Source organism: Actinomyces ruminis (assembly GCF_002154335.2).
Lineage (GTDB): Bacteria > Actinomycetota > Actinomycetes > Actinomycetales > Actinomycetaceae > Actinomyces > Actinomyces ruminis.
This window is the reverse complement of sequence record NZ_MTPX02000035.1, coordinates 1-57,671: the sequence shown is the minus strand read 5'-3', so window position 1 is coordinate 57,671 and position 57,671 is coordinate 1. Positions and strand designations below refer to the sequence as shown.

Here is a 57,671-nt window from a genome sequence, read left to right as displayed (position 1 = left end):
GCATGCACTGGAGGACCTCGTCGTAGCTCATGTTGTCCAGGCGGACGAAGGGCGCCATGTAGGTGTCGAAGGAGGAGAAAGCCTGCGCGCCGGCCCACTCGTTCTGCAGGGTGCCCAGGAAGTTGACGATCTGGCCGACGGCGGAGGAGAAGTGCTTGGCGGGGCCGGAGGCGATCTTGCCGGGCACGCCGTTGAAGCCCTGCTGGAGCAGGTTCTTCAGCGACCAGCCGGCGCAGTAGCCGGCGAACATGTCCAGGTCGTGGATGTGGATGTCGCCGTTGCGGTGGGCGTCGCCGGCGGCCTGCGGGTAGATCTGGCTGAGCCAGTAGTTGGCGATGACCTTGCCGGAGGTGTTCAGGATCATGCCACCCAGGGAGTAGCCCTGGTTGGCGTTGGCGTTCACGCGCCAGTCGGAGCGGTCCAGGTACTCGGTGATAGTGGAGACGGCGTCCACCTGGGGGCGCGAGCCGTGGGCGACAGCAGAGTCGGCAGAGCCCCGGGCCACGAGCTCGGGGTGCGCGGCGGCCAGGTGAGCGGCGGACGGGGTCTGAGTGCTATCGGACACGACAAGGGCTCCAGTACTTCTATGGACGGACGGCTCTGAGCAGGCGGCTCAGCTCCGCTGACACCTCCGACACTACCCCGAGAATTACATTGGTGGAACACATCATGTGGGCATGTCGCCGCTTTGCAACCACAACATGTTGTGGTTGCAGTGCACGACCACCCGCTAGGGGACGAGAGTTTCTCGCTACATCTCGGGAGGCAACCCGGACCTGCCGTTGTGGTCAGCAACAGACCCAAACAGGATGTGATCCGTACCATATCGCGAGGCTCATCGATTCGTGCTTAGCACGCACCGACCACCGCAACGCCCGCACGGCCGCCTCCTCCCGCAGAGACACCAGCCGCCTCCCCGCCTACACGGCCGACGGCATAAGCTTCTCACTTGGACAGACAGATACGCCAAGAGGAGCAACGGTGCGCATCACGGGCGTGAAGCTGACACGCAAAGAGGTACTCGCGATTGACGTCGCCCACCTCTACTACGACGCGGGTCTCACACAGGCAGAGGTGGCTGAACGGGTCCACGTCTCCCGTCCGACAGTCTCGAAACTGCTCGCGTACGCTCAGCGGAAGGGATTTGTCCGCATCGAAATCTGCGATCCACGAGAACAAGACGAGGCACTGATCGAGTACTTGCGCGAACGGTTCGACCTCACTGAGATCAGACTCGTCGGGACGCTTCGCCATCTTCCCGGCAGGATGGGTTCAGAGCTCGGAGCGCAAGGCGCAGACATGCTCAGTTCGATCCTGCGCGACGGTGACACTATCGCAGTCCAAACCTCTTCGGTCTTGACGAACCTAGCCCAACACCTCGACCCAGCCCCCCGTAGATCAATCAAAGTCTGGCACATGGCAAGAACCTTGTCAGACTATCTTCGTGGTCGGGAGGACATGACCGCGCTGCACCTCATCGCCAACCAGTTGCATGCCGAGCTCACCACCCTTCCGAACCCCTTGCTTGTCGACTCCGTCCCCGAAGCGAACCGCCTACGTGCGGCAACAAAGACACGGGACAGCCTTGCCCGGCTCGCTTCCGCAAGCATCGCAGTCTTCTCAGCAGCACCGATCGACGCTATCGCATCCACGGTTAGCGAACTCGGCCTGAACCGCCGCGAAGCAGAGACCATCAAGCAGCACGCGGCCGGCGAGCTATGCGCACGCATCATCGATGCCGAAGGGCGGGTATGCGTGCCCGACCTCAATAATCGAACAATCAGCGTCACGTTGCCCGATCTCCGGCACATCGAACAAAAGATACTTATCGCTGGCGGCGAACAGAGCGCGCCCGTGGTCCGAGCTGCCCTTGTCAACCGATACGTGGACCGGCTAATCGTCGACGTCGACACCGCCCGCATGATCGCGTCCTTGGACTCTCGATGTGAGTCTGAAACGCCAAACGCTCGGTAAACTCAATCGACACTCATCATCGCCGGAACATCTGTGCCACCTGGGCACCTTCGCTCCAATTGCCGCCCGGAATCTCCAGTCAACATCGACATATCGGCAGCATCTCGCGGTAAACCCGGTGCGCAGCCCCGTCGCGGTCAGCCTTCAAATGAGCGCGCCGAAGCACGTACTCTGCCGTCCAGCGCCTCTCCATCCGAGGTCGCATAGAACAAAGGAGTTCACATGCCAACACGCGCGTCATTCATAGACCACACGCTGTTGAATCCCGCAGCACGAAAACAAGAGATCGACCGCCTGTGTTGCGAGGCCGACCAACTCGGCATGGCATCCGTGTGCGTAAACCCCGTGCATGTTCCTCAGTCCGCCTCGCGTCTCGCACGGTCGGCGACTCAGGTGTGCACGGTCATCGACTTCCCTTTCGGTGCGAGCTCAACACGCTCAAAGGCAGCGCAGACACGCATCGCAATCGAAGACGGCGCCGACGAAGTCGACATGGTCATCAATATAGGGGCAGCAAAAGACCACGACTGGAAAACCGTCGAGGCCGACATCCACGGCGTGGTGGCAGCAGCTCAGGGGCACGTAGTGAAGGCGATTCTGGAAACGAGTCTACTTGACGATCAGGAGATCCGCGCCGCATGCGAATGCGCCGAGCGAGCCGGCGCCACATATGTCAAGACGTCCACGGGCTATTTGGGGGCCGGCGCGACCGTGCATGCCGTCTCGCTCATGAAGGACGCCGTTGGCGGGCGCCTCGGAATCAAGGCATCCGGAGGAATCCGTACGCCTCAGCAAATGGATGCCATGCTCCAGGCCGGGGCGACCCGTATCGGGGCCTCCGCGGGACGGAAGCTTCTCGATCGGAGTGAGTCAGTATGAGTACGTCAGTCGTCACCCGCCCTAAGTCGGCCGGAATCATTCCGGACCCCAGCCGACAGCTCGCAGATGGCTATCTGGACCGGACTCCCCTATTCCAGTACATCCTGCTCTCAATCTGCTTCCCCATGTGGGGCGCGGCTGCCGCACTGAACGACATATTGATCACGCAGTTCAAGTCCGTATTCACGCTTTCAGACTTCGCCTCGGCATTCGTTCAGTCTGCATTCTACGGGGGTTACTTCGTCCTTGCGATCCCAGCCTCGCGGGTAATCAGGCGCTGGAGTTACAAGACTGGCATCCTGACCGGCCTTACGTTCTACATCGTCGGATGCACCATGTTCTTCCCGGCATCGAGGGTTGCGACATACACGGTGTTCCTTGCCGCATTGTTCGCAATCGCGGTCGGGTTGTCCTTCCTAGAGACGTCATGTAACACATACTCATCGATGGTAGGACCCAAGCGACTGGCGACCCTCCGCCTGAACATATCGCAAACGTTCTACCCGCTCGGCTCAATCGCCGGCATATTGCTCGGAAAGTACCTTATCTTCACCGAGGGCGACTCCCTGGACAAGCAGTTGAACGGGCTTCCCGCGGAGCAACAACAACAGCTGGCCGAACAAATGCTCCTGCGAACCCTTCAGCCGTACCGCTTCCTGATCGTGGTGCTACTTGCCCTGCTGTTGGTGATAGCCCTGACGCAGATGCCCTCATGTAAACCGCAACAGGTTTCCGACGCAGGCGTCGACCGTGACCGCGCGACGGTGTTCCAGACGTTGTCCTACCTCGCCCATAACCGGCGGTTCCGCCATGGCATCGTCACACAGTTCCTGTACGTCGGAATGCAAACGGCGGTTTGGTCATTCACGATCCGGCTGGCGCTGACACTCGACGACTCGCTGAACGAACGCACCGCCTCGAACTACATGGTGTGGGCGTACGCGGCGTTCTTCATCGGTAAGTTCACGGCGAACCTGTTAATGACGAGGTTCAACGAGGATCTCGTGCTGGTCGGATACGCCGTCGTCGGCGTACTGACGCTCATCTACGTGATCACTGTCCCGAACCTAACTGCGGTTTATGCCGCAATACTCGTTTCTGGCCTGTTCGGCCCATGCTGGGCGACTATCTATGCGCGGACTCTGGACTCGATTGAAGACAAGAGACACACCGAGACCGGCGGTGCGATCATCGTAATGTCCATCATCGGCGGGGCGGTCGTCCCAGCAGTCCAAGGCCTCATTTCTGACTTGACTGGCTCCATGCAGCTGTCGTTCATAGTCAACATCGCGTGCTTCAGTGCGGTGCTGTTGTACTTCGCAGCGGCGTATCGCCGCACCTCCGGACACCATTCTTCCACAAAGGTCTCAAACAAGGCGGTCTGATAATGCTCACGATTCCTCTATACCAATCCATTTTCAACACCGAATCCACCCCCGTGCTACGAGACGGCACCTTCACCGTAACCGCTAGCCGTTATCCCAGCGGTATCTCCTCGCTCACCATTGCCAATGCGCGCGGACACGTCGAGATCTTGCCCTTCATGGGGCAGATCATCTGGGACGCAGTGTTTGACGGACAAAGCCTCCGCATGACGAATATGTTCACCCAGCCGGTTCCCGCCAGAGAGATTTCCGCAACGTACGGATGCTTCGCCTTCCACTCAGGTCTCCTGGCCGCGGGCTGTCCATCGCCGGAGGACGATCACCCACTCCACGGGGAGTTCGCCTGTGCACCGATGCAGGAAGCATGGCTTGAGTACGACAGTGATCGCATTCGAGCCGTCTCACGCTACGAATACGTTATGGGATTCGGCCACCATTATGTGGCCCAACCGTATGTCGAGATGCGGCCGGGGTCGTCTTTGTTCAACATTGGTCTAGACGTCACCAATCGCTCTGCATACGCCGATATGCCGCTGCAGTACATGTGCCACATGAACTATGCGTTCGTACCCGGCGGGCGCATGCAGCAGAGTCTTCCCGATGGCGCTTTCCAACTGCGTCGAACAATTCCGGCGCACGTACATCCGACCCCGGAATGGACCGAGCTGAACAAGGCCATCATCGCTGGCAGCATTGATGCTGATTCACTCGATGGCGCCGAGTCGTTCGACCCGGAGATCGTCTACTTCGCCGATGATCTGCCACAGTACGGGAATCAGCTCGAGTTCACCCTTCAGTCCCCCGATGGCAGAACCTTCTTGACCAGGTTCGCTTCCGCGCAGTTCCCGGTCGCTACGCGTTGGATTCTTCATAACGCCGACCAGAAGGTCGCCGCCTTCGTCCTCCCCGGAACCTCGCGGCCAGAGGCAGAATCGCAGCGAGAAGGCAGGTACTCTTATCCACTTGAAAGCGGGCGAGTCTCGCCACTTCGTCGTCACTACTGGTGTCAAGGAGAACTAACTCATGATTACTGACTCGGAATTACATCAAAGCGACTCAAGCCCAGAAATTGCAGTCGTCGGTTCGAACATGGTCGACCTAATCTCCTACATTCGACGCATGCCGAAGGAGGGGGAGACACTGGAGGCGCCCGACTTCTCGATGGGGTGCGGCGGAAAGGGTGCCAACCAGGCGGTAGCCGCTTCACGCCTGGGGTCTAGAGTCTTGATGCTGACACGGGTTGGAAATGACATCTTCGCGGATAACACGATCTCCAACTTCGCAAACAACGGCATTGACACAACGTACGTGCTCCGAACTGCCGCGACGAGCGGCGTAGCGCCCATCTTCGTTGACGAGCAATCTCGTAACTCGATCCTCATCATCAAGGGAGCTAACGCCTTACTCAGCCCCGAGGATCTGAAGGCGGCTGAGCCCGACATCGCTAAATGCAAGCTCATCGTTCTTCAACTCGAGATTCCGCTCGACACGGTGTATGCGGCCATAGCAATGGGAACACATCTCGGTATTCCCGTGTTACTTAACCCGGCTCCCGCCCAGCCCGACCTCGTTCTGGACAAGATTAAGGGCTGCAAGTTCCTCGTCCCCAACGAATCCGAACTGTCTCTTTTGACAGGCATGCCAGTGGACTCTTTGGAGGATATCCGTCGAGCTGCTTCGGTGCTGTTAAGGGTGGGCGTCCAGCACGTGATCGTCACGTTGGGTTCCCGAGGAGCTCTTTGGCTCAACGCGCAGGGCGAAGAGCTGCTGCCTGCGGCGCAGGTCACACCGCTGGACACGACTGGTGCCGGTGACGCGTTCATTGGCTGCTTCAGCCACTTCCTTGTCCAGACCGGAGACATCCGCCGGGCCCTTATTCAGGCCAATGCCTACGCGGGTGATTCGGTGACGAGAAGGGGAACTCAAACCTCCTACGCAACGGCCGACGAGTTCGCGCGGATTCAGCCGGAACTGAAAGAGGACTGACCGGGTTCGTGCGTTATCCCCGGGGGCTCGAGTGCCTCCTCAGCGTTCGCCCGCGAGCCTCCGGGGTTGTCGCCGCATTGTCACCGATGCGGTGCTGCTGCTCGGTTAGGCCGTCGGCCGCGTGTCCCACGTGATAATGCGAGTACCGTAGGCGGGAACCTTCACGGTGTCACCCTCGCTGATCTCCTGTGAAGAGTCGGACCTGCCCACGCAGTCGGGCGAGCAGACGTGCAGGGAGGTCCCACAGACCTCGGAGGGCGCGTGGACGCGGACAGGTGCCTCGACGGTGCTCGCCCCATGATTGGTCACGACCAGCATTCCCCCTCCGGCACCGACGAGCAGTCCCCTGGTCAACTCGCCGTCATCCACGTCCACCGGCAGACGCTGCCCCGACAGTTCGCGGACGAAACGGTACAGGCGCCAGAGGCGATCGTCGTCGTGGGCGTCCGGGGTCGCCGCGGCCATGAGCTCGATCGGGTACGCGCCGACTACCACGGCACCGGCCCCCAGGGTGAAGAGCGTCAGCGCCGGTGCGCCGCTCGCAGTCCGCGCGAGGACCTCGGCTCCCTCGAGAACGAGTTCTACACCTCGCCTGTGCAGGTCGGCGCCGCCCCCGGGAAGCGCCAGCTCGTCGCCGACCGCGAAGCCGCCGAAGGGCCGGACGACGACGAGCCGCAGATCCTCATCGACCGGGGCCCGGTCCTTGACGCGCACACCGGCGAAGCGGTGTAGCTCGGGGATCGCACTCTCCGCCGAGAGTGACAGGTAGAGCACTCCCCCGCCGGTCACGTAGTTGGTCGCTCCCTGCCAGAAGGAGGTGCGCACGTGCAGCAGTGAATTCGTCGTCGACGTGAGCGGTGCGGGCACCAGGGTCACGGGCGTCGTCGGCCAGGCGTCGTCGAGGGTCTCCCGGGGGAACTGGACGGGCATCCCCGCGCGTTCGGAGTAGACAAAAGCGTTGAGGAGGCCTCGGATAAGGGGCTTGACGTCGCGGGTGGAGTCCCAGGACTGTTCGGACGGGACGTAGGGGCCTGCCGGCGCATCGTCCAGGCCGTAGTTCTCACGCGCATAGGGGTGGGCGTATTCGCGAGGCACTGGTATTGAGGCGAGGGCGTAGGGCCCGTGCGAGGCAAGGTGTTCGAGGTCCATGTTCGCTAAGCAGGTGCGTAGGTCCGACAGGGATGTCAGTCGCGGGCGCGGGGCGTTGTCGGCATCGACGAGACCGAACTGGGTCTCGTGAGGCATCCGCACGTATGGCGCCCGCCGATAGGCGCCGGCCTCGGCATCGATCCAGCACCAGGCGTAGAAACCGATGGCACCCGCGCCGAAGCCCGACCAGCACGAAAGGTGGTCGTAGTGCGCGATGACTTCGGGCGAGTGTTGAGTCGACGATGCGCCGAATTCGTGGATCATCACGGACTTGCCGGCGCCACGCGCCAACGCGGTCTCGAAGGCGGCCGCATGGGTCATGCGACGCGATTGCAGCCGATCGGCGTAGAGCTCCGGCGAGTAGATCGGGTAGGGGTGAACGCAGCAGAAGTCCAGTTCCTCGGCTACGACGTCACAGCGGAAGGGTCCGCCGTCGACCTCCTGGGAGGCGGTTCCCACCGTGATCAGGTGCTCCGGATCGTTCATGCGTAGGGCCTCGACTAGGCGATGGGTCCACCTACGCGCGTCCTCGTCCGAGGTGGAGTCCTCATGGATCCAGAAGGGCGGTTCATCGGTCAGATCCCAGGCGATGAGTTCGCGACGACCCGACCAGCGCTCGGCGAGTCGGGCGGCATGCCCGCACTGCACGTCCAGCAGGTGCGGATCCGAATGCGGGTTTATGCCACTCGCCCAGGGCAGATCCCAGTACGCGTCACCGACCTCGCCGCCGACGAAGAGCGTCGGGTGCAGCGTCAGTCCGTAAGCAGCCGCCGCATCGAAGATGTGGTCGAGGGTCTTCAGATGCTCCTCGTCCAGCACGCCCTCGTGCGGTTCGACGGCGGCCCAGATCAGGTCGATCCGGACAGAGTCGAGACCGTGAGCCGCGATATCGCGAAACGCCCGGTGGAACTCGTCCGCTCCTGTGCGCCACGGCCAGTCCGGTCCGGAGCGCGGCACGTAGTGGACGCCGACCGGCACGACGGCCCGGCCCTGGTCGTACATGAAGTGCGGTCCCATGCGGAAGCGCCCCGAGGCGCGCTTCGGCGGGTTCTGAGGGTTCTGCGGGTTCTGAGGATTCCGGGGATTCACTCGCATGTTGTCACCTTCGCTCCGACGCTGAACGCTCCGGGGGTCTCGCTCCGGCGGGATGCCTCCGCCCACGCCGCCAGTAGCAGTGGCAGGGCGATGAGCCCCGCATCAATGAGCGGCTCGCTGCCGGGCAGGACATAGTCGATGGGCAGGTCATCGGTACGGCAGGCATCGATGCCGATCGTCATGACCGCCGCGCCCCTGCTCAGCAGGTCGGTGCGGAGCCGGGCGTCGAGAGCGGCCACCGAGGGCTCGACGCATATGAGCGCCACGGCGAGGCCGGGGGCGGCCAGTTCGAGCGGACCGTGGCGGAACTCGGCCGCGTCCATCGATTGGGCGGGGACGTGCGCCGATTCTTTGAGGACCAGGGCGTTGAGCTCGGCCGCGGTCACCCCCACGCCCCGACCGACGACGAACAGCGACTGCGCCTTTTCGATCCAGTCGGCCAGGCGTCCACCCACGCCCTCGGCGTCGCCGATCCAGGCGGCGAGGGCGTTCGCGGCGACGTCGGCCCGATGACCCGCCCGCGCGAGGACCGTCTCGACCTCGTCATCACAGGCGAGGAGCTCGGCGAGAACCTGCATGACGAGCATTGTCGCGACATAGGTCTTCGACGAGGGCCCGACTTCGACGCCGGCTCCCAGTGTGATTGCGAAGTCGGCGGCGTCGGCGAGCGGACTGTCTGCCATGTTCGTGACGACGACGACGGGAATCGCCCTGTCCTTGGTCAGTGCGTTCATGAGCTTGACCGCTTCCACGCTGTGCCCGGACTGGCTGACGATGATCACTCCGTGCTGGTCGGTGAGCGAAGCCAGCCGGAAGTGGAGGAGTTCGGCGGTGTTGATGACGGTGCTCTCGCGCCCGGATCGTCCGAGCACGGATGCCAGGCCCGTGACCGCGTCCGCGGAGGAGCCCATGCCCGTAAGGATCAGGCGACGTCCCGCAAGCCGGTGTCTGACCTCGTGGAGGGCGCGCCTCTGCTCGCGCAGTCTTCCGGCCGTCCTGCGCAGGACATCGCCGCTCTCGCAGATCTCGGTGAGGAAGATATCGCGCTCATGGTGCTCGGTGGAGTCATATATCGGGGACATTCTCATTCCTTGATCGGTTATTCCTTGGTCGAGCCGGCCGTCAGGCCATCGATGAACTTGCGTTGCGCGAGGAGGAAGACGATGACCATCGGTACGGCGCTGACGACCGCGCCGGCCATGGTTCCCGGCCAGTCGACGGAGTTCTTGCGGGCCAGGAGCGCCAGGCCCACGGGCAGGGTGCGGGTGGACTCCGAACTGGACACGAGCAGCGGCCACAGGAAGTCGTTCCACGTGCCCAGGAAGGTGAAGATCGTCAGGGTCGCCAGTCCCGGGGCGGCGATCGGCAGCACAATCCGGCGCAGGATCTGGAACTCGGAGGCCCCATCGAGGCGGGCCGCTTCCAGCATCGAGTCCGGGATCGACATGAAGAACTGCCGCATGAGGAAGATCCCGAACACCTGGACCACACCCGGGGCGATGATGCCCGCGAGCGTATCGACGCCGAACCATGAGAAATACCGGTGCGCCCAGACCATCATCCGATACAGGGGGATGAGGTTTACCTGCATGGGAATCATCATCGTGATCATCAGCAGCCAGAAGAGGATGTCGCGTCCGGGGAACCTCAGTTTGGCGAAGGCGTACGCCGCGCACGAGTCGAACAGGACATTGAGGGCGACTACACACGCGGTGACGATGACCGAGTTCATCGCATAGGTGCCGAAGGGTGTTTCCGTGAAGATCCGCTCATAAGCCTGCAGCGAGAAGGGCGTAGGAATGATCCCGGAGTTCGGCGAGAACACGTCCTGGGAACGCTTGAACGACGTCGACAGGGCCCACACCCACGGGGCGATCATGAGGATCGTCGCGGCGGCCAGGAGCAGGTAGGTCACCGTCGTGGAGACGGTCCGTATGCGCCGTCGGCTCGGTTGCGCGACACGGGCGTCGCTCATTTCTCACCTCTCCTCTCGATGCCCATCTGGAGTGCAGAGACGACGGCCAGGAACATCGCCAGAAGGTATGCGGCCGCGGATGCGTGTCCGAGGTCGAGTTCCTCGAAGCGCTTAACGACGAAGTAGACGACGGTCGTCGTCGCCGATACGGGGCCGCCCTGCGTCATTACGAAGACCTGGTCGAACACCTGAAAGGCACCGATGATGCCGACGACGAAGACGAAGAGCATCGTCGGGCGCAGGGAGGGGAAGGTGACCGCCCAGAAGCGCCTCCAAGGGCCTGCGCCGTCGACGGCGGCGGCCTCGTAGAGCTCGCGGGGGACAGACTGCAACGCTGCGAGGAAGACGACGGTTTCGAAGCCGAATCCCTGCCAGACGCTGGTCACCGCCACGGCGATAAGCGCGGTCTTGGTGTTGTTCAGCCAGGAGACGCCGTGCAGGCCGATGAGCTCCAACAACTGGTTGATGACCCCGTGCTCGTTGAGCAGCATCTTCCACATGGAGGCGACGACGACCAACGACATGGTCACCGGCAGGAAGAACGCCGCCCTGAACAGGGACTGCAGGACGTGCGCCCGATTAAGCAGAAGCGCGGACAGCAGTCCCAGGAGGGGCCCGGTGGTCATGGTCGCCAGGGCGAAGAGTCCGGTGTTTGCCACCGACTTCAGGAAGAGGGGGTCGGTAACTAGGTCGACATAGTTGTCGGCTCCTACGAACCGCGGCGTGGCAATGCCGTTGTACTCTGTGAAGCTCCACCACAGGGACAGGACCATCGGGACGAAGAAGAACACCGTGGTGAGGAGCATCGCCGGGGCGACGAGGAGCAGGCCTGCCTTCGCCTGGCCCGGCGCGAAGCGCGATGCGGCGGCACGCGCACCCGCGTGCCCGGCGTCCCGACGGGTTCTCCTCCCGCCGTTGATCGATGAGATCAGACTGGTGCTCATGTGCGCCGTCGCCTACTTCTGCAGCGCCTCATCGGCCGTGGCCGCGGCGTTCTCGAGTGACGTCTTCGGCGGTGTTCCTTGGACGAGGGTTGCGACGACTCCGTCGGTGATCGCCTGATCGATGTCGCTCCACCCGGCCACGTAGGGGAAGGGCTGGGCGGATTCGAGGGCCTTCTCGAAGACGGGGAAGGGAACCTGGCCGTCGAAGAAGGGATCCGCCTGTGTGAGTGCGGGCAGTTCAAGAGCTTCCAGCGTGGCAGGAGCGGCCCCCGCCTTGGTGTAGACGAGCTCCTGCTGGGCGGGTTGGAGGAGGAACTGCGCGAGTTCCCACCCGCCCTGCGGGTTCTTCGCGCCGGTGGGGATGACGAGTCCGGTTCCGCCGAGGTAGCTGCCCGGTTCCTTCGAGAAGGGGGCGTCGGCCACGGCCCATTTCCCAGACTGCTCGGGGACCCCCTCCTTGAGGATTCCCATCATGTAAGGGCCGTTGAGGAACATCCCGATGCGTTCGTCGGCGATGCCGGCGAGGCCACCCGAGTCTCCCTCATCGGGCCCCCAGTAGACAGAGCCGGCGTCCATGAGTCGGCCCATGTAGTCGAGTGCCCGGACGCCTCGGGGGACGCGAAGGCGGATTTGGTGCCATCCTCGGTCACCAGGGCGCCGCCCTCCTGGAAGAGGAACTGGCTGAACTCGAAGGTGTCGGGGCGCAGCTGGAAGGCGTACTTGTCTGCCTTCCCGTCGCCGTCGGTATCCTCGGACATCGCCTCGACGACGTCGAGGAGCTCCTCGTGGGTCGTGGGCACAGTGAGGCCCTTCTGCTCGAGGATGTCCTTGCGGTAGTAGAGGGCGTATGCGTCGAAATCATAGGGGAGGACGATCGTGCGCCCGTCGTAGTCCATGGCCTCAAGCGCGCCCTTGGAGTACTGGTCCGCAATGGGTTTTCCGTTGAGCTCACCCTGGGAGATCTCCGAGATGTCGGAGAGCACACCCTGGGCCGCGTACACGGGCGTCCACACCATGTCGATCGTCGCGAGGTCGGGCGCGGCGCCGGAGGAGACGGCGACCGCCAGCTTGTTCTGGAAGGTGTCGTAGTCGTACTCCTGATAGTCGATGGTGACGTCGGGGTGCTCCTGCTTGAACAGCTCGAGGGCGGGCTTGACCGGGGATGAGGAGCCGTAATAGTCCCAGACGACGATGGTGTCGGCATTCGCGCCATCGTTCGTCGAGCAGGCTCCGGCGAGCCCGGACAGTACGAGGGCGCCGGCCGCGAGGGCAGCGGCGGCCTTCAATGGTGGACGTGTTTTCCCTGTGTTCATTGTTCGCTCCTTTGCGAGTCGGTCTCGGATCGGGCTACAGCGATCGCGGACGTGAGACATCCAGGTGGTACCGCGCGCGGGAGCCCTTGACACGGTGCGGCAGTATTCGATGGGTTGCCCGTCCGACGAGTAGGAGGTGAGCCGCAGCAGCAGGACGGGTTGGCTGCGGTCCTGGCCGAGGAGCCGGGCCTCCCGGGCGGTGGGCAGGGCGGGCTCGATGGTCTGATGCCCGCGCACCAGTTCGACCCCGAACTTCTCGTACAGATGGGAGTAGAGCGAGGTCTTTCCGAGGTCCACCGACAGCAGCCCCGGGAAGAGATGGGCGGGGAGGAAGACGTGCTCGATGAGGAGCGGTTCGTCGTCGGCGACGCGCAGCCGCTCGATGGCGTAGACGGGCGCACCCTCGGCGATTCCGAGCCTGTCCGCGGTCGAGGCGACGGCTCGGTGATCTCTCCCCCCAGGAGCCTGGTCTCCTGGGACAGGCCCATGAGCGACATCTCGTCGGTGAACGACGTCAGCTGGTTGAGTTCCCGGTCAATTCTCCGGGCGGAGACGAAGGTGCCCTTGCCGCGGGTCCTGGTGATCGCGCCCTCGCGGACCAGTTCGTCCAGGGCGCGCCTGACGGTCACCAGGGAGCAGTCGAAGGCGCTCGCGAGTTCCTTCTCTGTCGGGAGCCGGTCCCCGGCGGAGAGGTCTCCGGATTCCAGCCGGGTGCGCAGCGCGCGGTAGACCTGGTGGTAGAGGGGCGCTGTTCCCCGTGCCAGTGGTCCGCCGATGCGGCTCCACTCCTGTGCTGCCTTCGCGTCGGGGTTTGCCTTCGTCAAAGGACGGCACCTCCTCACTGATCGAAAGATTATAATGTTATAATCAAGTATGAGCAGCACCGTCCCGCTTGTCAACGGCCAGCAGTCCACAACCATCGATCACCGAGATGTCGGGGACGTCGGCGTCCTCGACATCGGCGGCACCTGGATCCGCGGCGCGCGGATGAGCCCCGAGGGAGAGATCCTTGCGCGGGCACGGCGTGAGACACCCGGAGGGGCCGACCCCGCGTCCGTCGTCGACGCGTGCGTGGCCACCCTCAAGGAGGCGGACGCCCTGGCCAAAGACGCCCCCGTAGGCCGCATCGGCGTCAGCGTCACCGGACCGGTCGACCCACGCACCGGCACCCTGTTCACGCCGCCGAACACGGACGCGAACTTCGCCGGGCTGGAACTCGGCGCGCGCCTGCGTGAGGCAACCGGGCTTCCCGTCGTGGTCGAGAAGGACACCAATGCCGCCGCGCTCGCCGAACACGCGCATGGGGCGGCCCGACAGGTCGCGGACTTCATCTACCTCACCCTGTCCACCGGGGTCGGAGGAGCCGTCATGATCGACGGCCGGCTCTTGTACGGGTGCACCGGAACTGCGGGAGAAATCGGGCACATGAGCTTGGATCCAGCGGGACCGCGCTGCGGATGCGGCCGCGCGGGTTGCTTGGAGGCCTACGCCTCCGGGCCCGCGCTCGCCCGGCGCGCCGTCGAGTTCGCCGCAGACGCGGAGGATTCACCGGCCGATGGGCCGCTGCGGGAGTACATCCGTGCGGGCGGAGAGGTCACGGGGGCACAGGTCGACCGCTTCGCGGGGCTCGGCGACCGAGCCGCGCTCCGCGCCCTCGACGATGCACGTCGCGCCCTGTGTTCGGCCTGCGTCGACCTCGTCAACGTGTTCAATCCGCGGTTGATCGTCGTCGGCGGGTCCGTGGCAGCCCACCACGAGGAGTGGCTGGAGGCCGCGTCCCGGGCCATCCGGACCTCGGCCCTGACCCCGTCCTCCACCGCGTGCACCGTCGTGCCGGCGCAGCTCGGCGACGACGTCTCCCTCATCGGCGCGTCGCTACTGGGCCGCGGGTGACTGCGGGCGAGTAGAGGCTCGCCATCGGGCATCACACACCGATGGATACTGAGCCATGCCCCGCCACCGCACTCCTCCCGGCAGGGGGACGCCTTCACCGACGGGCAGCTTATCGACATCTTCGCCCCACGCACAGAGCACGTTGTCAAAGACCTAAAACCGTTGACACGCTGACCCGAGGCGACTCAAGCCTCGACGCAGGGCCCGAACATCACGGACTCGATCCGAATAACGATCGCGGTACTCAGTTGCGTGCCTGCTCAAGCAGATCCGTCGCAGCACTGCGATCGCCGGCAGGCACATCCGGCCCCACTGTCAGTGTCCCACCGTCGGCTTCACATACATACGCATAACTGAGGCCTCGTACGCTGTCGTTCGGAGCGCAGTTGTCCAGAGCGCGCAGGACAGAGACGACCGAATCAGATGACACCTCTTCTATCTTCGGCTGCGAAAAGTGTATTTCACGTCCATCGGCATGTAGGTATACGACTAATTGGTCCCATGCACCCGACTCAGAGGCTGCGTCAACCAATCGTCCAAACCAGTCCGTATCAAGTACGGCCTCACTGTCGTAGTAAATCCACACTTCCGTGTCTCCCCGCAAGAAGTGCTCGGTGTAGTTGCTCCCCTCGGCGACCCTTACGCCCTCCGGGGTCTGTGTCGCCAGCCCTTCTGGGAGTCTCCCGGGGCCAGGATCGGCTCGAGTGATCAGGAAGGAGGTGTTTTGGTGTATTTCGATCCGGTCCATCGTTCCTGCGATCCTTGATATCACCTCCAGGAACTGAGCCTCTACCGTGTCCTCGTACGACACTCCGAGGTAGTCGAAGGTTGAGGAGGCCATGGGATAGATCAAGATTTCAGTGCCCGACAGCGTCCACGTGGCGTGTACATAGTCGACGCCGTCGAGAAGGACGGGGCCGGCCTGCTCTTTGACCGCGTCTCGCATCTGTGAGAACAGTACGCCCGCATCATCTGCGGATGTGTCCTCCTTGAGCGCCACTTCTACACAGCCATTGCATGAGGCTGCCACCGTCACCTCGGCGACCTCGTCGCGAGCGCCGAGGAATGCCTGTATCACGTCGACGACCTTATCGCTATCGGGCGCGGCGGCCACCATGGTTCCGGCGGGAGGGTTGGAAGGCGCACAGTCCGCCGAGCAGTTGTCGGAGGAAGGCGTTGCTGTAGCAGTGATGGACGCGGTGGGGGTAGGACGGGAACCGGACCCGTCTGGGCTGCAACCGATCACCAACAGGGGAACGGTGGCAAGTACACAGAGCAGCAGCGCGTGACGTATCAATCTATTCCTTGACCGAAGCTCTCCCACGGCTCCGCGGCAAGGCACATGTCGCGGGAAGGTGAGGGCAAGCATCATCCTTGACCTCCTTCAGTCTCAGGCGCGCCCAACTCAGTAGCACCTCGGCGTTCTCCCTATCCTTGTCGGTATTTCCTGGCGCATCCTCCTCCACGTCGAGTCGCCCGCTTGCACATGTGTAGGAGTAGCTGAAATCGGATGTCTTAGGATGAGATAAGAAATGCACTTCGTCCGTCGATGAACAGTCGTCAAGGACTCGTAGAACGGGAACTATCCCATTTACGGCGCGGCCCAAATAGTAGGGGTCTGAAGGGCCACCGCCAGCCCGTGTTTTCAACTCCCATGGTATGCGGGCGGTTGGGTCGCCGAATCTTAGCCTGTAGGTCATCTTCCCAGCATTCGAGTATACGTCGAGATATTCCCAGCCAAGATCCCTGGCTGCAGCAACTGCAGTCGCGAACGCACCTAGGTTTACGGGGCCCTCCCCGTACAGGAGCGACACTTCCGCACAGCCGGATACGAACTCCTCTGCGTAGGAGACCTTCCCCATCCCGTCGGGCTTCGCTTCGGGCACCTCCACTGGAATCGCCTCCCCGGCATCCACTTCTCGCGTGATCCTGACCTGCTGGCCGGTTACAGTCGCTTCCGACATCTGCCCGGCAAGACGATCCACCACGGCAAGTGCGGTAGCAGGATCCCCCACGCCTTGGTAATCGTGAATGCCGTCGTCCGGCTCGAACTCGATCGCGCTCGCACGGAACACGATTTGCGTCCCCTTCAAGGTCCACCGCAGTACAAGCTCGTAAGGACAGCGGACGTCAGTGCACTCCTCCTGCTTGTACGCTGCCGCGCTGTCCTCCACCGCGGTCCGCAGCTCACTCACCATTTCCGCCACCGGCTCTGCTGCGGTGTCTTCGGCCATCTCGACCGTCATAAGCTCCAGGTTCTCCTCATCGGCGCTTCTACTCACCGACACAACGTCACCGCGAGCACCCAGGTAGTTCTCAATCTCCTTCTCGAACGCGCTGCGCTGCGGCGACGGCGCTTCCGTCGTCGTGGAGGGAGTAGGGGTCGAAGGGCCGCCCGTGCAACCGGCGGCACCGGCGAATAACAACGCTGCTATCACCCCGAGTACCGTGCCGACCCACAACACCTGTAGAGGATGAAATCGCGATGCGCCGCTTTCCATGCCAGTAGGCTACGGACGCGGACCCGTCTCCGAAATGGTGAGACCTCCCCATGTCGCCCGCTGCATGCCAAAAGAGACTCACAAAAAGGATTTCCAACTTCGGCGCGCGCACCAGGTGCTTCAAGGCGCATGCGCAAATCGCCCCAATAAGCGAGCGCGTCACCGACGGGGTACGGCCCTCAGCAGTAGCCTGCACCAGGCTGCGAACACGCGATTGCGAAAGCATTACCGAACGGGAGACCCCTGCCGTTGAAGATCGGGGCAGCATCTCCTTAAACCGATGAGGCGCTCTCGTTCACGCAGTCCCACGATCGCCGGGGTCCCATCCCCGGATGGTGTATCAGGCCACCTCGCTCACATGTACGGCTCTGCGCCCGGCTGCGACTCGGTGGCGCCGCCGAGGTCGCCGACTCAGGGGTACCGCATCGGCCTCCCGCCCCTGCGCGGTGTGGATCGTTCCGCCCGACAGGATTCCCCGCTGCGCCGCAAGACTCCTGAGCCGGTCGGCCACCTCACGGAAACGGGGGATCGCAATAACCCGCCCGAGATCAACGCCCCAGTCGATGAGCGCATCGAGCTGCGCACCAAGGCAGTCGATCTGCTGTTCTTGCAGATGAGTCCCCCGCTGCGTGGCGGGCACGTCGAACCAGCGGCTGAAAGAGATCCACGGACCTCACGGTCCATCGAACAGGTCCGGACGCTCGGGATCATCCAAACGACGGTGCACGGTGAGCGGCGGCGACCTCCAGCAGCGGATCGGAGCGCCGCTCCTGCTCGGGCAGGTTCGCGGCCGTCATCAGCACATCCGCGACGCGCCGCAGCCGCTCGCCGGGCTCGCCCGCGGCCGCCCAGTCGGCGAAGTGCGCTACGAGGTTCTCATCCTTCGTGATGATGTCTAGGCGTACCCCGACCTCGCTCGGCCGATACCGCACATAGCGCACGTCCACCAGCGGGAAGTCGTATTCGATCAGCCCGTCCTTGGTAAGCGCGCCGCGTGAGGCGAGGAAAAACCGTGTGGGCGTCACCCCCAGGTATCCGCCCTTAAGGTTGCTGTCTCCCGCCCAGGCGCGGCTGAATTCGGCTAGGACCGCCAAGGGCTCACCTTTGGGCAGCACCCACCTGAGAATGTCGAGCACGTGCGCCGCAACGTCACCATCCTCAACCACTTCGAGGCTCGGCTCCAGTGGCGCGGGAGCCGCGTAGGCGCCGACGCACAGTTCCGCCACGTACTGGGTCATGGCCGCGACGATCTGCTCAGTGGTAGCGCCCCGCTGCGCCCGGCGCAGCGCCGGGACGCGCCCGGAGACCTGCCCCGCCAAGTCACCGATCCTGACACCGGCACGCCCGAGGTCGACGCCGCGCCCTTCCAGTAGCGCCGTCAGATGGCAGTATGCGTCGAGCCGACCGAGCACCTGGGCGATCCTTGCCATGGTTTCGGCCCGCTCGACCGGTATCCGTTCGGCTCGGTGCCGCAACAGCTGATCATCCTGCTCGCTGCGCTGGCTGTCTGCAGCGACCTCGGCCGCTCCGAGCAACTGGTATCCGTAGTGGGCGTTGGCGGACATGACGAGCCCCTGGACGTCGGCGGCGACCTCCTGGGCATGATCCCGCAAATAGTCACGCCGCTCGGCCGCGCTCCCGCCCAGCGCCTTGAGATGACGTTGAAGACGGCCGTCGAAGTGCTTGTACTCGGCGCGAAGCTCGGCCTCAAGGTGCGCAACCCGGCCGAATATCCGCGGCGTGACAGCCCCGATCGCGCGCGCCTCATCAATGGCGCCGACGACGGCGTCATACATGCCGCTGAGATTGTTCCAGTGGTCCTGCAGCAGGGTCTGGAGGACATCGCGAGTCAGCTCTAGATTCTGGTCAACCCGTTTGGACAGCGAACTCAACTGCGCACTGACGGCCATCAGGGCGAAGGCCGGACCGGCACTCGCGGCCACCGTGGCGGCCTGAACTCCAGTGGCGGGGACCCAGCGCACTTGGGCGGCGAACTTACCGCCTCGGGTCAGGACACCGAGGTTGTAACCGTCCTTGACGATAGTTTTCATGGTGCGCAGGTTCTGCATTGTCTCCGGTGCGAGTCGGACCAGCCCCTGCACGGATACGAGCCCCTGCGCTCCCTGTGCAACGAGATTGAGGGCGCCGACGGCGTTGCTGACGGCGTCGGTGATCTCGGCGTTGGTCCGCTCCCCCAGGCCGAAGGGTTCGATCTCCCAGCCGTCCGGTACCGTTTCGGCGAGTAGGACGGCGACGCCGGGGGCGGCCTCCAACAGCGTCAGTTCGGCGGCAGCATCCGGCGCCGACGCTTCCGCTCCAGTATCCGACGACGCCGAGGTCGGCGTCACTGCCTCGGCCGCCTGCACATGCGGTTCGCTCAACTCCTGCGAAGCCTGCGATGATCCCTCGGCACCACTCGTGTCCACTGGTTGCCTCCTCGCCCTTGAGATACGCGTCAGCAGATACGTTAACGCCCGCGGTCTCCTTCGGTCCCGGCTTCACGTCTCGGAACGAGTGCAGGTCCGCTTCATATTCTGCGCGATCCCCCAGGCCTGCGCGACCAGCAGATGACGCTGAGGTCAACAACCCTGCGTAGAGCAGCAAACGGGTGCCCTTCCGGAGGGGCCAGAGTAACGCGATTTGCTGGAGCACCTCGCGTACACACATTGCCAAAGACCGCACGGCAAATCCTCAACGACCTGAACACCGCGGGGCACTAAACTGACACAAATCAGGCCCGGCACACGCTGATCGACCACGCCAAAGCCGGCACCGACGCGACCACCACCTTCAGTTTCGCGACGGTTCAGTCATCTCTAACTGAAACCGAACGGCCAGCGTTGAAACCACGCTCGAAAGCGTCTACTTGATTGACATTGTCGGATCCAGCCAACCACAGCGGAGGCGCGATCACCACATAGACGAACGAGACCACGATCCCAATGAGCGCAATGAAAGCAACAGTAAACCCTTCGGCGCTCCGAAAATGATCAACCGTCCAAGCAATCACAATGAGCGTCACCACGATCGCCACCATCGCCAGATTCACGATTGTTCCCGGGGAGACAAGATCCACCCACAAGGCCCAGATACAAGCTGCCGCAATGGCAGCATTCGGCATAAGATTCGACGACACTCCCTCTTTGTACTCCCCCAAAAGGGCCATGCATATCAAGGCAAGCCATATTCCAAGCACGATCACCAGCGCACCATTGGGACTGCCCGACCCGAGCAATTGATAAGCATTCTCAATCCAATCTCCCAGCGCCAGTAGCCGCATGCGGTGCGCGACATTAGCGAGATTCGTAAGTCCTGACTCTCCGAACCCGAAGCGCGGCAAGACGGCAGCCAGGAGGTAGCCTGACGTCGCCAGCTTCACGAGACTACGAAACCTAAATCCGAACCCCGTGATCAAGTTTCCCCAATCGATCATTTATAGCCCTTCTGAGTCATGCACGCTTGCAGTTAACCGCTCACGCAGCCAGCTCGCATGAACCGCCATTTTGCATCAAGCCAGACTGGAAACCTTCAAAAAGCCGGATCATCTTGCCTGCCACGACAATGCGCGCCAACACCTCGCTGACCTCCTGCGGGGTGAAGAACTCGCCTCCGCTCTTGCCCGCCGAGGAGGCGTACATGGTCATCAGGTACTCGTAGGCGTCCCCGAAGGTGTCGATAGCCGAGTCGCCGTATGACAGGTCAAGGTCCCCGACTGCGTTGATGATCCGCACCAGCTTCTCGTTGCGCTGGGCGACCGTTGAGCCGAGCTTGTTGGAGTTGACGTCGACGTCGTCGAACAGGCCGCGCAAATCCGACTCGGCCCCGGTGCCGAAGGCCGAGAGCTCGATGTTCTTGAAGATCCTGGACAGTGTCTCGTTGAGATTCTCATCGTGCGGTGCCCGCTCGCGCACATTGGCGAACAGCTCCGACGGGGCGATGAAGAAGCCTTCTCGTTGATGATGCCGTCACGCGCGTCGCGTACCTCCGCGTCACCCAGCACGGCGTAGTCGAAGTCCGGGTCACCGGCCTCATGCTCTCCGGCGTTGATGTACTCGGCGAGGTTCTCGGAGATGAACCGGTAGAAGAGGAAGCCCAGGACGTAGGCCTTGAAGTCCCAGCCATCCACGCTTCCACGCAGCTCGTTGGCGACCTTCCAGATCGTCCGGTGGAGCTCGGCGCGCTCGGTCTCTTTGCTCACGGGTTCCTCGTTCTCGTCGTCGGGGCAGCGCCGGGGTCGGGCGCCACGGGACAGTGTCGCACCCGCCTCCGACACGAATGCGGGGAACTCCGGCAGGCGGTCGAACTGTTGTCTACCCCAACCGCTCACCCCGAGGTCACGACTCCGGGCGGCGCAGGTCGAGGTGTACTCCCGTACGGCGCAGCATCTCGAAGGTGTTGACCCACGCAACATCGAGAGCCTTGCACGCGTCCGGGATCTTGACCCGCTTGCGCGAACCCGACCCCGCAATCTCGTGAGTCAAGACGGTGCACATGTGCGCCGCGGCGAATGCGACGAGAAGGTAGTCAGCGTCGTTCGTCGAGAATCCGTTCAACGCCGCTTGGGTGAAGTTCTGGGACTGCGCCCAGGAGGATAATGGGGTGAAGAATGATGTGGTCTGCTGGTCGATCGGATAGAAGAATTCGCGGTGCTTCTTCGCCCACTCGGCGAGCTCGTCGTCTCCGCGCCGGAGCTCATCGCCGACCCTCTCAATACTGAACACCGTACCTTGCACGTGTGCGTGGTCGAGCCACGCCCAAAAACCAGGCGCGATGTCGAAGGCGTAGTAACGGTTCTTCGCCTCAATGAGAACGTTGGCGTCGACCAGGTACATCACGCAGCCCCCGCTCTCTCCGCCAGCCCCTCGAAGGTCGAGTGCGTCGCTGTCCCCAGCATCCGATAGGCATCCCGGTACGTCGTCCGCCCCTCAAGTGTCGAGGAGACCACCGCCCGGGTGAAGGGCCGCCCCAGGCGCCGCAACTGAGTGTTGTAGTACTCCCCGCCCGCACCGCTGCTACGGCTGGACTGCATGAGTTCCATGACCCGCTGCCGTTCGGCGTCGTACCGGGACATGAACTCGTCCCAAGTCAACTGACCGGCTTCTCGGAGCCGGGCAAGCACCACAAGAGTGCTGACCTTGTAGTGGGTGGCCAGTCGCTCCAGTTCGTCCTCACCGTAGTTTCCTGCCCACTCCTTGCGGAGCGAGTCGAGGGGGACCAGCACCTCCGCAGCAACCTGGTTGCACCAGCGCTCCTCCTCTTTCGTCCCCTTCACAGCACCTGTGGCGGCGTCGGACAGAGCGCTGCGTCCCAGCCACAGGTGGGCGAGCTCATGAACGAGAGTGAAGATCTGCGCGGCCTTCGTATCGGCACCGTTGACGAAGATGAGAGGAGCGATGTCGTCAGCTAGGGCGAATCCCCGGAACTCCTCCGGGTCGAGCCTGCGGTGCGTGTTCGCGCCGACGATCCCACTGACCATGACCAGGACCCCGATGGCCTCAACACGCTCAATGAGGTCCGTCATGGCGGCGGCCGAGTTAGAGACGGACCGCTCGTCCAGGTGGAGCACGTCCCTTATACGGGCGGCGACATCGTCCGCCGGAGTCGTCAGCGTCACGGATCCCACGAAGTCGAGCGGGGTAGCTCCCAGCTCCAGTGCATCGTCCCGGTACCAGTCCTGGCGCCTCTGGCACAGGTAGATCGTCTCCAGCAGGTCGGCGGATGGCTCGCGGACTCCGGCGTCGCGAATGGTCCGCATGTCCGGGATAGGGATCTCCTCGACCGGAGGCGTAGGCAGGAAGAGCATCCCGAAGGGCGTGTGGGTGTCAGAAGTGAACTTCTCCACCTGCTTGAGAGTGGGGCGCCTGGTGCCGTCAATCCAGTCGGCGAACTTGGGAGCGCGACGGCGGAGGGTCTCCTCGTCCCAGCGCGCCCGCCTGACGGCCCAGCGCAGCAGGTCGGGCGCGACATCCACACGGACTACGGCCATGCGGTCCTCCTTCGCATCCCGGTCTCAGGCACAAGTTTGCCGTATACCTCCGACACCGTCAGCATCCAAACCGCGGTCACGCGTCATCGGTCGAGCACCACTACTAGCTATCCCGCCCTTGACCGCACCCGGGACGCTCTACCAGTGCGACCCGGTGGAAACCCCGCATCATGGCGAGCGTACGGCTAGGAGGAGCAGTCCGACCACCACTCAGGCATGAGTGATACACCGCCTGAGAACGTACTCTCCTCCATCCAACACCACCTGCTCGCCGCCTTAGTCATGCGCGTGCTCGGGTACCCCTGTGTGGGGGAGCTCGTCGCACTCGCCGTGGGCATCCTCTGGACCGTCATCCAGCATCCGGCAACGAAGCGCCTGAGCAGGCACATAATCAGCAAGGCCACTCACCGAGCCAGCCCTCCTCGCCATGCCGCAGGACGACGGCTCCGGCGTCGGAACCGTCGTCGCCATGCACCGAACCGTCGAGCTGGCCAGGTGTGACGCCACGGCCGGGCAGGAGCAGCGCCGCCAAGCTCGATGATGCCGCGGCGCTGCCGAATCTGTGGCTTGATGAGGACCGTGCCGCCGGGGTCGACGCCCCGGAGTCCATCGCCGTCCTGGTGCGCGACCGCTACCAGCGGGATAATGTGGTGACCGGCCTGGCGCACCGGAGCGTGGAGGTGCGCCCTGTGGACCGGGAGGCGGTCGGCCGGGGTCGGCCGGTGGTGATGACCATGCACCGCGCCAAGGGGTTGGAGTTCCGCAAGGTGCTGCTCTTCGACGTGTCCATGGAGGCAATCCCCGGTCCCTACGGGAACAGGACTGCTCCGAGGCCGATCACGACGACGCCCTGCTGCGCGAGCGCTCGCTGCTGTACGTGGCCGCCACCCGCGCCCGCGACCAACTCTCCATCTCCTGGTCCGGCCAGGCCAACCCCCTGCTAGCAGGGATCGGGCACGCGTCACAACGGATGGAGTGAGGCTTGGATCATGGTGGAAATACTGTCCGCCACCTCTGCGCCCTCGCGGCCTCCGCGAAGTCTGGAACGCCGCAGCGGGAAAGATGATCTATCAACTCGTTGAGCGTCCACGGAGGCTTGCGCGTAGAACGAGCCTGACGACTCAGCGCGGTCATCACGTTGGCTGGCTCCAGATCAAGTTGATGAAGGAGGAATATGTCGGGACTTTGTACTTCAAGGTCGTACGGCGCGAGCACATCGGCCGGATAGTCCTTAAGATTCGCCGTCACAATCACGTCGGCGCGTCCGGTAACGGCCGCCGCGATGACGTGCCGGTCGTCAGGATCGGGAAGGTCGATTGCAGCCACAAGGTGCTCCCAACCAGTCACACAAGCGTCAGGGAAAGCGGCATCCATATATGTGGCACGGCGTCGGGCGGCGCCGGCTGGCAGATCAGGATGGACGCTCTCGATCGCTCGGACCGTCTCATCAAGGACTCGTGCGCTCCATAGAGCGCGATAGAGACCAGCTTCGGCGATCCTCAGGAGCGTGTCGGCAAGCGTCACAGGGACAAGCACACAGGCGTCCAGCATCGCAGAGAATCGCGTCACGGCAGCCTCACCCTTCGCGCGCGCGACGCAAGGCAGCTGTGTAGTCCGCGGCGGTATCGTCATACAGGCCGAGATCCGTGGCCTCGCGTGTCATAGTGTCCAGAACATCGCCGCGCTCCTGAGCAGACTGCTGCTGGTACGCGACAATATCGGCGAGCCGGACCCGGCGGTGTCTACCCGCCGCGGGACACTCGTAAGGGATCCGACCGGACTCCAGAAGCTTGACCAAGGTGGGGCGGCTGATACCGAGGAAGTCCGCAGCCTCCTGGGTCGTCAATACCTGATCCACCGGCGCCACCGTGATCGCCCTGCCCTGCGACATGGCGTGCACGACGTCCATAAGCACCCGATGCACCTCCGCCGGGAGACCTACGGTCTGGCCATCCGGCCCGACGAGCGCGGCCGGTTCCGCAACCTGCCCCAGAAAGCGGGACAGATCCAGCATCGCCTCGAGATCCTCGGGCGGCAGGGTCGTCCGCATCTGTGCAGCTGTGGCAGCCATGCAGCAATCATAGCAGCGGTTCGAAAAAATCGAAATATCTGGTGCGCCCCTCTGGTCAACAGACCCACCTCCGTACGACGACCTGTTGAAGCCTGCCCGGAGTTACCACCGCGAAGGTGCGCCCCTACGATCACGACAACGCCCCCGCTACGTGAGCGCTCACTGCTGAACATGGCCGCCACGCGCGCCCGCGACCAACTCGCCATCTCCTGGTCCGGCCAGGCCAGTCCCCTGCTGGAAGGCGTGCGCGGGGCCGAATGAGTACCAGGCACCAGGGCGCGCTACCGTGCTCGGCGAGAGTCCCCCAGCCAAGCCTCTGGCCCCTCAGAACCACGGCGATGAGTACGCCTCCCGGTGACTCAGCACAAGCGCGACGGCCATCCCGGTCTAATTCATGCCAGAGGCGAGGCCTACTGCGGTTGCGAAGCGAATCGCAAGGAGGCGACGACACGACAGACCGTATCCCAGAGGATACGATCTGCTCCTCGGGGGCAGCAAAGGAAGTCAGCGCGCCGACATCAGCAAGGCACACATGATACTCGAGGACCTCAGGAGAACAGGGGACTGGACATGAGCCTCATACGCTGGGACGCCTCCGACTACCTGGACGATGACGACGCGATCATCGCCTACCTGAACGAGGCCGCCGCGCAGGACGATCCCAAGCTGCTTCAAGCAGCCCTCGGCGATATCGCCCGCGCCAAGGGCATGAGCGGGATAACGGAGCAGATCGGCGTCGGACGCGAGTCCCTGTACAAATCCCTATCCGACGCCGGCAATCCGTCCTTCCAAACGGTCGCCAGGGTGGTACGTGCCCTGGGCGGTCGCATCACAATCACCACCGCGGCGTAGTCCCGGCACGGCGAACGTCCAACAGTAGGGCCGGACAGCTCCGCCCCAAAGGCCCGACTCTGTCGAGCACCTCGCGAATATCGCAGCGGCCGGTACCGCTCGTGCAGATCGGTGAGCAACGGCCCGCCTTGCAAAGACCGACCACGCGTCTCAGACCGCCCGCCAGGTGGCCCGGGGATCCCGCTGGCTCTCACCCTCCCACACCACCAACTCAGCACCGCGAAGGGCGTTCAGGTGGCGCAGCACGGTCGACCTGGCCATGCCGACCAACTCAACCAGTTGCCCGGTACTCAGCGGACGTTGGGCCAAACGTAGCGCATCAAGAATCCTCATCGCATTCGGACCGATCTCACGCGCGACCCGATCGGAGGGAGCCAAGGTCGCCATAAGCGTCAGGCGTACCGCCTCCTGCCCCTGGACGTACTTCGGATCGGACAGTCCGGCCCGCCGCATCTCAGCAAACATGCGCCGGATGCCCTCACCGAGCTCCTGCGTCACCCCCAGGTCGGCACACACCCGCGCGATGCGGGGATTGCGCGCATTGCGGCTGATCGAGGCAGGATCAGCGGGAATCACCAGGCCTGGGAACCTGCCCGGACTGGTGACCTCGATCCGGTTCGGAAAGATCTCGACCCGCACGTGGTCCCCACCGATGCTATAGGACCGATGCACGACGGCGTTGACCATACCCTCGATAGCCGCGGTCGCTCGGGCAATCTGTTCGGGTATCGACCCCTCGCAGCGGATGTCGGCATCATCCTCAAGGTTGAGCGTACGTCCGGCTCCCCGCTCGTTCTGCTGATATTTCAAGACACGGACGTGCGCGTTGGGAAACAGCATCTGGGGCCGGGACGCGAACAGTAGATATCCGGCAACGGAAACAGCACCATCCCTCGTGATCAGGTCCCTTGCCCGAAGAGCCAGCTCGGGCGACGAAGAACCCAAAGTCCGCTGGTAGTCAGAGAGCTGTGCACCGTCCAGATCCGCGACGGTAACGTCCCGTACCGGCGTGCCATCGAAGCTGGCAGCGCCACGATCCCACTCCAGCTCCTGCCGCTGCCGCTGCCGCAGGCAACATACTGTTACTCTGATATCTTTAGAGTACTTAAGAGCTTAAGACCCCTGCCTCATCCCGCTTTCGGCGTTATCGCAGAATGATGCCACGCCAGCCGCAGCCACTCTTACGCGCTCTAACGCCTGGCGTAAGAGTACGTAATAGCAGTGGCGAGCCTCCGTCGAGGCGGCGCGGGAAGCACTCCGATCCGCCCACTCACCTCACAGCCCGGCCCGGTCGAGCTCCTCACGGACGGTGGGGCGGCGCCGATACCGCTCGCGCAGATCGGCGAGCCACGTGCGGCAGCCCGCCACGCGGCTTACCTCCGAAGCTGCATCATTAGGCTCCGTCGCCCCGCCGCCTGCCACGCCGTCGGCGGCCGCGGCCAGCGCCATCATATGGGTGGCGAGCGCCGCCGCCTCGCGGGCCGCCTTCCGCCCGACAGGAATGAGCGTCTCCTCAATGGCCTGACAGTACAGGGCGATGGCGTCGTCCGGGCGCGGCTGCGGACTGACGTCGGCGAGTTGCCGCCAGGCGTAGCCAACGCCCCAGCGATCGGCGGCGGCCCAGGCCCGCTCGACGTCGCCCACGTGCAGCGCCAACTCGATCACCGGGTCGCCGCTGCGCCAGGACTGCTGCTCGGCCCAGGCCAGCGCCTCATCCCGCTCCGCATCCTCCCGGCCCGTCCAGGCACCGACCTTGGTGAGCACATCGAGCATCTCCGGCGTGGGTGCGCGACGGAACAGCACGCGAGCCATGTCCAGCGCGTCCTCGTCGCGCCCGTCCTCACGGTACAGCTCGGCCGCGCGCAACGGATCGATCCAGTACCCAACACCTCGCCTGCGCCAGTAGTCCAGGTTGCTGGTGGACACACGCCCCTCGGAGACCGCCCGGTCCACGTAGGCCATCACCTCACGACGACGATCCGCCGCAAGCAGCCGCTCCACAATAGCCCCATACTGGGCGTGTTCGCCGAGGCTCAGCAGGTGGATGGCGCGGTCGACGTCGCCGTCGTGATCGGCCAGCTCCAGCAGCATCCGCTTCAGCTCAAAGTCCGGGTCTTTCCCCTCGGCCTCGGCGGCGGCCTCCGCCTTGGCCGCCGCACGCCGGTAAACGGCCAGGCCCTTATTCCCCAGTGCCGGCAGGAACTCCGCCAGGGTGACCGAGGGCCAGCCGGGCGAGTCGAGGCGGAACTTCGCCAGCCAGCGCCCAAGCTTGGCCGACTCGGGCGGGCTGGCGCAGCATGCACGGGCGTAGAGCCTCACGGCGCGCTGGCAGACGTCGCCGACCACACCGCTGGAGTCGTCGATGTTCCTCTCCATCTGCTTGCGCAGGCGGGTAGTGATATGAAGCAGTGCGGGTGCCGCCGCCTTGGCGCCGTCGGCGGTCTCAAGCAGGGGCTCGAGCTCGTTCAGCACGTCGCCCACGTCCTTGCCGTAGTCCATGGCGTCTCGGTAACCGAGAAAGCGGCGCACTCCGGTGACGGACTTCGCCCGCGCCAACAGGTCCCCGGCCACCGCTTCCACGTCTCCGGAGAACAGCGACGCCGTCGTGCTCAGCGAGCGGAACACCTCCGCGTTGGACTCGGCGAGACTCAGGATCAGCGCGCGCAGCTGGTCCGCATCCAGGCCGTTCAAGTAGGCCTCGACGGCGGTGGCCGCGTCGTCCTCAGTGGCCGGTTTCTCCGCCCCCGTTGGCTCCACCTCCACGCGGGCGCCGGAACGCTCGGCCGCTTGCAGCACGGCCAGGCCGACAGCCACCAGGTGCTTGCAGAAGGCACCCGAGGCGTGGTGCGGGCAGTTGCAGTCGCCCGCGACCCCGCCATCCTCATCCTGCTGCCAGGTCAGGCGGACCGAATAGGGGAAGGTGCCAGAAACCGTGGCGATGGCCTCACCGTCGGCAATTCGGAGTTCACCAACCGCATCCACCATGCCCTGGCCACGCCCATAGACGGCACCATCAGCGGCCGCGGCCAGGGCCGCCGCGGTGAGCGAGCCGAGTGACTCGATGCGCATGTGCCCATCGTGTCAGATCGTGACCTGTCCGCCAACCGAACCGACACCGGCGCCGCCCACCGGGCTAGAGTGTGTCCATCCGTGACCACTTTCATCCCACGAGCACCCAGAAGCTGCTCGGCCGCATCGAGTTTTCCCTGTCCTAGCGCCATTCGCTCACAGCGCGACACGTAGGCCATCGCTCAAAGTGGTCACCGATGGACACTTTTCGCCCCGCCTACGATGGTGTCATGGTCGCCGCCGACCCCGCCCTCGCCCCCGGACTGCGGGGCGAGTTGCGCCACGAGCACGTCTCGCCCGTCCGTGGGGTCAGCGCGGAGCAGTACGTCTACTCCATCGGCTCCTACCACTACAACTGGCACCCCTCCCTGGAGATACTGGTGGTGGTCACCGGCCGCATCGAGGTGTGCGTGGCGGGCGGCGTGGAGAACCACGAGCCCGGGGACGTCGTGGTCATCAACGCCAACGCCGGCCACGCCACCCTGGCCACTCGGCCGCGCTCCACCGTCATGTGCCTACACGTGGAGGCGGACTACCTGTCCTCCTTCACCGCCGACGGCACCGTCCCCCACTTCGACTGCCGCTCCACCCCGATCACCCGCGATCAGCCTGGCTTCGCCCGCCTGCGCACCCTCCTGGCGCGCATGATGCTCGACGCCCACCGCACCGGCCCGGGCGCTGCGGCGGCCTGGGAGTCGCGCCTGCTGGACGTGATCGCCGTCCTGTTCAACCACTTCCCACCCACGCACACCGAGCCGGCCACCCCCGACCCCGCCACGACGGACCGCCGTGCCCTCAAGCGGGCGGTCGACTACATCGATGGCTCCTTCCGCGAGCGCATCACCCTTACCCGCCTCGCGCGGCATGTCGGCTTCTCCCCCGGCTACCTCTCCCAGGTCTTCCCGCAACAGGTGGGCATGACCTTCAGCGAGTACCTCACCCGGGTGCGACTGCGGCAGGCCGTACGCGACCTCAGCGAAACCGACCACCTGATCGCACAGATCGCCGCCGATGTTGGCTTCCCGGACGTCAAGGCCTTCAACACCGCCTTCCGCCGCACCTTCGGGCGCACGCCGTCGGCCTACCGGCAGCTGCTCACCGAGGACACGGCCGCCGCCGACTCGATCTTCCACAAGACCTACGTGCCCCGCTCCGACGAGACGGTGATGCGGGTGCTGCGCGGCTGGTCGGTATCCACCCAGGAGCTGGTCGACGACGACGCCCCCTGCCAGACGGCGGCTCGCCTGGCCCGGTCCTCCCCGGTGGACGAGGCTCTTGAACTCAGCCGCGCGTTGGCGGCCCGGCTCCAGCAGCTTGCCGACGGCGAGGAGCACTGAACGGCCCCGCGCCGGTGTCCGCACCCGGCGCGGACACCGGGCCCGCGCCCAGTCGGCCCGGCAGACGGGCCGCAGTCGGCGCACCCACCCGATGGACCCTCACCGCCCCACCCAGACCGGGCGAATCTTCGGTTCCTCGGCGCCGCCCCGACCACCCCGGACACCCGCGCACATCCACTGAATCCGCACCGCGCAGCGGATTTTGCCGCTCCACCAACCGGGTTGATCTTCAGGCCGCACAGTGGACACCGGCCCACGTCCATACACCGTCGCGGGACCTGAGTCCCACTGGGACGCCTGACCCATCGGAAGGACCGCGCCCGCGCCGCGGCGAATCCTTGAAGACATAACCAGTACGACGAAGGAGTCCCCATGACCACCGCAGAGATCGCCGGCGCCCACGCCGACGCCACCGCCCCGCCCGGCGACACAGCCGGGCTCGCCGAACTGGCCGACGTCGTCGCCCGCTTCACCGCCGTCGTCTCCCGCCGCCTGCCCGACGACGTCACCGCTGAGCTCAAGCGGCTGGCGCGCGAGGAGACCAACCCGATGGCGACGATGATCTACCAGACCATGGAGCGCAATCAGGCCCTCGCCGAGCAACTCAAGCGGCCCTCCTGCCAAGACACGGGCCTGGTGCAGATCTTCGCCACGGTCGGCAGCCACTTCCCCTACACCGACGGCCTGGCCGAGGCGCTCAAAAGCGCCATTGCCGAGGCCACCCGGCTGGCGCCGTTGCGCCACAACACCGTGGAGACCTTCGACGAGTACAACACCGGCACGAACGTCGGCAGCAAGTCGCCGTGGATCTACTGGCAGATCGCCGAGGGCCGCGACGACCTGACCCTGCACGTCTACCTCGCCGGCGGCGGCTGCTCGCTGCCCGGCCAGGGCAAGACCCTCATGCCCGGAGAGGGCTACGAGGCCGCGATGAAGTTCGTCCTGGACGTGATGACCTCCTACGGGGTCAACGCCTGCCCGCCCCTGCTGGTGGGGGTGGGGATCGGCTCCTCCATCGACGCCGCCTCCTACATGTCCAAGCTGGCGCTGATGCGGCCGGTCGGCTCGCACGCCGTCAATCCGAAGGTCGCCGCGCTCGAGGACGAGCTGCAGGCCGCGATCGACTCCATCGGGCTCGGCCCGCAGGGCCTGGGTGGCACCCGCTCCACCATGGGAGTCAACATCGAGAACTCCGCGCGGCACCCCTCGGTGCTGTCGGTCGCCGTCAACACCGGCTGCTGGTCCCACCGGCGCGGCACCATCCACTTTGCCTCCGACCTGAGCTATGAGCTCCTGACTCACCAGGGAGTCGAACTATGAGCAACGCAGCCCAAACACACGACATGCGCAGCGCCGGGCCGGAGTCCACCCCGGCTGCGACGGCCGTCCCCTCCACCCCGTCCTCCGAACGGCAGGGCCCGGGGCAGGCCGGCTCCGGCCACGCCATCACCCTGACCACGCCCATAAAGCGCGCAGACATTGAGGACATCCGCATCGGCGACGTCATCTTCCTCGACGGTCACATCACCACCTGCCGCGATGTGGCCCACCGTCGCCTGATCGAGTACGGGCGCGAGCTGCCCGTCAACATCCGCGAGGGCGCCATCCTCCACGCCGGCCCGATCATCCGGGTCGTCGACGAGGAGCACGACAAGTTCGAGGTGGTCGCCGTCGGCCCCACCACCTCCATGCGCATGGAGAAGTTCGAGGAGGAGTTCATCGAACGGACCGGGGTACGGCTGATCGTCGGCAAGGGCGGCATGGGCCCGGGCACGGAGGCGGGCTGCCGGAAGTACGGCGCCCTGCACTGCGTCTTCCCCGCCGGCAATGCGGTCATCGCCGCCACCGCCGTCGAGGAGGTCGAGGACGCCCAGTGGCGCGACCTGGGCATGCCCGAGACCCTGTGGACCTTCCGGGTCAAGCACTTCGGCCCCCTGATCGTCTCTATCGACGCCCACGGCAACAACCTGTTCGAGCAGCAGAAGCGCCTCTACAACGAGCGCAAGGAGCAGGCGCTGACCGAGCTCTATCAGAAGGTGCGGTACATCAAATGACCGCCGACGACGCGCGGCCGGTGCACCGGGAGGCCGGGCCGGCTGCACGGGACGCCTCGGCCGCCGACGACAGCCGGCCGCCGTCGAAGGGCGCACCGCCGATCCGCACCGGCTTCGGGCGCGAGACCCGGCCAGTACCACTGGCCGTGAGCCTCGCCGTCGGGCTGGGACTGTGGCTCATTCCCACGCCGTCGGGGCTGGAGAGTGCGGCCTGGCACCTGTTCGCGATCTTCCTGGCGACGATCATCGGCATCATCCTCAAGGCGGCGCCGATGGGGGCGCTGTCGATCATCGCCATGGCGGTGTGCGCGGCCACCGGGGTGCTGGCGCCCGACGGCGACTCCGGGGACCGGATCGGCGCCGCCCTGTCCGGATTCTCCAACTCGACGATCTGGCTGATCGTCTCCGCGTTCTTCGCCGCCCGCGCCGTGATCGCCTCCGGCCTGGGCGAGCGGCTGGCCTACCTGTTCGTCAAGGTGTTCGGGCGTTCGACGATCGGCCTGGCCTACGGCCTGGGGCTGGCGGACCTGGTGACCTCTCCCGCCATCCCGTCCAACACGGCGCGGTCCGGGTACGTGTATCCGGTGATGATGAGCGTGGCGCGGGCATTCGGGTCGGAGCCGGGCGACAAGTTCACCCACCGTCGGCTGGGTTCCTACCTGGCGCTGACCACCTACAACCTGAATCTGGCCGTCTCGGTCATCTTCTTCACCGGTGCCGCCCCGAACGCCATGTCCTCCCGACTGGCCGAGTCCGCGGGCGTGACAGTGAACTGGCCGGGTTGGTTCATGGCGGCGGTGGTGCCCGGCCTGATCGGCGTAATCGTGGTGCCGCTGGTGATCTACGCACTCAACCGGCCGGAGATTCGCCGCACCCCGGACGCCGCCGATATGGCCGCCCGCGAGCTGCGTCGGCTCGGGCCGGTCACGCGCCACGAATGGGTGACGCTGGGCGTATTCATCGGGATGATCGCCCTGTGGGTGCTCGGCGACTCGTTCATGAGCGCCACCACCGTGGCCCTGCTGGGACTGGGGGCGCTGCTGTTGAGCGGGGCACTGACCTGGGAGCAGATGAAGGCGGAGCGGTCGGCCTGGGACACCCTGACCTGGTTCGCGGCACTGGTCATGATGGGCACCTACCTAAATGAGCTCGGCTTCATCGGCTGGCTCGGGGACAACGTGGGCGCCATGATGGGTGGGCTGGGGAAGTTCGCAGCCTTCGCGGCGCTGACCGGGGTGTATGCGCTCACCCACTACCTGTTCGCCTCGGGGACGGCGCACACCGCCTCCATGTTCAGCGTGTTCCTGGGCGTGGGGCTGGCGCTCGGGCTGCCGGGAGTACCGCTGACGGTATTCCTGGGGGCGATCCCCACCCTGATGGGTTGCCTGACCCATTACGGCAATGGGCCGGCGCCGCTGTACTTCGGCAGCGGCTTTGTGGAACTGGGCGCCTGGTGGCGCACCGGCCTGGTAGTGGGCGTGGTCCACCTGATCATTTGGTTAGTGGTGGGACCGCTCTGGTGGAACGTCATCGGCGTGTGGTGAGGCAGGGGCGCAGCCGCGCCACACAGGCTCTGCTAGGCGGCTTCTCCCGGGAAGACTCACCCAAGCGCAGGTGAACTGCACACAGGTTGCCGCCGAGCAGCAACCGTCTGTCGCGCCGTCGACCCTACCGGGCCCACATCCATCTGTATCCATCTCCGCCGATTGCGTATGTAATAACCTCGCTCTAGCAGACCCATCCGAATAGTAGATAGCACGGATGAACACGGCGTCATGAAGCGCCCCACCACAACGGCATGTACATCTACATCTGTACCCGGAGGCAGTCTCACAGTTCTTACGGTGGACCATGACAGCGTTCAACCTCCTGAACAGGGTTCACAGCATTCGACGTCTGAGTGCGAATCGAGCACCTCACCGAGGTCACGGAAGTAGGGGTACCGCATCCACGCCGCGCGGTCACCAATCACGTAAAGGCGCCTTCTGGCTCGGCTCGCGGCGACGTTGACGAGGTTGACGGTCGATGACGCCCACGCCTTGGCTCCGGGTGTGCACGGATCGCCGCCCAGGACCAGGAACACCACGTCCGCCTCACGCCCCTGCGCGGTGTGGATCGTGCCGCCCGACATGATCCCGCACTCCCGCGCGAGGGCGGAAAGCCGATCGGCGACCTCCCGGAACGGGGAGATCGCAATGATCCGAGTGGGATCGACGCCCCGGCCTATAAGCACGCTGAGCTGTTTGCGGAAGCAGTTGATCTGTCGATCTTGCAGGTGAGTCCCCTCTTTCGTGGCCGGCACATCGAACCAGCAACTCGACGCGATCCGGGGTCCTGCCGGGCCGTCGAACAGGTCCGGATGCTCGGGATCATCCAGTCGGCGGTGCACCCCGCTGATCATGATGCCGTCATAGGCGATCACGTTGCACAGGCTGAACATCGGATCATCGCAGCGCCGATGTACCGTGAGCGGTGCACTCACCCAGACCCGGTTCTCGCCCCTCCCCAGCACGGTGCCGTACCGCGAGACTCGATCAGCAAGGGTCTGCACGGAGGCCTCCGGGGGGATCCACGCGTCCGAGACGCCAACGCCCCTGGCGATGTCCCGCGTCGCCTTACGCGGCATGGTCACCACCGGCTGCAGCTGCAGGGGATCTCCCACCGCCACGACTTTCTGCGCGCGCCAGATCGCCCCGACGGCGTGCTGCGGGCATGCCTGCCCGGCCTCGTCGATCAGCAGCCATCCGAGCGACTCCGCTCCGAGTCCGGCGAACATCCGCCCGAATGAGGCGAAGGTGGTTGACACCAGGGGTACGACCATGAAGAAGGTCTGCCACGCGGCCCGCAGTTTCTCCTCCTCGAGCCGGCTGGGGCTGTCTCCGCCGACGACGTCGATCGCGGCGCGCAGCCCCTCAAGCATGTCTCCAGCCGCATTGGCCAGGAAGTCCTCATGCAGTTGCAACGCCGCCAGGAACAGCTCGGCGCGGGCCGCATCCAGGGTCTCGTCAAGCCACGGCGCACGCATTTCGCGTTCCGCCCGGCCCTTCGTCCGGTACGGGTAGGCACGCCCGTACTCCTCTTCATCGGCCGCAACGCGGCGACGCAGTTCGGCCGCCTTTCGAGCCGCTCGCTGGCGGGATTCCTCCGCCCGCGCCTCCTGGCCGGACAGCTCCCGGCTCCTTTCCTCAAGCCACCTGGCGTACCCGCTAACCTCCTGCCAGTTCCGCTCCGCTTGCTGCAAGCGGTCCTCCAGGGGTTCCAGGCGCGAGCGCCACTGCCTGATCGCCCGGCCGAGGGTGAAGATGGTTTCAAGCACCCCGGGACGGGACTCGAGTTGCCGCTTGCGCGCTTTCTCCGCCTCGGAACGCTCCGAGAAAGCCCGCCGTACCACGGGCTCATAGTCGTGCACCTGGTTGTTGGCTGCGGTCACTTCTTCCGCCAGCCGGCGTACCTGCCCGGCCAGCTCGGCCTCCTCCTCCAAGGCCGGCTTCAATCGTTCCCACCGCTCCTGTGCGGCGCGCCTCCGCTTCAGCAGCTCGTCGACGCGTTGCTCCGCGCGGCGAAAGCTCGCTCTGGCCTCCTCCCAGCGCGGATACGGCGACTCGCCGTCTCGCCACTGCTTCAAACGGGTCTGCATCCGCTCGCCACCCGGCAGCGGCGTCCGCGTCTTCCAGTCTTGCCGGTCGAACCAGAAGGCATTGCGGAAAGCCGCCCGGTTGCGCTTATTTCCCAGCCGCGCGGCCACCAGGCCCCAGGCGTCCTGCCGCTGCGCATCCGCCGTGCCGCCGTTGTCGTCATCCATGACCGCCGTGGCGATGTCGGCGAAGTAATCGGCCTCGTCCCGCCATCCGGGAGCGATCGCATCGCGTGCGGGGATCTCAACGCTGATGTTCTCAACGGCGGCGTTGTTGGCGGAGACGACGACCATCTCGAACCCAGTCAGTTCCTCCCGCAGTTGGCGGACTTTGCGCGGGTACCCGTCTTGAGAGTTCCACCGGTGGACGATGCCGGTAAATGCATGCTCAGGCCGCTCCAGCGAGGCCAGTCGGCGCGCTCGCTCAACCACGTTCCCCGCCAGGATGTCGCGCAGCATCGTCGTCTTCCCCGTGCCGGGAGGGCCATTGACCCCCATGAGACCGCCCTCGATCGACAGATTGTTCAGCGCCTGATTGACCGCGAACTGCTGGCGCAGTGCCAGCGGGTGCTCAGGCTCCGAGGGCCAACGCCCCTGCGGCAGCCACTGGGCGCCGACCGCCGCGTCAACCGGACCGTCTTGCTGCATGACGTCGGTCCGTTCCGCCACCGGGATCGACTCATCCGGGGTCAGGTAGGCGGCCAGTGCCTTCGGGCAGCGCCCGCTCGCCAAGTGCTGCTGCACCTCCGCCAGCTCCGCGAGGAAGAAGCTGTTGAGGAAATCTGTATCCGCACCGGCGTCTTCACGTCCTTCAGAGACGAGACTCGATGAAATGATGATTCGACCGCTGTAGCACGGGATCTTCCCGCTGACCCCGGCCGAGCCGTAGGCGATTCCCAGGAGCCTTTGCAGGGAGTCCGCATCCTGCGGGAGTGGCGCATCCGCCCCGACCGCATCACGACGTGTCCGCTCGGCCACGTCCACCTGCTCACCGAAGGTTTTGTTGGCGGTGGCGAAACCGCCCGTCCACTGCAGATCCGGCGCGGTACCCGTGCTGTTGATCTGGGCAGCCGCCCACAGTGCCGAGGAGAGCACCGCCGAGCCCTCCACCAGTCGACCTTGCTCATCTACCTGCACTGCGGCGCAGGCGCTGACACCCGCGCGGCGTTGATCGTAGGCGTCGCGGTCGTCGGCGAAAACTCGGTGCAGGATCTCATAGACCTGTTCCAGCTCATATATACCCAGGTACACCGTGTGCAGCCACGCCGAGCGCTTTTTACCGCGCGGAGCCGGTGTGGGCAGAGTCCGCCAGGGCAGCGGGTCCCCGGAGCGCCATTCAATGACCTGGCGTCCCTGCGGGCGAAGCGAGCGCCCGGTCAGCTTCGGGACCGGCTGGGGGTCGAACAGCTCCAACATCCACCAGTACCGCAGAATTCGCACACGATCAGAGCGCCAGGGTCTCGCCATACCCCGAGTCTGCCCCCGATGGGTGATGTTGGCCAGCGATTCGCGGCCCGTTTGCGGACCAGTCACGTCACCAACGAGATCCGATCACTTTCCGCGATGCCCTCTATCCGGGTGAATCCCGCTCACCTCGTCTCACCGCCCCCTCACTCAGCTATCGGTTCCCGTCAGACCCCTGCGGCACACTTGGGCCATGACCGCCCGACCGCACTCGCCCGCGCGCGACCTTACCGAGCTGCTCGAGAGCGTCGGCGCGCGCGACGGCCGGCTGATCCACCTCCGACGGGCCCCGGCCCGCCCCGGCCGCCACGGCGACTGGCCCGCCTGGGCGGACCCCGACCTGATCGCCGCCTACAACCGCCTGGGTGTGCCCCGCCCCTGGACGCATCAGGTCGCGGCGGCCGATGCCATCCACGCCGGCCGCCACACCGTGCTTGCCACGGGCACCGGCTCGGGCAAGTCGCTGGCCGCCTGGCTGCCCGCCCTCTCGGCCGTACTGGCCGCCCAGCGTACAGACACCGACACGCGCATCTCCGCCTACGGGCGTCGCCCCACCACCCTGTACCTGTCCCCCACCAAAGCACTCGCCGCCGATCAGGCAGCCGCCCTGGACCGCCTGATCACCGAACTCGAATCCGTCCAGCGCGAGGTGGGCCTCCCGGGCGGCTCGCTGCGCACCGTGTACGCCGCCACCTGCAACGGCGATACCCCACTGCCTGAGCGCGACTGGGCTCGCGCCCACGCCGACGTGGTGCTGACCAACCCCGACTTCCTGCACTTCTCACTCCTGCCCGGCCACGAGCGCTGGAACCGCCTGCTGCGCTCGCTGCACTACGTGGTGGTCGACGAGTGCCATGCCTACCGCGGAATCCTGGGCGCCCACGTGGCCTGGTGCTGCGTCGGCTGCTGCGGCTGGTGCGCCGTCTGCGCCCGGACGGCCCCGAGCCAGTGGTGCTGTGCGCCTCGGCGACGGCGGCCGAGCCGCGCTCACGGCCGCCCGCCTGATCGGCACGGATCCCGACGCCGTCACCGCCGTCACCGACGACGCCGCCCCCGCCGGTGAGCACATGCTCGCCCTGTGGCAGCCGGCCTTGCTGGACCCCTGGGCCGTCTGGGAGAACTCGGTGGCGGCGCTGGCCGAGGCGAGTGACTTCCCCGCCGCCGACCCGCGCCTGAACCCGCCGGAACCGGCCGGCCCGGACACCCTCGACCCGGAGGAAGATCCGGCGGCCCGTCGCAGCGCCGTCGTCGAGGCGGCCGAGCTGCTGGTGGACCTGCTCAGCGTGGGCGCCCGCGCCCTGGTGTTCGTGCGCTCGCGTCGCAGTGCGGAGATCGTGGCCGAGCACGCCCGGCATACGCTCGGCCTGTCCCAACCAGAACTGGCGAACACGGTCGCCGCCTACCGGGGCGGCTACCTGCCCGAGGAACGGCGCGCCCTGGAGCAGGATCTGCGGCACGGCCGCCTGCGGGCACTGGCCACCACCAACGCCCTCGAACTGGGCATCGACGTCACCGGCCTGGACGCGTCATCATCGCCGGCTGGCCGGGCACCCGGGTGAGCCTGTGGCAGCAGGCGGGCCGGGCCGGGCGCGCCGGCGGCCGCGGGGTGGCCGTGCTGATCGCCTCCGACAACCCGCTGGACGCCTACCTGGTGCACCACCCGGAGGCCGTATTCGGCGCCCCGGAGGCCACTGTCTTCGACCCCACCAACCCCTACGTGCTGGCGCCGCATCTGTGCGCGGCGGCCTCGGAGTCGCCGCTGCGAGAGGAGGACCTGCCCCTGTTCGAGCTGCCCGACGACTCCCTGCTGGCGGAACTGGCCGCCCGCGGGGCACTGCGCCGCCGTCCCACCGGCTGGTTCTGGAACACGAACCTGCCGGGTCGGGCGCAGGACCTGACCTCCCTACGCGGGGACGGACCGGCGGACGTGCCGGTGGTAGAGGCGGACACGGGCAGTGTCGTCGGCACCGTGTCCGGGGCCTCGGCGGAATCCACCGTCCACCCCGGGGCGGTCTACATCCACCAGGGCCGCACCTACCTGGTGGATGAGCTGACCGAGGAGGCCGCGGTGGTCAGCCGGAAGGCCGCGGTCGGTTACCGCACGCGGGCGCGCGAGCAGAGCTCGGTGCGCATCGTCGCCGAGCGGGAGCGGCAGCAGTGGGCCGACGGCGTGGTGTGGGCCTTCGGCTCGGTGGAGGTCACCAGCCAGGTGATCGGCTACAACAAGCTGGCGCTGCCGGGCATGGAGGTGATCTCCCAGCATCCGTTGTCCATGCCCGAGCACGTGCTGCCCACCGCGTCGGCGTGGTGGACGGTACCGGTTGAAGTCACCGTCCGCGCCGGGCTGGAGACGGCGCAGCTGCCGGGCGCGCTGCACGCGGCCGAGCACGCCATGATCGGCATACTGCCGCTGCTGGCCACCTGCGATCGCTGGGACATTGGTGGATTGTCGACGGCGCTGCACCCGCAGACGCTGGCGCCCACCGTGTTCGTACACGACGCCCAGGCCGGCGGGGCCGCTTCGCCGAACGGGGTTTCCGAGCCGGGCGCGAGTGGCTGGAGGCAACACTTGCGGTCGTATCCGAGTGCGCGTGCACGTCGGGGTGCCCCAGCTGCGTGCAATCGCCCAAGTGCGGCAACAACAACGAGCCGTTGGACAAGGCGGGGGCGATCGCATTGCTGCAGCTACTCCTGGACGCGCTCCCTGGCGGCGTCACGACCCCGTAGATAGTAGATACATGACGGCGGCATTGGCGCGGCCGCACCGACCGGCGTCCCGCACCCAGCGCGGCATCAGGCTACGGCCAGCAGCCAGGCAAGCCAGCCACCCACGGCCAGGTAGGGCCCGAAGGCCAGCATGTCCTTGCGCCCGGCGCGGCGGGTGATCAGGAGGCCGATCGCCACCAGGCCGGCAAGGAAGAAGCCGACCACCACCCCGGTGACCGCAAACTCCACCGCGGTGTATCCGAGCCACAGGCCCAGCAGGGCGCACAGCTTCACGTCCCCCAGCCCCATGCCGGAGGCGGGAATCAGCCACATCACGAAGACCACCGCGCCCACTCCGAGTGCGCACAGCAATGCCCGGCTCGCGGGCCACAGCGCCACCTGCGCCGGCTCGATCGTGGCCAGGCGCACCAAGCTGCGCCCCACAATGGCCACAACCAGCCAGAGGGCGGCGGTGCCGAGCAGCCGGTCGGGCAGGCGGTGGCAGACGGCGTCGACGCTGCCGGCCACGCCTAGCAGAGCCACCACCGGCAGGGCGATGATGGTCTCCACCGGTTCACCGCGGTTCAGTCCCCATGCCAGTGTCGCCGCGCACAGGATCCCAGCCAGCACGCCCTGAGGCAGAGCGCCCAGCAGGCCCCGGGAGCGCACTCGCACAGCGGTAGCCGCAGCTGTCGCCCCGCCCGCGCCGGTGGCCTCGGCCTCCGCATCTGCGACTTGAGCGGTTCGGTCGACGACGGCCCCGCCTTGAGCATCATGTGCCTCGCCGGCGGATTTGTCGGCTCTGCTGCCGCCGGTGCTATCGGCGTCGTTGTCGTTCCTACCGGCATCCTCTTTTGCGGCCTGTTCCAGTCGGTCGACGTATCCCCTGGCGAAGCCGGAGGCGGGCCCGGCGGCCACGGCTACGGATGCGACGGCCATGAGACAGGCCGCCACCACGGGCACCACAGCAACTGCGTTCACTACCCCACCTTCTCATGTCACGGCGCCCTGGGACGGCTCCACGGCGCCCCAATCGCCCGGGGCGTTCGCCCCGAATCTGCGCCCGGGGGTCGGTGGCGGCATCCGCGGTATGCCGCCACCTCCCCAGTGTTGCGCCGCTCAACCGCCGCGGGTCATGCCCGCTCGCGCGGGATCAACGGCCCTGCCCCGCTCACAGCGGTTGATAGGCCCGGCGCGGGCGGCGGCGTCGGCGCGGCGCGGAATCCCGAGGATCCGGGTCGGCACCGCGACCGCCACGGTGACGTCCTCCCCGTCGAGCGTGCAGGCTGCCAGTTCGGCGCCGTTCGCCTGGGCTACCTGCTGGGCGGTGGCGCAGGGGTCGGCCGGCGCGACCACGGAGGTCAGCGCCGTCGCCCCGGCGAGCGCCGCCAGGTCGGCGGCCGCGCGGGCCCTACCGCCGGCGGCCTGGGCCTGGATCAGCCGGTGGCGCCCAGGGCCAGGCACAGGGCGACGGCGATGATGCCCAACACCATGACCGTGCCCGCGCCGCTTTCGCCGGCTGCGTCTCCGGGCTGTGTCGCTGGGGCTGCTCGGGGATTTCTGGACCGCCTCATGGCGCACCCGCCTCGGTCCAGGTCGGCTCGGTGTAGGCGCAGGCCCGAGAGCGGGCCGTGAGCCCCAGGCCGCCCAGCGGGCCGGGGACTCGGCGGCTCGCCGTCACACAGGTGAGTTCGCCGGACTCGATGCTCACCGTCACCGGTCCGCCCGCGCGCTGGGCGGCGCCGGCGACGTCGCTCGAGCCGATGGCGGCCTGGCGGGCGGCGACGCGAGCGGCATCGGTGACCCGCAGCTGGGTGACACCAGCGTTGACGGTGGCGAGCACCAGCAGCAAGACGAGGACGACGGCCGGCATGGCCACGGCGAGCTCTGCCGTCACCATGCCGCGTTCTCCGCCGCGCAGGCGGTTCGCGGGCGCGGTTCCCTCCGGGCGTTGCGGCGTCCACATGACCGCCTCAGCCCACCGACAGCGCAGACTCGATTACGCTCTGCAACATGCCGGACAGGCTTCCCGAGCGCATGATGGCCAACAACAATCCGGCGAATGCCGCCGCGGCCAAAGTACCGATAGCGTACTCGGCGGTCGCCATGCCCGCCTCACCGTCCCGGTCTGCGGCATCGGCCTCGCGCAAGCCGGGCGGAGTGCCGTGGGCGAGGGCCCACGCGTTGTGCAAGGTTAGCAAGGTGTGCTTCATGATCTCCTCCTGGAGGGGTTGGGGCCGGCCGTCATTGGCCGCGCCCACGGGCGCCGTGCCCGCACCCCCAGCGTCGGGCAACCGCCCAGCCCCGCGCATCCAGGCCTTTTGATCTCTGTGGATTAGGGGTGCACGAACCGTGCCTGTGGACGCCGGCAATGGCCGCAGCCCCGCTGCATCGCGAGGCACCGCGCCGTCCTGCCCTGTCTTACGTCGGTTTGGACCCCTCGCGTCGGTTTGGACCCCTCGCGTCGGTTTGGACCGCCCACGCGGCACGCAACGGCGGTCCAAACAGAGAAAAGCGGTCCAAATGGACTTCAGCGGTCCAAACAGGGGTTCGCGGTCCAAAGATGCCCCCGGCGCCGTACCCGCGTCGATCCCCAGTAACTGAAAGGATCATCATGCCGCCGTTCTCTCAGCGAACTCCCCGCCGTGCTCTGCTCCACGGCCTGCCCGTCGCCCTGGTCGGCCTGACGCTGGCGGCGTGCGTCTCCGGCGACGGCGGCGCCGCGCCCTCGCCGGCGGTTTCCCCGACAGCTACCAATCCCGGCCCTACCACCGGCAGCCCACACCCCACCTCGGAGGCCACCATGACCGCAACACAACCCATCCGCATCACCTTCGGCGGCGCCCTTTACGGCACCGTCCTGGCGGCGACCCTCGATGACAATGCCGCCACCCGCTCGCTACTCGCCCAGCTCCCGCTGGAGCTGACATTCTCCGACTACGGCGGCCAGGAGCTGACTGCCTCTCTACCGCAGGACCTGGACACCACGGGCCTGAGCGCCAGCGCCCCACAGACGGGCGACATCGCCTGGTACCAGCCCAACCGCGTGCTCGTCCTGTATTACACGTCCATTGACTCCTGGCCGGGCCTGTACGTCATCGGGCACATCAACGACGACGTCTCCGCCCTGGCCGGGCAGGAAGACCTGCCGGCGTCGATCGCCCGGGTGGAGTGAGCCCAAGCCGGCCGAGCCCGCAGACCGGCCACCGCGAGGCACATCGTCGGCGCTGCGCCGTCGATATCGGCCCGGCAGGACAGCGACGGCGCGATACTTAGGGGCATGCTTCAGCCGTACTCCCCCTCCGCCGAACCACTCACCCGTATGGCGGACGGGACCGTCAAGCAGATCAGTCCCTTCACCGGCACCGAGGTGTGGACCGTGCCTGGACGCGGCAACCGCCCCATTTCCCATCCCGTCGCCGAGGTCCACACGCTCACGCCGGCCGAGCGCACTCGTGCCTGCAAGTTCTGCCCGGCGCACTACACCGAGACGCCGCCCGAGAAGTCCCGGGTGGTGGCTACGCCCGACGGCGGCTTCGAGCGGATCGATGCCCTGCCCGCCTCCGAGCTGTTCGACACGGTCGCTGAGTTCCGCCGTATCCCCAACCTGTTCGAGATCCTGTCCTACGACTACTGGCACGCCAACCACGGTTATGAGGTGCCCGACGCCGCCCGCGAGCGCATGGAGGCCTACCTGGCCGATCCGACCGGCGCCGACCACGTGGCCCGGGTGGCCCGCGCCAAGCTGCGCGCCTCCGGCCAGAATCCCGACACCTGGGAGACCATGGACGACGCCGCTCGCCGCGAGTATCTGGCGGCCTTCTTCGCCGGCGGTCACGATGTAATCGTGGCGCGGCGGCACTACACCGACGACGCCGTCGACTCATCCTCCCTGGCCGGCTCCGGCACGCTCACCCCGACCGAGCACCGCGCCTATATCCGGCTGGCCGTGCAGGCCACGCACGACCTGTACCAGGCCAACCGCTGGGTGCGCTATGTGGCGGTGTTCCAGAACTGGCTGCGCCCGGCCGGCGCATCCTTCGACCACCTGCACAAGCAGCTGGTGGGAATCGATGAGCGGGGCGTGTCATCGGAGTTGGAGCTGCAACGGGTGCGCGCCAACCCGAACCTGTACAACGAGATGGGCGTGGACTACGCCGCCTATCGGGGCCTGCTGGTGGCCTCCAATGAGCACGCTGTGGCCTTCGCCGGCTTCGGGCACCGCTACCCCACCCTGGAGGTGTACTCGACGTCGGCCACCTGCGAGCCGTGGCTAATGAGCCGGGATGAGGTCGACGCTGTCTCCGACCTGCTGCACGCGCTGCACGCCGCCACGGGCGCGGACGTGCCCAGCAATGAGGAATGGCACCACAAGCCGATCGACGTCGACCAGCCGATGCCCTGGCACATCACCCTGAAATGGCGGGTGTCCACCCTGGCGGGTTTCGAGGGCGGCACCAAGATCTACCTCAACACCATCGACCCGTGGACACTGCGCGACCGGGTAGTGGCGCGGCTGGAGGACCTACGGGCGGACCGGCTGATCGCCCCGATGGCCGTGGGCGAGGAGTGCCCGACGACGCCGAACCGGCTGCTGTACAACCCGGTGCTGGGCCGGTGAGACGCCGCACTTACGATCCGGCGCTCCGTGCGTGCGTTATCCGCACAAGGAGAAACTGTCATGTCACCCGAAGCGGATTCCACAGCGGCGCCGAGGAGCTGGATGACTGGCTGCATCGTTTCGCGTGGCAGAACCTGAAGGCGGACAACGCGGTCACCTACGTGACCGTCCAGGACGGTCAGACACTCGGCTACTACGCACTCGCAACCGCATGTATCGCGCGAACGGAGGAGCCGACGCCTATTGCCAAGCAGGCACCGCGCGAGACTCCCTGCGTCCTGCTCGCCGTCGATCGACGCGCGCAGGGTATGGGCATCGGTGCCGTACTCCTGAAAGACGCCATGCTGAGAGCCTCCAGGTCAGTGAGATCGCAGGAGTCCGCGCCTTACTGATCCATTGCCGGGACAAGGCGGCCAAGTCCTTCTACCTAGCCAACGGCAACCTCGTCGTCTCACCCGTCGATGACATGCAACTGCTGATGTCCATGAAGGCGATCAGGAATTCGCCAACCGCCTAACCGCACCTTCGAAGAAGGTGGCTACCCGCTCACACCATTCATTTCCCGTATTGAATCATCCTGGGTTTGATCGCAGGGGGCAGCAAAGTCAATGTGAGGTTCGGGGGTTGTTAGGAGCATGATGGCCTTGGTAGCTCTTCGCGTTTGTCGTGCGGTGGAGTGGGCCCTGTTCCGCGCTCGTAGGGGCGCTCCTCTGCCCTAGTCGCCGCGGCACGACTCGGAATACTGGACACGCTCGCCGCGCCTGCCGCCCCCTGACCTCGGTCTGCGGGCCGTGGGCGCGTCGCGGGCATGGCAGGGCGCGCCCGCGACGCGGCGCTCAGATCGATGAAAGTGCCGGACCGCGGCGGGTGACGTATGGCGTATGACAGATCGCGTTGGGTACGCCCCTTCGGCGTCTACTACGCCCCTTGGGTGTTTGTTGAAGGGCTCAGGACCCTTCAACAAACACCCAACCGGAGTAGTAGACGAACCCCGACACCGCGGCGCACAAGGACCGCGATGCCGTGGAACGCTGCTTCCGCCGCCTCAAGCAGAACCGTGCCATGGCCACCACATACGACGAGCTCGCCGTCCGCTACCAAGCCACAACCCACATCGCCAGCATCAACCACTGGCTCAAACGACTTACATAACACGACCTAGCAACGCATCCAGCCGGTGGCGCACCAGCGCCGAGCGGGAGCCCGGATGGTGGCGAACCCCTATCAGGAGCTGGCACGCCAAGGCAGGTGCGATGGATTGCAATACGACGGCGCGACTCCTTCCGTGCCGAAAAAACGACTAGCACCACCTATCGTCGCAGGAACGTCGCACCGCCCCGAAGATACACTCAAAACCCCTTACAATCCCTGAACCAGCCACAGACTTGACCGTCCCCCGCCGTCAGGCCGGATCTCCAGGACATATTAACTTGCAACTCAGAACCTTCCTGCTCCATTACTTGTCGTCATTTCTACGGCCGGTTCTACATATCCCGGAATCTCCTCTCGATCAGTCACGTAACGCTCTCCATTTGTGTAACGCATCCCCACATTGTCTTCGAGATCGTTCATCGTCTGGTCTCCCAAGTTCTCAGCGACACCCCTGGACCAAGCATGCATTTGACCTAGCGCCTCGCTACCGGAGCCGGACCCACCCAGCATAATACTGTAGTTGCCTTCCGGATCGTGGACTATCCAGTCGTAGTCATCATTGCTACCATCGTACGTGTACACGTCTTGATCCAAGATCCCAAGCTGAGAAGCATCCTGGAGCGCAGACGCCCATATCAAGTCTTCGACATTGCTCCCCACCGCCGAAGCGCCGTCGCCTTCACTTCCAGGCGCCGCCAAGGCAAAGTACACACCAGCCGCACCCGTCACCAAACTGCCGGCAAAACCCAAGGGCCAAAGAACAACACCAAGTGCCCCAGTTGCGACCGCCGTCTTCACGCCGTAAGAGCGCAAATTATCGGCGCTGGCGTTTGCAGCTTTTCGCTTGGCAATCCCTACCAGAGCACCTGTCGCCTCGCTGGCATCACCATATGCATCTTTGATGTCCTTAAGTTGCTGTTCGGGGACGCCATCGTGCTTCTCCTGCGCGTTCGACATCCCCCGTGTATGGGCATAGTCCACTAGTCCGGAAAATATGTTACTCATGGCGTCCGACGAGTCAGCAACGCGATATGCCAAGATATTCACATCTTCGACACTGGCCGCAGTGAGCTGCATCTCAGGCTGCATAACATCTTTGAGGTCACCAGTTTTGTTCCAAGCGCTGGTCAGTTCTCCGGGACAGTTCCCGAGCAAGAGGCCAATGCGCGCCTTCGCATCATCGTCGTACATACTCTCGTCAGTATTCACGGCAAGCAAATGAATGCTATTATCCGCAACGAATTGCGCACGTGCCCGTTCACTTGGCGTTTCAGACGAGCGTAGGCTCGAAGCTGCGGCGGTTGCCGCGGTGAAGCCTGACAAACCTTGTTCGTCCCACTCGCGCGTCGACAGTTCTTCAAACTTACTCACGTCTAGTCCACCACTGCCGCCAGGCACCCGCACAAGATAGTCGAGCGCAGCCTCGGGACTATTGCCCATGGCATCAAGCACGCCGGCCATCGGGTCGAGGGAATGTCCGGACAGGTACCGACCGCTCGGCGTCTCATTCGGGTCCCAGTTGATGTCATCGAGACGGTTGGCCAAAGAAGTCAGGAAGGCGTCATTGAAGTCCAGGTCATTAATGTGGTCACCGTTCTCGTCGTGCCCATCAAGCATGGCGTTCAGAACGGTAATCCCCCCCAATTCATCTTCTTCATCCACCGAACCCGAAATGGCCTTTGCAACAGACGCACATTGTTCATCGTCCCACCCTTTGGATGCCGACGCAAGAAACATGCCTTCAAGTTCCGCCAGTTCGTTAGCCTCATTTGGACCTAACGGTTGTATGTATTCGTCAGACACAAGGTAACCGGACCCATAGGGCATACTTTCCAGATTCAGGGGCAATTGAGTAAGGTTCTCCGGACCTACGATGTCGATAAAAGCATTTGCGTACACGGAGTCGTCCGCGTGCTCCCGCATCGATTCTATCACTTGATCATAGTCACGCCCATTGGACTTGCGTCCGGTTTCTACGATGTTCTGCAGGTCGTGCGCATCAATTGCGCCCTCCGACCAAGAAACTAGTTGCGGAACATTGTTGATGCTAACGCTATCGGGGATATCGCAGCTGATCACTCCGTCCGCATTCATGCTGCCGACTCCGGACTCGTTGACAGCCACGATGGCGTTTTTGGCCTCCTCCAACGTGTCGGCCCTGCCGTTGAGGTTACCGATCACTTTATCGGCGGCGGACGGAAAGTCGTCGATGGTCATCGGATCATTCTCCGCCTCGAACTCGCTATCGATCCTCGACTTGGCGGCGTCGCAGTCGTCTGCGAGATTGCGGATGTTCTGGATCACTGATTCCAGCTTACTGGGGTCCATGTGTAGTACGGTCATTAGTACTACCCTCCTTCGGGTTTTACTGTCAGTCTGGGAACGTCGCCGCGCCTATACGCCACCATTGGGCCAGTTTGCGTCCGGATCGTCCTCCGGCACCTCCACCGGCAAGGCGTTCCTTTCGTCCCGAACATCCCGGAACAGATCGGCGAATACTGCATCAACCGCGTCCACATCTGCCTTGGTGTCTTCGGCCATCTCATCCGCCAACGGTCCCGTCCAAGTGTCAGACGCATTAACCGTCGCCATTATTTCCGCGCCTTTTGAGTGCGCCGCGTAGCGCGGCACCAAGGTGCCATCAAATCCAAGCTGCGCGTTCTGGTTGGACACATACTCGCACAGGCGTCCGAGCGCCTGACGCCGCAGATTCTCCGCCATCAGACTAGCTCCTGTTTCCCGCGCGGGCAGACGCGTCCATCGGTTCGAGAGTCCGGACCGTCGTGGCCGCCTCGAGTGTATTCGCGAATGCGCGCGCTGATTCCGGCGGCGCCCCGATTTCGAGCGTGCGCGTTCGGGCAAGGACGTCGATCGGGAACATGTTTCACGTTCTCTCCTAGTGTCGGATACATACGGGCTTATGTATGTCTAGGAGACTACGTGGCCGAGTGCACCCATCAAATGGGCAGGTCTGCCCATCGGCACCCGCGCAACGGCAAAAACCGACGACCCGTCGTCGGGTGGTCGGCGGCGTGATGTCTCAGCGCCGTCCACCATTCGCGGCGATGGTTACGCATCTGATTGCGAATGGCCCGCCCGCCGCCAATAGCGCGGACGGGCCACCGCCTTACAGCCCGAGCGCGCTGCGCTCCTCGGTGCCGACCCAGCCGGCGCGCCCCTCCAGTGCCCGGAACCAGCGGGCGAGCGCCGGCCAGAAGGCGATTGACGGCGCCTCGCCGCCGGGGTAGTAGGCGCGCCCGCCGTACTCGTAGGCCTGCACGGTGGTGAACAGACGGATGTCGCTGCCGGTGGGGGCGGCGCCGCACAGGAACTGCTCCACGGAGACCACGGCGGACAGCGGCGGCACGTCCTGCACGGTCAGGGCCGCCTCACGGGAGGCCTCCATCTTGGTGGCGCGGGCCAGCAGCGTGTCGACGACGTCGAAGGCCACCAGTACACCGTTGGCGGACGCCGTGGCCTCCTCGGTGTTCTTGGAGTGGGTGGCGGTGGCGTGCGCCCGGTTGATGTGCTCGCCGATCCACTTGTCCCAGGCGTCGGTGGAGTTGCGCCGATCCAGGGGGTACAGGTCGGGGGCGCCGGCGCGGTGCAGGGGCTTCCATGCGGTGGCCAGGTCGAAGAGCAGGTCCCCTGAGTCGTCGACGACGACGTGCCCGGTGGTGGTGTCCACCAGCGCCGGGACCGTGGGCGGCGGGGTGTAGCCGGGGGTGCCCGCGTAGACCTCGGCGATCGAGGTGGCGCCATTCAGGGCCGGGTCGGGGCCGGGTTCGCCGTCGGGGCCGGTCAGTTCCCAGAAGCCGTCGGCGCCGCGACCGTAGCTCCAGGAGACGGGGAGCGCCTCCGTGAGGCCCAGCAGCCGGCGGGCGATGAGGACGCGGCGGCTCCAAGGGCAGGAGCCGGAGGCGACCAGGCGGTAACGGCCGGCCTCTACTGGCAGATCACCTTCAGTGAAGCGGTGCGAGTGGGCAAGGGCCATGGGTGCCTCCCGGAGCATGGAAACGAACGTCATATGGGCTCAACCCAATGGTGACCCCTGTGCCCGCCTCCCGTCAGCCCCTTCACCGGAGGCGAACCCACATTGTGAGATTACCGCACTGTTGAGCCAGGGTGAGCCGTTTCAACCGACCTCGGCGAGTGCAGCCGGATCGAGTGGTCCACGCCGCGCCCCGCCCCGGCGTCACCGTCCGCTCAAGCGGCCTGCAGACGGGCGGCGCGGCGGCGGGCCTGTGCATCCGGGTCGGGGACGGGTACCGCCGCAACCAGGCGGCGCGTGTACTCCTGCCGCGGGTGGGCGAGCACCTGTGCCGTCGTGCCCTGTTCGACGACCCGCCCCTGCGACAACACCACGGTTCGGGTGGCCAGAGAGTCGACCACAGCCAGGTCGTGGGAGACGAACAGGCAGGCAAAGCCCAGCTCGGACTGCAGCTCGCGCAGTAGCTCCAGCACCACCGCCTGCACCGACACGTCCAGGGCACTGGTCGGCTCGTCGGCGATCACCAGGCGCGGTTCGAGCGCCAGGGCGCGGGCGATGGCGACGCGCTGGCGTTGCCCGCCGCTCATCTCGTGCGGGTAGCGGTCGGCCAGATCGGCCGGCAGGCGCACGGCCTCAAGCAGTTCACGTACCCGCGCCCGCCGGGCACCGGAGTCGTAGCCGCCGTGCACCACCATCGGCTCGGCGATGGCCGAGCCCGCCGTGCGCCTCGGGTTCAGGGAGGAGGCGGGATTCTGATAGACGACGCCGGTGGCGCGACGCGCGGGCAGTAGGGCGCGGCGCCCGGCGCCGGCCACCTCCACGCCGCACACGCGCACCGAACCGGCCGTGATTGGCACCAGCCCGGTCAGCGTGCCGGCGATGGTGGATTTGCCGGAACCGGACTCGCCCACCAGCCCGAGCACCTCACCGGCGCCGATGCGCAGGGAGACATCGCGGACGGCGTGCACCCGATGTCGGCGACTGCGGTAGACCACATCCAGGCCCTGAATCTCGACGACGTTCTCCGTCTCCCGCCCACCGGAACTGGGCTCCTCCACCACGACCGGGGCGGCCTCGGTGCGCAAGGAGTCCAGCCGCGGCACCGCGTTGAGGAGGGCGCGGGTGTAGGGATGGTGCGGGTGGGCAAACAACTCACGGGTGCTGCCGCGCTCCACGATTCGCCCCTGCCGCATGACGGCGACGTCGTCGGCCACGTCCGCCACCACGCCCATGTCGTGGGTGATCAGCAGGACGGCGACGCCGGAGTCCGTCAGTTCTCGCAGCAGGTCCAGGATGCCGGCCTGCACGGTCACGTCCAGGGCCGTAGTGGGCTCGTCGGCGATGAGCACCGGCGGGTCGGCGGCCATGGCGAGGGCGATGCAGGCCCGCTGGAGCTGCCCGCCGGACAGCTGGTGCGGGTAGGAGCGGGCAACCCGCTCAACCTGCTCACCCTCCCCCAGGCCCACGCGCCCGAGCAGCTCCAGCACGCGGGCGTGCACTCGGCGACGGTGCGGGCGGCCGGTGGCGTGCGCGCGAATCGCCTCACCGATCTGGGCGGCAATGGTCTCTAGCGGGTCCAGCGCCGTCGTCGGCTCCTGGAAGATGGTCCCCACCAGGCGCCCGCGCACGTCGTCGAGCACCTGCCGAGGCGCACCCACCAATTGCGTTCCCGGGGCATCGGGCGCTCCCGGCCGCCGGTCGGCCACGATGGCGGAGCCGGTGACGACGGCGGCGGCCGGCAGCAGGCCGAGCGCGCCCATCGCCGTCACGGACTTGCCCGAGCCGGACTCCCCGACCAGGGCGAGCACCCGGCCGGGCACAAGATCCAGGTCGACGTCCGCGCTGGCGTGCTCCACCGTGCCGGCGAAGGAGACGCCCAGGCCGCGCAGCGAAAGCGCGGGCGTCTGCGCCGTCTGGCCGGCCTCGGTCTCCTGCTCCCCGCGCGGCTCCTGCTCCCGGCTGCGCACTACTGGCTCACCCCGAGCACCAGGTAGTTGGGGTAGGCCGGGAAGGGCGCCACGAAGAACCCCGTGACCTTCGAGCCGGGCAGGAAGGAGTTGCGGCGGTTGACCAGCGGCACGGCGGGGACGTCCTCGGCGATGCGCCGGTCCAGGGCTGCCCACTTGGTGGCCGCCGCCTCCGGGTCGCTCTCCTGGGAAGCCTCGGTAATCAGCTGGTCCACCTCGGCGTTGGAGTAGCGGGAGATGTTGTAGCCGCCCTGACCGATCTCGGAGGAGGCGTACAGGGGCTGGATGTTGGCATTAGCTGAGGGGTAGTCGGGATTCCAGGAGACCACGGTCAGGTCGTAGGTGGAGCCGTCGCCCTGGGTGGCGCGCTCGGTGTAGGCGTCGGAGGACTGCGGATCGATGGTGACCTTCAGCCCCAGTTCGGTCAGCGACTGCTGCACGGCCTCGGAGATCGCCAGGCGGGCCTCGTTGTTCTGGGACAGCAGGACCAGCTCGGGCACGTCTTTGCCCTCCAGTAGGGCCTTGGCCTGCTCCAGGTCCGTGGAGTAGAGGTCGTAGTCCTCCTGGCCGGGGATGCCCGGGGTGATGTACGTGGTGGCGATGCCGGCGCCGAGCTCCCCGCCCAGGGCGCGCTGCACCGCGGTCTTGTCGACGGCGTAGGCGATGGCCTTGCGGACATCCGGGTCGGTGATTCGCTCGGTGTTGATTGCCAGGTACAGCAGCGGGCCGGGGTCGGAGGTCGCCAGGCGAGCGGATGCGTCGGGGTTTGCGCTGACCTGGGCGAGCTTGGAGGCGGTCAGGAGCTGGGCGGAGAAGGCGTACTGGTCGTCGCCGGAATCGGCGATCAGCCGCTGGCTGACGGTGTCCTCATCCTGCCCCAGGGAGAAGACGATCCGCTCCGGCAGGGCGGTGCGCACCTCGTCGGTGGTGGCCGACCAGCTCTCGTTGCGGGCCAGGGTCACGGAGTTGCCCTGCTGGTAGGCCTCCACCCGGTAGGGGCCGGAGGCTACAGGCGCCTGGGCGTAGGTGGCCGGGTCGTCGCGGTCCTCGGGGACGGGGGCGAAGGCCGGCAGCGAGACGATCCAGGGCCAGTCGCCGTAGGGGTGGTCCAGGTGGAAGATGATGGTGCGCTCATCGGGGGTCTCGATGGAGTCCAGGTGCTCGCCGTCGTAGGGGCCGGTGTAGTCCGCAGCGTCGGCCAGCAGGGTCTTGTGGTAGCCGAGCCCGCCGGACAGGGCGGAGGCGAAGGAACGCTCGAGGCCGTACTTGATATGGGTGGAGGTAATCGGGGTGCCGTCCTCGAAGGTGATGTCCTCCTTGAGGGTGTAGGTCCAGGTCAGGCCGTCCTCGGAGATCGTGCCGGTGTCGGTGGCCAGGTCCGGGACGACGGCGGGGACGCCGTCGGCGGTGATGTCCCAGGTGGTCAGACGACGGTGCACCAGGCCCAGGGAGGTGATGGCCAGGGACTGGCTCTTGGCGGGGTCCCAGTTGATGTCGGTGTCGGTGCTGAGCACGTACAGGGTGCCGCCGGCGCTGGCCGTAGCGGCGGTCGCGGTGGTCGCGGAGCGGGAGTTGGCGCCGCAGGCGGCCAGCGCCAGGGCGAGGCCGCTGGCGCCCGCGCCGATCAGCAGGCTGCGGCGGGAAAGAGCGTGGGGGCCCGGCTGCGAGGTGTTGCTGCGGACGGAGGCGGGAGGCGTCGTCGGGCGTGCGAACATGGTGGTTCCTTTCGGGTGGAAATCGGGCACAGGTCGAGTGAGGTAACGGGCGGGTTCAGACCCGCGGGTCGATGACGGCGGCGAAGGCGTCAACCAGGAGGTTCGCCACGATCACGAAGGCGGCAGCCACGAGCGTGACCCCCATGATCACGGGCAGGTCGGTGGAGCTGACCGCGTCCATGAGCAGGGCGCCGAGCCCCTGCATGGAGAAGACCCGCTCGGTGATGACGGCGCCGCCGAGCATGCCGCCCAGGTCGAGGGCGAAGTAGGTGACCACCGGCAAAGACACGTTGTGCATGACGTGGCGGCCGATGACGCGCCGCTCGGGCAGGCCCACGGCGCGGGCCGTGCGCACGTAGCCCTCGCCGAGGTTCTCCAGCATCTCCCCCCGCACCATGCGCGCGTAGACGGCGGCGGAGATCAGGGCCAGCACGCACCAGGGCAAGAGCAGGTGCCAGGCCCAGTCGAGCGGGCTCTCGCTCAGGGGCACGTAGCCGGATACGGGCACCATGTCCAGCGTGAAACCGAACAGGAGAATGCCCAGCAGGCCGAGCAGGTAGGAGGGTGCCGATACACCCAGGACGGTTCCGGCCATGATGGTGCGGTCCAGCCGACTGCCGCGCCGCAGCGCAGAGATGACGCCCGCGGTCACGCCGATGACCAGCCAGAGCACTGCCGCGCCGATCGCGATGGAGGCGGTGACCGGCAGCCGCGAGGCGATCAGCTCGGTCACCGGCGTCGACAGGCGGAAGGAGTAGCCCAGGCAGGGGGCGGCGCAGGTGATGGCGGCGGCGCCGGCGCCAAACGTGCGGCCGGTGACGATGCCGGTCAGGTAGTTCCAGAACTGCGTGTACCAGGCTGGTCGTATCCCATGAACTCGCGGGCGCGCGCGAGGTTCTCCGGCGTGCAGGGTTTGCCGCAGGCCAGGGCGGCGGGGTCGGACGGCCACAGCGAGAAGACCGCGAAGGTGATGAAGGCGATCACCACCAGCACCAGCAGCGTCTGGCCGGTTCGGGAAGCAAGGAAACGCAGACGGTTCATCGGGCCTCACCGGTCCTGGGGTCGAGGGCGTCACGCAGGCCGTCACCGAAGAGGTTGAAGGCGAGGGTGACAAGGAACAGGGCCGCCCCGGGGAACAGCAGGTACCAGGGGTCGGTGCTCACCCAGGTGACGGCACTGCCGATGGTGCGTCCCCAGGAGGGGGTCGGTGGGCTCACCCCGATACCGAGGAAGGACAGGGCCGCTTCCGAGGTGATCTTCCCGGGGATGGACAGGGTGGTGAACACGATGATGGTGGCCACCAGGCCGGGCAGGATCTGCCGGGTTACCACGTGCCACTGGGAGGCGCCCATGGCGCGGGAGGCTCCAACGTAGGTGCGCGAGCGCAGGGACAGGGCGCGGCTGCGCAGCACGCGGGCGGTCGACGGCCAACCCAGGATCCCGATGATGAGGATCATGATGGGCACGCGCGGGGCGGTGGCCGGGACAATCGCGGACACGGCGATCATGAACACCAGATGCGGGAAACCGAGGGTGATGTCGGTCAGGCGGGAGACCAGCGCGTCCCACCAGCCGCCGAAGTAGCCTGCGGACACTCCCAGGGCGATGGCTATGACCATGGACAGGACGGTGGCGCCCATGCCGATGGAGAAGGAGGTGCGAGTGCCCTCGACGACGATGGCGAACAGATCCCGACCGGTCTGCGGCTCCACACCGAAGGGATGGGCGGCGCTGACACCGCCGAAGCGGCCGAGTGGTAGACCGGAGGCGTCCAGTGCGTCGAGGTCATAGGTGTAGGAATCCACGCCGAAGGCGCGCGTGATCAGTGGGGCAAACAGGGCGACGACGGTTGTCAGGGCAACGATGACCGCACCGATCATGGCGGCCCGGTCGGAGCACAGGCGGCTGAATACTGAGCGCGAGGCGGACGGGGCGGTCTGCTCGAGCGGCGCCGGGGTGGTGACAGGCGTGCCCTCCGCGGGCGTGGAACCGGAGACAGTAGGGGCGTCCTGGGTGGACGTGTGCACGGGGCACCTCACATATGGGCTGGGGAGCGCGTCGGCGCTCGGGGTGGACGGCGAACGAGTGCGAAGCTGTCGTCAACGACAGCAACAACACATTCGCGCGGCCAGCATGTGAGGTGGTTCCTCCGGGGATCGGGGATCGGGTTGCGTTCGACGTGCTCCGGGGAGCCGGTTCGACCGTCGACGCCGGGTGTCGGCATCGGGGCGTGACGCTAGCAGCGTTCATAGCGATCACGCGAGTCACCACAGCATTGTGAGACCAGCTTCTCACCCACCGTCCTCACCCGCGCCACTCACCGAGACCGGCACTCGTTACGCACCGAGACCGGCACTCGTCACGCACCGAGACCGGCACTCGTCACGCACCGAGACCGGCACTCGTCACGCACCGAGACCGGCACTCGTGACATGCCGAGACCGGCCGATATGGCAGCGCTCCCCGCTCACTCCTGCACCACGGCGGTGCGCCGCCGGTCCAGGCAAACGGTTACCTCCTGTCCCGGGCGAACCGGCTCGACGCCGTCGTCGGGCAGCACGATGGCAGCATCCTGCTCGGCCAGCCGCACCTGGGCGATCCTCTCCCCGCCGCGCATGCGTACCGACTCCACACGCACTCGCACGCCGGGCCCGGCGTCGTCGGCCCCCGACCCGGCCGCGGCGTCGGCGCTCTCCCCGGCGCCGACGGCAAGCGCCCCGGGCGCCAAGGCCAGGAGCGACCCCGGCCGTCCATCCAGCAGACCGCCCCAGCCCAGGCGAGCGGCGGCTTCGGCGTCGAGCACAGGTCCGAAGCCGAGGAAGCGGGCGACGCGTGCGCTGCCGGGGTCGGCCCACAGGCGCTCCGGGGTGTCCAGGCGCAGGAGCCGGCCGGCCTCCATGACGCCGACCCGGTCGGCGACCGTCATGGCCTCGTCCTGATCGTGGGTGACGTACAGGGCGGTAGTGCCCTGTACCTGAAGGACAGCGCGCAGTTCGGTGGCGAGCTGCTCGCGCAGGGCGCGGTCGAGGGCGGACAGCGGCTCGTCCAGGAGCAGCAGGCGGGGGCGGGGGGCGAGGGCGCGGGCGAGAACCACCCGCTGCGCCTGCCCGCCGGACAGGGTGGACACCGCCCGGTCCCCGTAGCCGGGCAGGCCGACCAGTTCGAGCATCTCCGCCACGCGCCGGGCGCGCTCGGCTTGCGGCAGGCCGGCCAGCCCGTAGGCGATATTGCCGGCGACGTCGCGGAAGGGGAACAGCTGCCCGTCCTGGAACATGAGCCCGAAGCCGCGCCGGTGCACGGGGACGGGGACGACGTCGTGCCCATCCCAGGTGATGGTGCCGGCGGCGACGTCCTCTAGGCCGGCGACGGCGCGCAGCAGTGAGGACTTGCCGCTGCCGGAAGCGCCGAGCAGGGCGAGGATCTGGCCGCGCGGGACCTCCAGGTCGACGGCGTCGACGGCGGTGAGCGGGGCGACGCCGGGGCGCCCGGGTAGACGACGCTCAGGCCACGCACGCGCAGGCCCGAGTGGGCAGGCGCGGGTTCGGGGGCGGGGACCGCGGAGGCGGGTTCGGGGGCGGTCATGTGGGTTCTCCTGAGCGGTGAGCTGGTGGTGGCGTCGTTAGTGCCGGTCTCGGTGCGTTACTGGTGCCGGTCTCGGCGTGTAACGAGTGCCGGTTTCGGTGAGGGGGCGGGGCTGCGGGCGGGGGTCTGGAGGCGTTCGCAGGCGAGCATGAGGCGGCCGCGCCGACCGCCAGCACCACCCCGGCCGCCAGCCCCATGCCCTGATTCTGGGCGCCCGGGGAGCCGACCAGCCGGTAGACGACTACGGGCAGGGTCGGCCCTTGGGGCCGGGCCAGGAACGACGTCGCCCCGAACTCCCCCAGCTGGTAGCCAGGGCGAAGCCGGCGGCCAGGCCTGCGGGCCGCAGCAGGTGCGGCCCATCAATACTGGCCAGCAC

General features: G+C 66.1%; 47 protein-coding genes and 5 pseudogenes (1 of these 52 running past the window's edge). 17 read left to right on the top strand and 35 right to left on the bottom strand.

Annotated elements, in window-relative coordinates; all coding sequences use genetic code 11:
* Positions 1-505 (bottom strand): annotated as a pseudogene (locus tag BW737_RS05725) (ribonucleoside triphosphate reductase) (it extends 1,383 nt beyond the left edge of the window).
* 476 nt (positions 506-981) lie between these two features.
* Between BW737_RS05725 and BW737_RS05720 the strand changes: the two are divergent.
* The 5 genes from BW737_RS05720 (at position 982) to rbsK (ending at position 6,224) form a co-directional block, all read left to right on the top strand.
* The gene (locus tag BW737_RS05720) at positions 982-1,974 is read left to right on the top strand and encodes a sugar-binding transcriptional regulator (protein WP_180272081.1); all 993 of its coding nucleotides are present in this window, start codon (positions 982-984) and stop codon (positions 1,972-1,974) included.
* A 222-nt stretch (positions 1,975-2,196) separates the two neighbouring features.
* A complete protein-coding gene (gene deoC, locus BW737_RS05715; protein ID WP_086614816.1) occupies positions 2,197-2,853 on the top strand; it encodes a deoxyribose-phosphate aldolase in 657 nt (218 codons plus the stop codon).
* Positions 2,850-4,238: an L-fucose:H+ symporter permease gene (fucP, locus tag BW737_RS05710; protein ID WP_086614817.1), complete on the top strand. Its 1,389-nt coding sequence runs from the start codon at positions 2,850-2,852 to the stop codon at positions 4,236-4,238. Before deoC ends, fucP begins: the two co-directional genes overlap by 4 nt.
* A 2-nt stretch (positions 4,239-4,240) precedes the next feature.
* Positions 4,241-5,272, top strand: a complete 1,032-nt coding sequence (locus BW737_RS05705; protein ID WP_257210516.1) for an aldose 1-epimerase family protein — start codon at positions 4,241-4,243, stop codon at positions 5,270-5,272.
* The gene (rbsK, locus tag BW737_RS05700) at positions 5,262-6,224 is read left to right on the top strand and encodes a ribokinase (RefSeq protein ID WP_086614818.1); all 963 of its coding nucleotides are present in this window, start codon (positions 5,262-5,264) and stop codon (positions 6,222-6,224) included. The genes BW737_RS05705 and rbsK overlap by 11 nt, the downstream gene beginning before the upstream one ends.
* Positions 6,225-6,329: 105 nt before the next feature.
* Here rbsK and BW737_RS05695 read toward each other — a convergent pair whose 3' ends face one another.
* The 7 genes and pseudogenes from BW737_RS05695 to BW737_RS19870 all read right to left on the bottom strand — a co-directional run.
* Positions 6,330-8,390: a cellulase family glycosylhydrolase gene (locus BW737_RS05695; protein ID WP_180272080.1), complete on the bottom strand. Its 2,061-nt coding sequence runs from the start codon at positions 8,388-8,390 to the stop codon at positions 6,330-6,332.
* A gap of 68 nt (positions 8,391-8,458) precedes the next feature.
* A complete protein-coding gene (locus BW737_RS05690) occupies positions 8,459-9,550 on the bottom strand; it encodes an SIS domain-containing protein (protein ID WP_180272079.1) in 1,092 nt (363 codons plus the stop codon).
* Between the two features lie 17 nt (positions 9,551-9,567).
* On the bottom strand, positions 9,568-10,443 hold the full coding sequence (locus tag BW737_RS05685) for a carbohydrate ABC transporter permease (RefSeq protein WP_086614821.1): 876 nt from the start codon (positions 10,441-10,443) through the stop codon (positions 9,568-9,570).
* Positions 10,440-11,387, bottom strand: coding sequence for a carbohydrate ABC transporter permease (locus BW737_RS05680; RefSeq protein ID WP_086614822.1), 948 nt, complete (start codon positions 11,385-11,387; stop codon positions 10,440-10,442). Before BW737_RS05680 ends, BW737_RS05685 begins: the two co-directional genes overlap by 4 nt.
* 12 nt (positions 11,388-11,399) lie before the next feature.
* On the bottom strand, positions 11,400-11,963 hold the full coding sequence (locus tag BW737_RS05675; RefSeq protein ID WP_086614823.1) for an extracellular solute-binding protein: 564 nt from the start codon (positions 11,961-11,963) through the stop codon (positions 11,400-11,402).
* Positions 11,858-13,084, bottom strand: a complete 1,227-nt coding sequence (locus tag BW737_RS05670; protein ID WP_257210530.1) for an extracellular solute-binding protein — start codon at positions 13,082-13,084, stop codon at positions 11,858-11,860. Before BW737_RS05670 ends, BW737_RS05675 begins: the two co-directional genes overlap by 106 nt.
* Before the next feature lie 224 nt (positions 13,085-13,308).
* Positions 13,309-13,620: pseudogene (locus BW737_RS19870) on the bottom strand (GntR family transcriptional regulator); the annotation flags it as partial.
* On the opposite strand from BW737_RS19870, the gene BW737_RS05660 reads away from it, so the two are divergent.
* Positions 13,574-14,593, top strand: coding sequence for an ROK family protein (locus BW737_RS05660; protein ID WP_086614825.1), 1,020 nt, complete (start codon positions 13,574-13,576; stop codon positions 14,591-14,593). The pseudogene BW737_RS19870 and the gene BW737_RS05660 overlap by 47 nt on opposite strands.
* A 244-nt stretch (positions 14,594-14,837) precedes the next feature.
* Here the strand turns inward: BW737_RS05660 and BW737_RS05655 are convergent, their stop codons facing one another.
* The 7 genes and pseudogenes from BW737_RS05655 to BW737_RS05620 form a co-directional block, all read right to left on the bottom strand.
* Positions 14,838-15,710 (bottom strand): hypothetical protein, encoded by an 873-nt coding sequence (locus BW737_RS05655; protein WP_086614826.1) that lies wholly within the window; start codon positions 15,708-15,710, stop codon positions 14,838-14,840.
* Between the two features lie 181 nt (positions 15,711-15,891).
* Positions 15,892-17,094, bottom strand: coding sequence for a hypothetical protein (locus tag BW737_RS05650; protein WP_143233290.1), 1,203 nt, complete (start codon positions 17,092-17,094; stop codon positions 15,892-15,894).
* Between the two features lie 707 nt (positions 17,095-17,801).
* Positions 17,802-19,520, bottom strand: coding sequence for a hypothetical protein (locus BW737_RS05640; protein ID WP_086614829.1), 1,719 nt, complete (start codon positions 19,518-19,520; stop codon positions 17,802-17,804).
* A 380-nt stretch (positions 19,521-19,900) separates the two neighbouring features.
* The gene (locus BW737_RS05635; protein WP_143233289.1) at positions 19,901-20,473 is read right to left on the bottom strand and encodes a hypothetical protein; all 573 of its coding nucleotides are present in this window, start codon (positions 20,471-20,473) and stop codon (positions 19,901-19,903) included.
* 166 nt (positions 20,474-20,639) lie between these two features.
* Positions 20,640-21,292: pseudogene (locus tag BW737_RS05630) on the bottom strand (type I restriction-modification system subunit M); the annotation flags it as partial.
* Between the two features lie 136 nt (positions 21,293-21,428).
* The gene (locus BW737_RS05625; protein WP_086614831.1) at positions 21,429-21,926 is read right to left on the bottom strand and encodes a DUF4411 family protein; all 498 of its coding nucleotides are present in this window, start codon (positions 21,924-21,926) and stop codon (positions 21,429-21,431) included.
* The gene (locus tag BW737_RS05620) at positions 21,926-23,080 is read right to left on the bottom strand and encodes an ImmA/IrrE family metallo-endopeptidase (RefSeq protein ID WP_086614832.1); all 1,155 of its coding nucleotides are present in this window, start codon (positions 23,078-23,080) and stop codon (positions 21,926-21,928) included. The genes BW737_RS05625 and BW737_RS05620 overlap by 1 nt, the downstream gene beginning before the upstream one ends.
* A 497-nt stretch (positions 23,081-23,577) precedes the next feature.
* Here BW737_RS05620 and BW737_RS05610 point away from each other — a divergent pair, with 497 nt between their 5' ends.
* Positions 23,578-24,024 (top strand): P-loop NTPase family protein, encoded by a 447-nt coding sequence (locus tag BW737_RS05610; protein ID WP_257210515.1) that lies wholly within the window; start codon positions 23,578-23,580, stop codon positions 24,022-24,024.
* A 43-nt stretch (positions 24,025-24,067) separates the two neighbouring features.
* Here BW737_RS05610 and BW737_RS05605 read toward each other — a convergent pair whose 3' ends face one another.
* Entirely contained in the window at positions 24,068-24,631 is a 564-nt protein-coding gene (locus BW737_RS05605; RefSeq protein WP_257210529.1) for a PIN domain-containing protein, read from the bottom strand.
* A 25-nt stretch (positions 24,632-24,656) separates the two neighbouring features.
* Entirely contained in the window at positions 24,657-25,151 is a 495-nt protein-coding gene (locus tag BW737_RS05600) for a helix-turn-helix domain-containing protein (protein WP_086614835.1), read from the bottom strand.
* 570 nt (positions 25,152-25,721) lie between these two features.
* Here BW737_RS05600 and BW737_RS05595 point away from each other — a divergent pair.
* Positions 25,722-26,003, top strand: coding sequence for an addiction module antidote protein (locus BW737_RS05595; RefSeq protein WP_086614836.1), 282 nt, complete (start codon positions 25,722-25,724; stop codon positions 26,001-26,003).
* A 150-nt stretch (positions 26,004-26,153) separates the two neighbouring features.
* Here BW737_RS05595 and BW737_RS05590 read toward each other — a convergent pair whose 3' ends face one another.
* Both BW737_RS05590 and BW737_RS05585 read right to left on the bottom strand, forming a co-directional pair.
* Positions 26,154-26,948, bottom strand: coding sequence for an ATP-binding protein (locus BW737_RS05590; protein WP_218961793.1), 795 nt, complete (start codon positions 26,946-26,948; stop codon positions 26,154-26,156).
* A 330-nt stretch (positions 26,949-27,278) separates the two neighbouring features.
* Positions 27,279-29,072 (bottom strand): SWIM zinc finger family protein, encoded by a 1,794-nt coding sequence (locus BW737_RS05585; RefSeq protein ID WP_086614838.1) that lies wholly within the window; start codon positions 29,070-29,072, stop codon positions 27,279-27,281.
* 230 nt (positions 29,073-29,302) lie between these two features.
* Between BW737_RS05585 and BW737_RS05580 the strand changes: the two genes are divergently transcribed.
* The 4 genes from BW737_RS05580 to BW737_RS05565 all read left to right on the top strand — a co-directional run bounded on the left by BW737_RS05580 (position 29,303) and on the right by BW737_RS05565 (position 34,007).
* The gene (locus tag BW737_RS05580; protein ID WP_180272077.1) at positions 29,303-30,409 is read left to right on the top strand and encodes an AraC family transcriptional regulator; all 1,107 of its coding nucleotides are present in this window, start codon (positions 29,303-29,305) and stop codon (positions 30,407-30,409) included.
* Positions 30,410-30,781: 372 nt separating this feature from the next.
* The gene (ttdA, locus tag BW737_RS05575) at positions 30,782-31,729 is read left to right on the top strand and encodes a L(+)-tartrate dehydratase subunit alpha (RefSeq protein ID WP_086614840.1); all 948 of its coding nucleotides are present in this window, start codon (positions 30,782-30,784) and stop codon (positions 31,727-31,729) included.
* Complete coding sequence (gene ttdB, locus BW737_RS05570; protein ID WP_218961792.1) at positions 31,726-32,463, top strand: L(+)-tartrate dehydratase subunit beta; 738 nt, start codon at positions 31,726-31,728, stop codon at positions 32,461-32,463. The genes ttdA and ttdB overlap by 4 nt, the downstream gene beginning before the upstream one ends.
* A complete protein-coding gene (locus BW737_RS05565; protein ID WP_086614841.1) occupies positions 32,460-34,007 on the top strand; it encodes a DASS family sodium-coupled anion symporter in 1,548 nt (515 codons plus the stop codon). Before ttdB ends, BW737_RS05565 begins: the two co-directional genes overlap by 4 nt.
* A gap of 317 nt (positions 34,008-34,324) precedes the next feature.
* Here the strand turns inward: BW737_RS05565 and BW737_RS05560 are convergent, their stop codons facing one another.
* Complete coding sequence (locus BW737_RS05560; RefSeq protein ID WP_257210514.1) at positions 34,325-37,537, bottom strand: DEAD/DEAH box helicase; 3,213 nt, start codon at positions 37,535-37,537, stop codon at positions 34,325-34,327.
* Between the two features lie 217 nt (positions 37,538-37,754).
* On the opposite strand from BW737_RS05560, the pseudogene BW737_RS05555 reads away from it, so the two are divergent.
* Positions 37,755-40,288 (top strand): annotated as a pseudogene (locus tag BW737_RS05555) (DEAD/DEAH box helicase).
* Positions 40,289-40,354: 66 nt separating this feature from the next.
* Here the strand turns inward: BW737_RS05555 and BW737_RS05550 are convergent.
* The 5 genes from BW737_RS05550 to BW737_RS05535 form a co-directional block, all read right to left on the bottom strand.
* Positions 40,355-41,248, bottom strand: coding sequence for a prepilin peptidase (locus tag BW737_RS05550; RefSeq protein ID WP_257210513.1), 894 nt, complete (start codon positions 41,246-41,248; stop codon positions 40,355-40,357).
* 138 nt (positions 41,249-41,386) lie between these two features.
* The gene (locus BW737_RS05545) at positions 41,387-41,731 is read right to left on the bottom strand and encodes an Rv3654c family TadE-like protein (RefSeq protein WP_338063870.1); all 345 of its coding nucleotides are present in this window, start codon (positions 41,729-41,731) and stop codon (positions 41,387-41,389) included.
* Positions 41,704-41,841, bottom strand: a complete 138-nt coding sequence (locus BW737_RS19420) for a hypothetical protein (RefSeq protein ID WP_338063869.1) — start codon at positions 41,839-41,841, stop codon at positions 41,704-41,706. Before BW737_RS19420 ends, BW737_RS05545 begins: the two co-directional genes overlap by 28 nt.
* Complete coding sequence (locus BW737_RS05540; RefSeq protein WP_086614843.1) at positions 41,838-42,233, bottom strand: TadE family type IV pilus minor pilin; 396 nt, start codon at positions 42,231-42,233, stop codon at positions 41,838-41,840. Before BW737_RS05540 ends, BW737_RS19420 begins: the two co-directional genes overlap by 4 nt.
* Before the next feature lie 7 nt (positions 42,234-42,240).
* Positions 42,241-42,480, bottom strand: coding sequence for a DUF4244 domain-containing protein (locus tag BW737_RS05535; RefSeq protein WP_099330344.1), 240 nt, complete (start codon positions 42,478-42,480; stop codon positions 42,241-42,243).
* A 401-nt stretch (positions 42,481-42,881) separates the two neighbouring features.
* Here BW737_RS05535 and BW737_RS05530 point away from each other — a divergent pair, with 401 nt between their 5' ends.
* The 4 genes from BW737_RS05530 to BW737_RS05515 all read left to right on the top strand — a co-directional run bounded on the left by BW737_RS05530 (position 42,882) and on the right by BW737_RS05515 (position 46,040).
* Entirely contained in the window at positions 42,882-43,442 is a 561-nt protein-coding gene (locus BW737_RS05530; protein ID WP_086614844.1) for a cyclophilin-like fold protein, read from the top strand.
* Between the two features lie 105 nt (positions 43,443-43,547).
* Positions 43,548-44,888 (top strand): DUF4921 family protein, encoded by a 1,341-nt coding sequence (locus BW737_RS05525; protein WP_086614845.1) that lies wholly within the window; start codon positions 43,548-43,550, stop codon positions 44,886-44,888.
* Between the two features lie 161 nt (positions 44,889-45,049).
* The gene (locus BW737_RS19415; protein ID WP_338063868.1) at positions 45,050-45,280 is read left to right on the top strand and encodes a hypothetical protein; all 231 of its coding nucleotides are present in this window, start codon (positions 45,050-45,052) and stop codon (positions 45,278-45,280) included.
* A gap of 631 nt (positions 45,281-45,911) precedes the next feature.
* Entirely contained in the window at positions 45,912-46,040 is a 129-nt protein-coding gene (locus tag BW737_RS05515; protein ID WP_218961790.1) for a hypothetical protein, read from the top strand.
* 285 nt (positions 46,041-46,325) lie between these two features.
* Here the strand turns inward: BW737_RS05515 and BW737_RS05510 are convergent, their stop codons facing one another.
* The 10 genes and pseudogenes from BW737_RS05510 to BW737_RS16100 form a co-directional block, all read right to left on the bottom strand.
* Positions 46,326-48,383 (bottom strand): DUF6571 family protein, encoded by a 2,058-nt coding sequence (locus BW737_RS05510; protein ID WP_086614846.1) that lies wholly within the window; start codon positions 48,381-48,383, stop codon positions 46,326-46,328.
* A 51-nt stretch (positions 48,384-48,434) separates the two neighbouring features.
* Positions 48,435-48,761: a hypothetical protein gene (locus BW737_RS05505; protein WP_086614847.1), complete on the bottom strand. Its 327-nt coding sequence runs from the start codon at positions 48,759-48,761 to the stop codon at positions 48,435-48,437.
* A 406-nt stretch (positions 48,762-49,167) separates the two neighbouring features.
* Positions 49,168-50,034 carry a glutathione S-transferase family protein gene (locus BW737_RS05500; RefSeq protein ID WP_086614857.1) on the bottom strand — a complete coding sequence of 289 codons (867 nt, stop codon included), beginning with the start codon at positions 50,032-50,034 and terminating at the stop codon, positions 49,168-49,170.
* 212 nt (positions 50,035-50,246) lie between these two features.
* A complete protein-coding gene (locus tag BW737_RS05495) occupies positions 50,247-51,998 on the bottom strand; it encodes a dipeptide ABC transporter ATP-binding protein (protein ID WP_086614848.1) in 1,752 nt (583 codons plus the stop codon).
* Positions 51,998-53,713 carry an ABC transporter substrate-binding protein gene (locus BW737_RS05490; protein ID WP_086614849.1) on the bottom strand — a complete coding sequence of 572 codons (1,716 nt, stop codon included), beginning with the start codon at positions 53,711-53,713 and terminating at the stop codon, positions 51,998-52,000. Before BW737_RS05490 ends, BW737_RS05495 begins: the two co-directional genes overlap by 1 nt.
* Positions 53,714-53,768: 55 nt before the next feature.
* Entirely contained in the window at positions 53,769-54,446 is a 678-nt protein-coding gene (locus tag BW737_RS05485) for an ABC transporter permease (RefSeq protein ID WP_257210528.1), read from the bottom strand.
* A 12-nt stretch (positions 54,447-54,458) separates the two neighbouring features.
* Positions 54,459-54,754: pseudogene (locus tag BW737_RS17870) on the bottom strand (ABC transporter permease); the annotation flags it as partial.
* Positions 54,751-55,740 (bottom strand): ABC transporter permease, encoded by a 990-nt coding sequence (locus BW737_RS05480; RefSeq protein WP_086614850.1) that lies wholly within the window; start codon positions 55,738-55,740, stop codon positions 54,751-54,753. The pseudogene BW737_RS17870 and the gene BW737_RS05480, both read right to left, overlap by 4 nt.
* 440 nt (positions 55,741-56,180) lie before the next feature.
* Positions 56,181-57,125 (bottom strand): ABC transporter ATP-binding protein, encoded by a 945-nt coding sequence (locus tag BW737_RS05475; RefSeq protein ID WP_257210527.1) that lies wholly within the window; start codon positions 57,123-57,125, stop codon positions 56,181-56,183.
* Entirely contained in the window at positions 57,068-57,295 is a 228-nt protein-coding gene (locus BW737_RS16100; protein WP_180272076.1) for a hypothetical protein, read from the bottom strand. The genes BW737_RS05475 and BW737_RS16100 overlap by 58 nt, the downstream gene beginning before the upstream one ends.
* Positions 57,296-57,671 lie beyond the last annotated feature (376 nt).

Coding starts and splice junctions, on each gene's coding strand:
- BW737_RS05655 (WP_086614826.1), bottom strand. CDS start 15,710: ATGGTGGCCGCCGCGCCCGATAGCGATAAGGTCGTCGACGTGATACAG.
- BW737_RS05490 (WP_086614849.1), bottom strand. CDS start 53,713: ATGTTCGCACGCCCGACGACGCCTCCCGCCTCCGTCCGCAGCAACACC.
- deoC (WP_086614816.1), top strand. CDS start 2,197: ATGCCAACACGCGCGTCATTCATAGACCACACGCTGTTGAATCCCGCA.
- BW737_RS19420 (WP_338063869.1), bottom strand. CDS start 41,841: ATGAGGCGGTCCAGAAATCCCCGAGCAGCCCCAGCGACACAGCCCGGA.
- BW737_RS05625 (WP_086614831.1), bottom strand. CDS start 21,926: ATGTACCTGGTCGACGCCAACGTTCTCATTGAGGCGAAGAACCGTTAC.
- BW737_RS05695 (WP_180272080.1), bottom strand. CDS start 8,390: ATGGGACCGCACTTCATGTACGACCAGGGCCGGGCCGTCGTGCCGGTC.
- BW737_RS05500 (WP_086614857.1), bottom strand. CDS start 50,034: ATGGCCCTTGCCCACTCGCACCGCTTCACTGAAGGTGATCTGCCAGTA.
- BW737_RS05540 (WP_086614843.1), bottom strand. CDS start 42,233: ATGTGGACGCCGCAACGCCCGGAGGGAACCGCGCCCGCGAACCGCCTG.
- BW737_RS05580 (WP_180272077.1), top strand. CDS start 29,303: ATGGTCGCCGCCGACCCCGCCCTCGCCCCCGGACTGCGGGGCGAGTTG.
- BW737_RS05660 (WP_086614825.1), top strand. CDS start 13,574: ATGAGCAGCACCGTCCCGCTTGTCAACGGCCAGCAGTCCACAACCATC.
- ttdB (WP_218961792.1), top strand. CDS start 31,726: ATGAGCAACGCAGCCCAAACACACGACATGCGCAGCGCCGGGCCGGAG.
- BW737_RS05600 (WP_086614835.1), bottom strand. CDS start 25,151: ATGGCTGCCACAGCTGCACAGATGCGGACGACCCTGCCGCCCGAGGAT.
- BW737_RS05685 (WP_086614821.1), bottom strand. CDS start 10,443: ATGAGCGACGCCCGTGTCGCGCAACCGAGCCGACGGCGCATACGGACC.
- BW737_RS05530 (WP_086614844.1), top strand. CDS start 42,882: ATGCCGCCGTTCTCTCAGCGAACTCCCCGCCGTGCTCTGCTCCACGGC.
- BW737_RS05565 (WP_086614841.1), top strand. CDS start 32,460: ATGACCGCCGACGACGCGCGGCCGGTGCACCGGGAGGCCGGGCCGGCT.
- BW737_RS05605 (WP_257210529.1), bottom strand. CDS start 24,631: ATGCTGGACGCCTGTGTGCTTGTCCCTGTGACGCTTGCCGACACGCTC.
- BW737_RS05595 (WP_086614836.1), top strand. CDS start 25,722: ATGAGCCTCATACGCTGGGACGCCTCCGACTACCTGGACGATGACGAC.
- BW737_RS05705 (WP_257210516.1), top strand. CDS start 4,241: ATGCTCACGATTCCTCTATACCAATCCATTTTCAACACCGAATCCACC.
- BW737_RS05510 (WP_086614846.1), bottom strand. CDS start 48,383: ATGACCGTACTACACATGGACCCCAGTAAGCTGGAATCAGTGATCCAG.
- BW737_RS05505 (WP_086614847.1), bottom strand. CDS start 48,761: ATGGCGGAGAATCTGCGGCGTCAGGCGCTCGGACGCCTGTGCGAGTAT.
- BW737_RS05690 (WP_180272079.1), bottom strand. CDS start 9,550: ATGTCCCCGATATATGACTCCACCGAGCACCATGAGCGCGATATCTTC.
- BW737_RS05620 (WP_086614832.1), bottom strand. CDS start 23,080: ATGGCCGTAGTCCGTGTGGATGTCGCGCCCGACCTGCTGCGCTGGGCC.
- BW737_RS05675 (WP_086614823.1), bottom strand. CDS start 11,963: ATGGACGCCGGCTCTGTCTACTGGGGGCCCGATGAGGGAGACTCGGGT.
- rbsK (WP_086614818.1), top strand. CDS start 5,262: ATGATTACTGACTCGGAATTACATCAAAGCGACTCAAGCCCAGAAATT.
- BW737_RS05585 (WP_086614838.1), bottom strand. CDS start 29,072: ATGCGCATCGAGTCACTCGGCTCGCTCACCGCGGCGGCCCTGGCCGCG.
- BW737_RS05535 (WP_099330344.1), bottom strand. CDS start 42,480: ATGAAGCACACCTTGCTAACCTTGCACAACGCGTGGGCCCTCGCCCAC.
- fucP (WP_086614817.1), top strand. CDS start 2,850: ATGAGTACGTCAGTCGTCACCCGCCCTAAGTCGGCCGGAATCATTCCG.
- BW737_RS16100 (WP_180272076.1), bottom strand. CDS start 57,295: ATGACCGCCCCCGAACCCGCCTCCGCGGTCCCCGCCCCCGAACCCGCG.
- ttdA (WP_086614840.1), top strand. CDS start 30,782: ATGACCACCGCAGAGATCGCCGGCGCCCACGCCGACGCCACCGCCCCG.
- BW737_RS05680 (WP_086614822.1), bottom strand. CDS start 11,387: ATGAGCACCAGTCTGATCTCATCGATCAACGGCGGGAGGAGAACCCGT.
- BW737_RS05525 (WP_086614845.1), top strand. CDS start 43,548: ATGCTTCAGCCGTACTCCCCCTCCGCCGAACCACTCACCCGTATGGCG.
- BW737_RS05650 (WP_143233290.1), bottom strand. CDS start 17,094: ATGGAAAGCGGCGCATCGCGATTTCATCCTCTACAGGTGTTGTGGGTC.